The following is a 57671-nucleotide window of genomic DNA, read 5'->3' as shown; positions in this document are numbered from 1 at the left end:
TGCTTATGCGTGGAGTTTAGCCTCAACACCGTTTATAAATTCGATAAACGACGTTACTTTTAATGCGAATTCCAATACGCTAAGTTATGGACACAAAAGGGCAAAATTAGCATGGTACACCATAGATCCTGTTTTCTTCTCTTCCAAACCATCCGGTATTTCAAATGACGACTTGTCTTTAAATACTACAAGAAGGGTTTACAGTAAAGAATTATATCCAAATACCGATATTGCACAGGGTCAGATTCAGGTTATTAACACACTTGATTTAAGTTATTATCCATCTGAAAGAGGGCCTTACAACAATAATCCAAATTTTAATACAGATTCTCCGGCGTCTAATTTTGGGGGTATCATGCGTTCTTTAAATTCAACCAATTTTGAGCAGGGCAATGTGGAGTATGTACAATTCTGGGTATTGGATCCTTATGTAGGCGCAGGTCAGGCACAACAGAATAACACAGGAAAAATCTACTTTAACTTAGGGGAAGTTTCTGAGGATGTTTTAAAAGACGGAAGAAAACAATACGAAAACGGATTAGGTCCGGATCAGGTACTGGTCAATCCACAACCGCTTTGGGGAGACGTTCCGGCTTCGCAATCGTTGATTTATGCATTCGACACCAACGCGGACAACCGTAGAAATCAGGATGTCGGTTTAGATGGTTTGCCGGATACGAGAGAAGGTGCAATTTATAATAATTATGCCGGAGAAGAAGATCCCGCAGCAGACAATTATAAATATTATTTAAATACAGAAGGAGGCGTACAGGAACGCTATAAAAGATATAACGGAGTAGACGGGAATTCTGCCGTGAGTATAGATGACCCAAATCGTGGTGCGACCACTTTACCGGATGTAGAAGATATTAATCGTGATAACACGATGAATACCATCAATGCGTATTATGAATACAGTATTGATATTAAACCCGGAATGGATATCGGTCAAAATTATATTACAGATGTTCGTAACGTAAGTAATATCGAATTGCCAAACGGAAGTACCACGACCGCAAGATGGATTCAGTTTAAAATTCCGGTTTCCCAGCCTCAGAATACAATTGGAAATATTACCGATTTCAGGTCAATCCGATTCATGCGTATGTTCATGACAGGATTTAATGAGCAGATGACCGTGCGTTTCGGAGCTCTGGATTTGGTAAGAGGTGAGTGGAGAAGGTATACAGGAACCCTTGACGCAAATGATACGAATCCTGAGAATGACAATACAGATTTTGATGTTCTTGCCGTAAACGTTCAGGAGAATAATACCAAATGTCCTATCAATTATGTGATCCCTCCGGGTGTACAAAGAGAACAATTGTATAATAATAATACGGTAATCAATCAGAATGAGCAGTCACTTGCCTTGCGTGTTTCCGGCGGTGGATTGGAATATAAAGATTCAAGAGCTGTTTTTAAAAATGTAAGCGTTGATATGCGTCAGTATAAAAAACTGAAAATGTTTTTACACGCAGAATCGTTACCAAATGAGACTGAACTGCAGGATAACGAAATGGCTGCCTTTATCCGTTTTGGAAATGATTTTACACAAAACTACTATCAGATCGAAATTCCCTTAAAAGTAACGAGGCCGGCAGGTTCGTGCGCTGTAAGTGCTGATAATGTCTGGCTTGAGGAAAATAATATTGATCTGGCACTTGATTTATTGACCAAAATGAAAATTAAGGCCATGCCTTTGGATATCAATTCTGATAAAAGAGATATAAATGGTGTTTACTATCCTGATGATGACTTATCAGTAGCAGGAGGTGACGGAGACAGTAAGTTAAGATTGGGTATCAAGGGAAATCCTAATTTTGGTTTGGTGCGAACTCTTATGATTGGATTAAAAAGCAGGGAAGAACGCAGAAATGTAAAAGGAGAAGTCTGGTTTAACGAACTTCGTATGGCCGATTTAGAGAATAAAGGCGGGATGGCTGCTATATTGAGTGTTGATACCAATATGGCTGATTTTGCAACCGTGTCGGCTACCGGACGTAAAAGTACAATTGGTTTCGGAGCACTTGAAGAAGGCGCAAACGAAAGAGACAGAGAAGACATTCAGCAATATAACATTGTAACGAATTTAAATTTAGGAAAGTTATTGCCTCCAAAATGGGGAATCAACCTGCCATTCAATTATGCTATCGGAGAAGAGGTAATCACGCCGGAATACGATCCTTTTAATCAGGATATAAAATTAAAACAGCTGCTGAGAGAGACGACGGATGAGAATGAAAAAGAGAATATCAGAACCCGTGCCATTGATTATACAAAGCGAAAAAGCATCAATTTTATCGGAGTACGAAAAGACAGGGCTCCCGAGCAAAAACAACATGTGTATGATGTTGAAAATTTCACCTTTTCACAGTCCTACAATCAGGTGGAACGTCATGATTATGAAGTGGCGGATTATAATGACGAGCAATCGAATACAGCAGTAAATTATGCGTATACTTTTCAGCCTAAGGAAATAGTTCCGTTTAAGAAAACCCAATTCATGAAAAAAAGTGACTATTGGAAAATGTTAAGCGATTTCAATGTCAATTATTTGCCGTCTAACGTGACCTTTAATACGAACATCATAAGACAAAGCAATCGTCAGCAGTTTAGGGACGTAGACGTTGCGGGAATCGGAATTGATCCGCTGTACAGAAGAAATTTTGCCTTTAATTATCAGTATGGTTTTGGTTACAACCTGACCAAATCATTAAAACTGAATTACACGGCAGCTTCCAACAATATTGTTAGAAATTTTCTAAACGACGACAATTCACCAAAACAAGATTTCAATATCTGGGATGATTACTGGGATATCGGAACACCAAACCAGCATGTGCAGCAATTGGTGCTGAATTATGATATTCCGATCAATAAAATTCCGGTTTTGAGTTTTGTGAAAGCAAGTTATTCCTATACGGCCGATTACAGCTGGCAGCGATCTTCAACGGCTCTTTCGGAGTATGAAGCGCCGGACGGCAGTATTTACGACTTAGGAAACACGATTCAGAATGCCAATTCAAATACGTTGACATCAACCTTTAACATGGGCATGCTGTACAAGTATTTGGGTTTAACACCAGGAGCTAAAAAAACAGCAAAACCTAAAACAGCAGCACCGCCAAAACCGGGAGAGAAAATTGTAAATACCGCAAAACCGGTTACCAGCAGTAGTCCTTTTTATGATGGCCTGATCGGTGTTCTGACCAGCGTTAAAAATATTCAGGTAAATTATACCATAAATAACGGAACCGTATTACCGGGATATACACCGGGCGTTGGTTTCTTTGGTACCGGAAAGCCAACCTTAGGATTTGTTTTCGGAAGCCAGGATGATGTACGTTATGAAGCCGCTAAAAATGGATGGCTGACCAGTTATCAGGAGTTCAATCAGAACTTTACACAGGTAACCAACAAGATTCTGAAAGTCACTGCCAATGTCGATTTATTTCCTGATTTCAAGATTGATCTGGCCATGGACAGATCATATTCTGAAAACTCATCAGAACAATATAGTGTTGATCAGTCCGATTTTGAGTACAAACCATTGTCGCGTTATACGTACGGAATGTTCTCTATTTCAACGGTATTAATCGGGACGGCATTTTCGACCAGCAACGAAACGCAATCTGCTGCATTTGATGATTTCAGAAACAATCGTCTGGTAATCGCTAATCGTTTGGCTGAAGAGCGTTATGGAGCCGTAATTCCGAGATATGATGCTTCAACACTTCCTGCGGAAGATATTACAGCTCCTATAACGGACCTGGCAAATCCGGGTAATAGTGGAAGAAAACAAATTATTTCAAACGATGGTTATCCGATAGGTTTTGGAAAAAGCAATCAGGCGGTGTTATTGCCTGCATTTTTAGCCGCTTACTCGGGTAAAGATGCCTCAGGTGCCTCAACGGATATTTTCAGAAGTTTCCCAATTCCAAACTGGAGTATTAAATACAACGGATTGATGCGTTATAAATATTTCAAGGATAAATTCAAACGTTTCTCCTTACAGCATAATTACAGGGCTTCCTATACAATAAATCAGTTCAGGTCTAATTTTGATTATTTTGAAAAACCGGACGGACAGGACGTAAACGGCAACTTTTATAATAAGACAATCATGTCAAACGTCAATCTGGTCGAGCAGTTCAGTCCGCTTATCCGGGTAGATTTTGAATTGAAAAGTTCGTTGAGAGTACTTACGGAAATCAAAAAAGACAGAGCGCTATCGATGAGTTTTGATAATAATTTATTGACGGAAGTGAAGGGGATGGAATATGTAATAGGTTTGGGATACCGCTTTAAAGATGTTATTTTTTCTTCAAGACTTGCCGATAATCCAACAGGGATTATTAAGAGTGATATCAATATAAAAGCAGATTTTTCTTTAAGAAACAACGAAACATTAGTGCGCTATTTAGATTATGATAACAATCAGCTGGCTGCCGGACAAAATATCTGGTCGCTGAAACTGACAGCAGATTATGCGTTTAGTAAAAACTTAACGGCTATATTCTACTATGATCATTCGTTCTCGAAAGCCGTAATTTCAACCTCATTTCCGTTAACAAATATTCGATCCGGATTTACGCTTCGATATAATTTCGGAAATTAATTTTGAGTTTCTAAAGCAGATTTCATTAGAAGATTATTACATTTGTGGCTTCAATATTCAATTATCAATTTTCAAACACAACTATTATGAGCATACCAGCAAATTTAAAGTACACAAAAGATCACGAATGGGTTAGCATCGAAGGAGACGTTGCCACTGTAGGAATTACTCATTTTGCTCAAAAAGAGTTAGGAGACATCGTGTATGTTGAAGTAGAAACTTTAGATCAGACACTTGATAAAGATGAGGTTTTTGGAACTGTTGAAGCTGTAAAAACAGTTTCTGATTTGTTCTTGCCATTGACGGGAGAAATTATCGCTTTTAATGATAGTTTGGAAAGTGCGCCTGAAACGGTAAACTCTGATCCTTACGGAGCGGGATGGATGATCAAAGTAAAAATTGCTGATGCAGCAGAAATTGATTCTCTTTTGTCTGATGAAGCTTATAAAGAACTAATAGGTGCCTAAACAGCTATTACTCTGCTGGGCAATACTCTGCTCGGGAATTATAACCTATTTCTGTCTGACAGATTCCAGTAATATACCGGCAGTAAGTTTTCCAAACATAGATAAAATTGTACATTTCTGTTTTCATTTTGGATTTACAATTTCGTGGATTTTGTTTTTCAAAAAAGAATTAAAAGGAAAGGAAGCAGATGATTTTAAAGCCTATCTGGTTGCGTTTATATTTTCGGTTTTTTTCGGAATTACAATAGAAATTCTTCAGAGTGTTTTTACGACCACCAGAGCAGCAGATGTAACAGATATTTTAGCCAATACAATTGGGGGTACAACCGCCATTTTTACGGCAATAGCTTTCAAAAAGCAAATCGATAAAATATAAGAAAATAAAGACCCGCTTCGGTGGGTTTTTTGTTGCCTGAAAATCAAGCGCCATAAACAGTATTTTTTTATAAATTTTAAATGTATTTTTGTCGCTGGTTCCCTGTAATTTCAAAATCATGAATGTTAAGCAATATCTGGATGCTACTTACTTAAAAACTGCTTCGCAAGCCGGGCTTTCTGAAGCTGAAAATCTTGTGGTGGTGAAAGAGGCGATTGCTGAGGCAATTACCGAAGGTTTTAAGCTGATTATGATTCGCCCTGACTATGTTGCTTTGGCGAAGGAAATGATTAGTAAGGCCAATTCGACTTTGCTTATTGGTACCGTTATTGATTTTCCGGAAGGCAAATCAAATCTGGAAACCAAAATAAAAGAAGCCAACGAAGCGATTGAAAATGGAGCCGATGACCTGGATTTTGTCTGCAATTACGAAGCTTTTAAAAACGGCGACACTGCTTTGGTAAAAGAAGAAATTCTGATCGGAACGCAAATCGGACTGGCCCATAATAAAACCGTAAAATGGATTATTGAAGTTGCCGCTTTGAGTGATAAAGAAATTATTCAGCTTTCTGCTTTGATAAAGAATATTGTCATATCAAATTTTAAAGAAGAAAATTATAGTGCTGTTTTCGTAAAATCGTCAACCGGATTTTTTAAGACAAAAGATAATTTGCCAAATGGAGCAACGATCCCCACTATTATTATGATGTTGGAAAATGCATCACCTTTACCGGTAAAAGCTGCGGGCGGAGTGCGATCTTATGATGAAGCAATAGAAATGATCCGTTTAGGTGTTAAACGCATCGGAACTTCCGCAGCAAAGGCAATTGCTAACGGAGAAAATACCTCAAATCAATATTAAATGAAAACCCAAACCTACTTGAATAAGATTTTTTTATCTTTTATTCTTACCTTATCAACCTTATTTGCCTTTTCGCAGGAAAATAATAATTCCTCAATTGCGCCCGGTTTTACCTCAGAACAATTTCCTGTTTTTCCTAATTGTGAAAATTTGCAGTCCAAAAAACTGGAAAATTGTTTTTATAAAGAAGTTCAGGATTTTGTCTTTCATAATTTTGAAGTTCCTCAGCATCTGAAACAGTCAGATTATAAAGGAGAAGTGAAAGTTCTTTTTGAAGTGGATGTAAAAGGAGAATTCAAAGTCATTTATGTAAATGCAATGGACGAATCACTGGTACAGGAATCCAAACGTGTTTTTGGTAAGTTTCCCAAAATAAAACCATCTACTTATAATGGAAACCCAACGTTTTCAAAATATACCATCACGATAAGCATCCCCTTAAAAAGTGCGGATCAGATTGCAGAAGAAGCACTGGCGGCAGCTCAGCTCTTAAAACCAGTAGAGAAACCAATGACGGAACTGGATAGTATTGTATATAAAAAATACAATAACCCGGAATTCGAAAGTCATCTGAATATCCCATTTTCTCACAGTTATTATGCACAGTTTGACGGTGCCATGAATCAGGTAGGCAGTAACAATCATACCGCTTCAAAACCGTATACGTATGAGGAAGTTTCAAAATACTACAATTTAAAAGCCGTAAATGAATCCCTTCAGAAAAAGACATCAGGCTGGTTAGGAAGGAAATTCTGGAATGAGAACATGGTTCAGATTCAGGGAGAAGATTATTGGCTGGCTTTGAATCCTATTCTTGATCTGCAAGTGGGTAAAGCATCAGATATCGATCCTTCCACTTATGTAAATACACGTGCACTGAATTTCAGGGGAGGTTTAGGAAAGCAGATTAATTTTACCACTACAATCTTTGAAAGCCAGGGACGCTTTGCAGGTTATTTTAATGATTATGCAGAGTCTATCAAGCCATCAGGAGGAAATCCTGCCATTGTTCCTGGAGTTGGAATTGCCAAACGATTTAAAACGGATGCTTACGATTTTCCTTTAGCAGAGGCCAATATTACCTATGCTCCAAGCAAGTTTTTTGATTTGCAGTTAGGATATGGCCGAAATTTTATCGGAGACGGATATCGTTCACTGATTGAAGGAGACGGAGCGAGTCCGTATCCGTATTTCAAAATTAATACGAAATTCTGGAAAATTAAATACACCAACACCTATATGTGGCTTAAGGATGTTCGTCCTGATGTAACAGTGGAGAAAACCTATGCTACAAAATTTATGGCCAATCACTATTTGAGCTGGAATGTGTCGAATAAACTGAATTTGGGCTTTTTTGAATCGGTTGTCTGGACAGATACCAACAACAGGGGGTTTGATGTCAATTTCATCAATCCGATTATTTTTTATCGAACGGTTGAATTTACATCTTCTTCCAAAAGTGGTAACGCGCTTTTGGCAATTACTTCAAAATACAAGTGGAACAATCAGGTCAGTCTATATGGCCAGCTTTTGATTGACGAGTTTTCATTCGGAGATATAAAAGCGGGCGATAACAGCTGGAGAAATAAAATCGGATATCAGATTGGCGGCAAGTATTTTAATGCCTTTAAGGTGAAAGATTTATTGTTGCAGGTGGAGTACAATCATGTACGTCCATACGTGTATTCACATAGCGCGGCGATTACCAATTATGCTCATAATAATCAGAGCATGGGGCATCAATGGGGCGGAAATTTTGAAGAACTTGTGGCAATCGGACGTTATCATAAGGGGCGTTATTATGCAGACGCCAAATTTACAGTGGGTACCAGAGGCCTGGATTTTGATACGGCAGAGGATGGCTTTAATTACGGAGGAAATATCTATAAAAGTTATGACGAAAAACGTCCGTATGACAAGGGCGTAAAAGTAGGTCAGGGTAATAAGACCAGTATTTTTATTGCAGATGTTCAGGCAGGTTATTTAATTAACCCAATGACTAACCTAAAATTTTTCGGAAGTTTTATTTACAGGAATTTTGATCCTACTCAGGAAACGGCAGCTACTTTTAAACAAAGTACCACCTGGTTTACCATAGGACTGCGTTCTGATATTTTTAATATGTATTTTGATTACTAGGATATTTAATAAGATTTTTCGAAATGATTGTGTTAAAAATCGGCAAGTCCTTATTTTGTAAAGGTTTTATTGAAAAAAATCTAATTTTATAGGTTCTGTTTCTATAATCAATTTGTACCTTTGCACCACTCAAAAAAAATATTCAAACAATTACCATATTGAGCGCTACTAAAAATACAATTTCATTAAAATCAATATTTCTGGATTTCAAGGAAATCACTAAAGCCGGTTTAGCCATTAGTGTTTTGTTTTCGTCTATTGCAGGATATTTGTTAGGTGTAAATGCGGATCACCCCTTTAGCTGGAGTGTGCTGGCAGTACTGTCAATCGGTGGTTATTGTATGGTTGGTGCTTCAAATGCTTTTAATCAGGTAATTGAAAAAGATATCGATTCGCTGATGGATCGTACCAAAAACCGCCCGGTTCCTTCGGGGCGCATGTCTTCGCGAATGGCTTTGGCTTTAGCGATTTTGCTTACCATAATTGGGATATCTTTACTTTATACCATAAATGCGAAATCGGCAATGTTTGCCGCGATTTCAATTTTTTTATACACAAGCCTGTATACGCCTTTAAAAACGGTAACTTCGTTATCTGTTTTTGTTGGGGCTTTTCCGGGTGCAATTCCTTTTATGTTAGGATGGGTTGCCGCGACAGGAGACTTTGGTATAGAAGCAGGAACATTATTTTTGATTCAGTTTTTCTGGCAATTTCCTCATTTTTGGGCAATCGGCTGGTTTTTATATGAAGATTACGAGAAAGCAGGTATCTTTATGCTTCCCACGGGAAAAAAAGATAAAGGAACCGCTATGCAGATTATGTTGTATACCATTTGGCTGATAATTGCCTCCTTATTACCGGTTTTAGGGTATACCGGACAATTGTTTCTTACGCCAATTGCTGCGGTTTTAGTGTTTTTGCTGGGATTATGGATGTTGTTTTATGCCGTTCGCCTGTATCAGCTTCAAACCGCAAAAGCTGCGAGAACACTGATGTTGGTTAGCGTGTCGTATATTTCATTATTACAAATTGTATATATAGTAGATAAATTTTTAAGATAGTTATGGAAATGACAATGAAAATAAGCGAAGAACAGGCAACGAAAGCAAAATCGGCAAAACTGATTTTGTTGTTCGCGATGGTCAGTATGACCATGATGTTTGCAGGGCTTACAAGTTCCTTTGTGGTAAGTAAATCCAGAGCAGACTGGTTGAAGAATTTCGAACTGCCATCAGCATTTTATTACAGTACGGTGGTGATTATGGCATGCAGTGTGACTTTTTATCTGGCTAAAAGAGCTATTAAGAAAGATAACAGAAGTGCCACTACAGCATTACTTTTAGGAACATTGGCTTTAGGGATTTTATTTGTAGTTTTACAATTCGTCGGGTTTGGGCAAATCGTAAAAAGCGGTTATTATTTTACAGGAGAAGGTAGTTCGATTACTACAACATTTCTTTACGTGGTAACGGTTACGCACTTATTACACTTGGCCGGAGGGTTAATTTCACTTTTAATTATAATTTATAATCATTTTAAACAAAAATACAATTCGACTCAAACTCTTGGTATAGAACTAGGTGCGATGTATTGGCACTTTTTGGATTTATTATGGGTATATTTATTTTTATTTTTATATTTCTTTAAATAAGAAAAAAACGTAAATTTGGGAACTTTTTAACGAATATCTTTTATGGAAGCGACAGTTACTACTGCAAATAACGAAGAAAAAACTTGGGGAGGCGGAGATATCCAGCCATTAGGAGCAAGTTATGGTAAAATGATGATGTGGTTTTTTATCGTATCTGATGCCCTGACATTCTCTGGATTCCTTGCTGCTTATGGTTTTTCTAGATTTAAATTTATTGAAACATGGCCTTTGGCTGATGAAGTGTTTACTCACTTCCCATTTTTGCACGGTGTTCCGGCTCCGATGTATTATGTAGCCTTAATGACTTTTATTTTGATTTTCTCGTCTGTAACGATGGTTTTGGCTGTTGATGCAGGTCATCAATTGAAAAAAACGAAAGTTGCAATTTACATGTTCCTGACTATTATTGGAGGTATCATCTTCGTTGGCTCACAAGCCTGGGAGTGGAAAAACTTCATTAAAGGAGAATATGGTGCAGTAGAAACAAAAGGAGGAAGCCTGTTGCAGTTTGTGGACAAAGAAGGTAAAAGAGTAGCTCTTGAAGAGTTCGCTGTAAAATTACCGGAACAAAGAGTAGCCCTTACAAGAGCAGAAGGTATGTGGTTTATGGAAGATGCCGAGTCAACACCAACTTATTCAGTTGCTGAAATTCAGGCAGGTTTCAAAGCACACCCTGATTTGTTAATCAGAACAGAACATCTTACTTCGGCAAAGAAAAAAACAGTTTTGACAAGAGCAGAATCTGAATCTCGTCTAAACGATGCAAAATATGTAGTAGAAGGAGCAAACTTAACCAGAAACGAGTACGGAAGTAAATTATTTGCTGATTTCTTTTTCTTTATTACGGGATTCCACGGATTCCACGTATTTTCAGGAATCATTATTAACATCATTATTTTCTTTAATGTGTTATTAGGTACTTATGAAAAGAGAAGAAGCTATGAAATGGTAGAGAAAGTGGGGTTATACTGGCACTTTGTCGATTTAGTTTGGGTATTTGTATTTACAGTTTTCTACTTAGTTTAATTTTAGATTTTAATTATTATGTCACACGAGCACGTATCAAATACAAAAAGAATCTGGTTTGTTTTTGCATTATTGTCTGCAGTAACTACAGTAGAAGTAATTTTGGGTATTATCAAGCCCGGAGTTTTAGAATTTAATCATTTTTTAGGTTTGAATTTATTGAATTGGATATTTTATATCCTGACAATATTCAAAGCATATTATATTGTATGGGCATTCATGCACATGGAAGGTGAAAAAAGCAGCCTTAGATGGTCTGTGGTATCACCAGTTATTTTCCTGGTATTATATTTATTGTTTATTCTGTTAACAGAAGGACATTATATTTATGGGGTTTTTAAAGATTCTACTATTAAATGGAATTTTTAACATGATATTAATTCGAAAAGAGGCTCCGTTTAACGGAGCTTTTTTTATTTTTGTACCTCAATAACTTCTACCGAAATAATGAAAAAAAATATCGTTCTCTTCGTACTTTTTGTTTTACCCATTGTTGCCTATTTGTTTTTTGCATCCGGAGTAAATAGTTTTACTAAACTTCCTGTCATAACGCCTAAGGTTGCTGATTTTGGGAATTGGAAATCATTAGATGGTAAAAAAGTATCCCTGGATAAAAAGATAACGGTTTTAGGTTTTTCAGGCTCCGATCTTCTGAGCAGACGTGGTAATTACTTCAATTTAAATGAAAAGATTTATAAGCGCTATCATGGTTTTGAAGATCTTCAGTTTGTGGTGCTTTGTCCGTTAGGAACAGAGAAAGAAGCTCAGAAATTGGTAGACGCACTGAAACCCTTTACAGATGTGTCTGGATGGAATTTTATTTTCGCTTCACCTGATGAAATCAAAACATTTTATAAGCAGCTAAATTTAAAAGGAAAGCTGAAAGATGATTTGGGAACTTCGTATGTATATATCATTGACAAAGAAAGAAATTTAAGAGGCAGAAAAGAGAAGAAGGACTATAAGGAAGGTTATGATACTTTTCATCCGTCTGAATTAAGCAATGAGATGCTGGATGATTTCAAAATTATTCTGTATGAATATCGTGCTGCCCTTAAAAAGAACCATAATGCGACTAAACAACTTTAAATTTCAATTATAATGTTTAAAAACAAATCATATATCGGAATTTCATTTATCATTTTAATCTTCGGGATTTACGCTGTTCCAAAAATTGTAGACAGGGTGAAAAATGGAGAAGTGGTAAAGGGAAACCGTCTGGATAATGTTGGTCTGAAAAGTTCAAAATCAGATTCTAAATTGCTTACAATCGGTCCGGCACCAAAATTTGAATTAACAAATCAGGATAATCTTAAAATCTCTAATGAAACCTATAAAGGAAAAGTATACGTTTTGGAGTTTTTCTTTACTACTTGTCCTTCTATTTGCCCAAAGATGAATTTGAGCATGCTGGAAATTGAAAAAACTTTTTTTGGAAATCCGAATTTCGGAATCGTATCCATTACGATCGATCCGGGACATGATACACCACAGATTCTGAAAGACCATGCTAAATTATTAGGCGTAAAATCGTCCAATTGGAATTTCCTGACGGGTGATAAAGCTACCATCATGGATTTATCCAACAAAGGATTTAATCTGTACGCCGGAGAGAATGCTAAAGTTAACGGTGGTTTTGAGCATTCCGGCTTGTTTGCTTTGATCGATAAAGATGGAAATATTCGTTGCCGTAAAGATGATTTCGGAAATCCGATTTTGTATTACGATGGGTTAGATAAAAAAGGAGTTAGAGATATTCAGGAAGACATTAAAATATTATTAGCAGAATAAAATGGAAGATCAGTCATTAGAAAAAAAGTTTAGCAAATTTATCGTTGCAGTATCCATTGTGATTCCGCTTGTAGTTGCTATTTTATTTGGGGTTAAATTAAAAGATTTGGGAATACATGTAGAACCTCTTTCGTTTCTGCCTCCCATTTACGCTGCTACAAATGGCCTTACAGCTGTTGTTTTGGTTTGGGCGGTATTAGCTATAAAAAAAGGAAAACGTAAGCTTCACGAGTGCCTTATGACTTTTGCCATTGCATTGTCGGTTGCATTTCTGGTAATGTATGTGGCGTACCACATGACTTCTGAATCTACTAAATTTGGTGGTGAAGGCATAATACGTTATGTATATTTCTTTATATTAATTACTCATATTTTACTGTCTGTTGCAATCATTCCACTGGTATTGATTTCTTATGTAAGAGCGTTGTCCAAGAGTTTTGACAGACATAAAAAAATAGCTAAAATAACATTTCCACTCTGGTTGTACGTTGCGGTAACCGGTGTTGTGGTATATTTAATGATATCTCCTTATTATGTTTAAAATCAAAAATCGAATAAAGAATAAAGAAAATAGAATAGAAAATAGAAGTAGATTCGTTAATTTTTTCTCAACGAAATGCTTCTATGTTCTTTTTTCTATTTTCTTTTCTATGAGCGCAAACGCCCAATGCGCGATGTGTCGTGCGGCGCTTGCGGGAGATTCAAATGTAAAAAAGGCGGAAGCTGTAAATAATGGTATCGTTTACCTAATGGTAATTCCTTATTTACTCGTTGGTGTAATTGGAATTCTGATTTACAGAATGTACCGGTCAAAAAAGAAAAAGGCAGAATAAATGTTCTGCCTTTTTTTTGTGCTTTATTTTAATCCGTCAACCGATACGTTTACCGTTCCGTTTATTTTGATAAAAGCGATAATTGCCTGATTGGTGAGCTGAATTTTATCAAATTGAATATCTTCCATTTTTCCGTTTACAAATACCCCAGGCATAGGAGAGTAGTTTTTAAGATAGGCGGCCATGCTTTTCTTCCCTTCTTCTAAATTAGGCTGTATAGAATAACGACAGCTTGCCTCCATTTTTCTTAAGATCAATCCCTGGGCCAGCCAGCTTGCGGTGCGCATTAATTTGCTTTTAGTGTCTAATACGTAATCGAGTTTGTCAAAATATATTTCTTTGGTTTGTGGGTTGTATTGTGGAAATCCGTTCAGATAAATGGTTCCGTTTATAGATCCTAAAACATCCAGGGCAATGACCATTTTGTCGTTTTTATGCCAGATACTCACATTTTTTACCGTAATCTTTTTGCTTCCTGATCCAAATTCCTGACCCGCAAAATTTTTGGTCATGATTTTAGAAGCATCCATATAAGTTGAAATGGCAGCAATATTGGCAGAAATCTGATTTGGAATTTTAGCTACAGGTTTCAGAACAATTTTGCTGGCGCTAAATTTAGATTCGGGCTGTTTGCCTACAATAGTTTCCATGTTGCATTTCATTCCCATGTCCAGCACAAACTGATCGTTTTTAAGTTTGGCATTGGTAGAATAAACTTCAATCGGAACAATTCGTAACCAGCTTTCGTAGGTGTCACTCATCTGAAAAGGCGTACAGATCTTTTCCAGTGCAGACAAAACATTCGGTTTAAAATCCATTGATTTCTCGATGGCATCATCTATGCTTTTTTCAATTTTGGATTTAAAAATGGAAATGGCCGGATTTACTAAATACGTTATAGGGAGACTTTTTCCAAAAACCATCATCGTAGGACTCTCATTCCAGTCCAGGGATTTGAATTCGGTTTTGGTGTTTAATTTCCAGTTGGTCAGGGCTACTTCACTCGATAGCGTAATTACTCCGTTCAAATTAAATTCACGGACATCGTAAAGTTCAACACCCAGTTTTTTGGTGCCGATCCTGTATTTTACAGTTGCTTTCAGAGGCAGGACCGTTTTTATCTTTTTATCCGGGTTGGCAGGGTCATTTTGAATTTTTATAGGAGCCAGTTTCCAGATTTTCATTTCAATATCATCATCCTCGATAGTGTTGTCTTCATAAATTAAACCATTTAAAATCGAATTGGTCTGGTTTTCAATATCGTGAAGTTTAACTGTAATCGGTAAATTTATAAAGGATGGATTGTTATCGTAAACCAGCGGACTTGCATCGTCGGGCTCTGGTTTTAAAGTTTCTAATTTTTGAGAAGTAGAGCAGCTTGTAAGAGCTGTAAGTGCTGTAAATAAGGAGATAAGTGAAAAAAACTTCATCATTACGATTTTTTTTGTTGCTGCAAAATTAAGAAAAGAATTATATTATCTTAAAAAGTGTAACAATTGATAAGGAATTGAGTCTTATTGTAATAACTAAACGGAATTATTAACGTTTTCTTATGGTAAATTACTTATAAAAAATGTTATTATTGTTTTTAAATTTAACAATACCATGATCGAAATCAAAGATTTGCACAAGTCCTATAAAATGGGAAGTTCAGAATTACATGTGCTGAAGGGGATTAATTTTAATATCGCAGAAGGGGAACTGGTAGCGATTATGGGTTCTTCGGGATCCGGAAAATCTACTCTTCTTAATATTTTGGGAATTCTTGATGAGGCCGATGCCGGTAGTTATATTTTAGATAAAACACCCATAAAAAACCTGAACGAAACGATTGCTTCAAAATACCGTAACAAGTTTTTAGGGTTCGTTTTTCAGTCTTTCAATTTAATCAATTACAAAACTGCGCTCGACAACGTTGCGATGCCCTTGTATTATCAGGGTATCAAAAGAAAAGAACGTTATGATATAGCAATGAAATATTTGGAAAAAGTGGGTTTGGGATCGCATTCACACCACTTGCCCAATGAACTTTCCGGAGGTCAGAAACAACGTGTTGCAATCGCAAGAGCATTGGCTTCTAATCCAAAAGTTTTGCTGGCAGATGAACCTACGGGTGCCTTAGATACCAAAACTTCCTACGAAGTCATGGAACTTATTCAGGGAATTAACGATGAAGGAAAAACAATCCTGATTGTTACCCATGAGCCGGATATTGCCGCAATGTGCAAAAGAAACGTAGTCCTGAAAGACGGATTAATCATCGACGATAAAATGGTAGAACAAGTTAGAGCTACATCTTATGTTTAATATTGAACGCTGGCAGGAAATATTTGAAGCCATTTCAAAAAACAGGTTAAGAACTTTTCTGACCGGAATTTCTGTGGCTTCGGGGATTTTTATCCTGGTGATATTGCTGGGTGCCGGTAAGGGACTTCAGAACGGGATTGAAAAACAATTCGAACGTGATGCCGCCGGAATTATCGAGGTTTGGTCCGGTACCACTACAAAAGAATACAAAGGTTTAAATCCGGGAAGACAAATTCAGTATCGGGATGCTGATTATAAACAATCGGTTCAGAAATTTGATGACAAATTAGATTTAAGAGCATCAACTTATAATTATTGGGGAGCACCATTTTCGTACGGAAAAGAATCAGGAAGTTATCAATACAGGGGAGTTACTCCGGATTATGGCAAAGTTGAAAATTTAACTATAGTTCAGGGCCGATATATAAATAGTAATGATTTGGCCAATAATGAAAAAGTGGCCTGTATTGGAATGAAAGTTAAAACAGATTTGTTTAAGGATAAAGATGCTTTAGGCAAGGAAATCATAATCAATGGCATCAATTTTAAAGTAGTTGGAATTTTTACAGATCCCGGAGGAGAAAGAGAGGAAACAAGAGCCTACTTACCTTTAACGACTGTACAAAGGGCTTTTGGGAATGGAGATAAAATCAGTAATCTGTTCTTTACAATGAAAAAAACAGATAATTATGACGAAGCTTTAGCCCAGTCTGAAAAATTCACAAAAGATCTAAAGGATTTGCTAAAAAGCAGAAATACAGTGGCACCTGATGATGATGGCGGTGTTGGAGTTTATAATTCTGTTAAGGATGCCAAGCAATTTTATGATTTAAATCTCTATATCAGATTGTTTTTCTGGTGGGTTGGTATTTGTACCATTATTGCCGGCGTTGTAGGGGTAAGCAATATTATGCTGATTATAGTGAAAGAAAGAACAAAAGAAATCGGAATTAGAAAAGCCCTCGGAGCTTCTCCGTTTTCTATTATTTCGATGATCTTGCACGAGTCCATTTTTATAACCACAATTGCTGGTTTTGTTGGGTTGCTGGCAAGTTTATTATTGCTGGAATTTGTTGGGCCAATGGTGCAGAGTGAATATTTTCAAAATCCTGAAGTCGATTTTAGTGTGGCTTTAACCACGCTTGTTTTACTGGTATTTGCAGGAGCACTTGCCGGATTTTTCCCGGCTTACAGAGCAGCCAAAATTAAACCTATTGTAGCACTTAGAGACGAATAATTATGTTTAAAAAAGATAATTGGGACGAAATTTTACAGGCTTTAACAGCCAATGTTTTCAGAACGGTTCTAACTGCTTTTGGTGTATTTTGGGGAATATTTATTCTTGTAATATTACTTGCTGCGGGCAATGGACTGGAAAATGGAATTAAAAAAGGGTTTGACGGAATTGCCACGAATACCATGTTTATGTGGAGCCAGACTACCTCAAAAGCATATAAAGGATTGCCTAAAACACGCCGATATGATTTTAGAAATAGCGATGTAGCGGCTTTAAAGGCATCATTTCCGGATTTGTTGTATGTTTCGCCACGCAATCAGCTGGGAGATTTTAATGGAACAAATAATGTCGTACGCGGAACAAAAACTTCTTCTTTTACCATTTATGGCGATTATCCCGAGTTGATTAAACAACAGCCCATGGATATTATTACGGGACGTTTTATAAACCAACAGGATATTAATGAGAGAAGAAAAATTGCTGTAATTGGAAAAGGAGTTATCAGCGAACTTTACGGAAAAGAAGAAGAAGCAATCGGAACGTATATAAAAATAAATGGCATTAATTTTATGGTTGTAGGGGTTTATCACTCTAAACAACAGGGAGGAAATGCAGAACAGGAACAAAAGAATATATTTACTCCATTTACCACTTTTCAGCAAGCTTTTAATTATGGGGATAAAGTAGGGTGGATGGCGCTAACGGCAAAAGACGAAACATCTATAACATCTTTAAAGCCAAAAATTTTAGAATTAATCAAATCGCTTCATTCTGTAAATCCAACAGATGACAGGGCTGTCGGAAATTTTGATTTATACGAACAGTTTAACAAAGTGCAGAGTTTATTTAGTATTCTTAATATTATAGCTTATTTTGTAGGAACTTTGGTATTGATTTCCGGCGTTATTGGAATTTCCAATATTATGCTTATTGTGGTTAAAGAACGTACAAAAGAAATAGGGATCCGCAGGGCATTGGGAGCGACGCCCGCTGCTATTCGGGGACAAATTCTGTCAGAAGCAATATTTCTGACCATTATTTCGGGAATGTTAGGTATTGCCGTCGCAACCGGAATTATAGCATTGCTGAATATGTTTTTAGATTCTATGCCGCCGGACAGTAACACGATGTTTTCTAACCCAAGCGTAGATTTAGGAGTTGTATTTGTAGCATTATTAATATTAGTAGGATCTGGTTTGCTGGCAGGGTTTATTCCGGCTCAGACTGCAATTAATGTAAAGCCCGTAGATGCTTTACGAACAGAATAAAATTATCAATCAAAAAATAATCGATTAAACCAAAAACAAATGAAAAAAGGAGTAACAGTAACCATTTTAATTTTTATTGCTGTAGTTTTCTTTGGCGCATTATATTATTTATACGCTAAAAATCAGGAGTCACCAATTGTCTTCCAAACTGAAAAAGCAGAAATTAAAACGATTGTAAAAAATACTATTGCCACCGGTAATATTCAGCCTGACGAAGAGGTTCTAATCAAGCCAAACATTTCGGGAATTATCGAGGAAGTGTATATCAAAGCAGGTGAAAAAATCAAGGCAGGTGATATGATTGCAAAAATCAGGGTTGTGGCCAATGTGTCTAATGTGAGCAGCACGCAAAATCAGGTGCAAACCGCTAAAATTGCTTTAGATAATCAGGAGAAAATTTACAAAAGACAAAAGACATTGTTTGATAAAGATGTTATTTCGGCAAACGATTTTGATGCCGCACAATTGGCTTATACGCAGGCAAAGCAAAATTATTCAGCAGCAAAACAAAGTCTGGATATCGTAAAGACAGGAACAACAACTTCTTTGGGGAATTATGCCAATACCTTAATTCGTTCAACGGTAAACGGAATGGTTTTAGCAGTTCCTGTAAAAGTAGGAAACCAGGTGATTGAAAGTAATAACTTTAATGAAGGAACTACCATTGCCAGTGTGGCCGATGTGGGAAGAATGATTTTTGTTGGAAAAATTGACGAATCTGAGGTTGGTAAAATCAAAGAAAGAATGCCGATTGAAATTACAGTGGGTGCCATTGAAAACAAAAAATTTGATGCCGTTTTAACCGATATCGCTCCAAAAGGGGTAGTAGAAAATGGCGCAATTCAGTTTGAAATAAAAGCTTCATTGGAAAACAGGGATGCCACTTTTATCAGAGCCGGATTAAGTGCTAACGCTTCTATTATATTAGAAAAAGCAGATAAAGTTCTGGCCATAAAAGAATCGCTGGTTCAATTTGACAAGAAAACACAAAAACCTTATGTTGAAATTGAGACTGCTCCCCAGAAATTCCAAAGAAAAGATTTAGTTTTGGGAGTGAGTGACGGAATATACGTTCAGGTGAAGAGCGGAATCAAAAATTCAGATAAAATTAAAATCTGGAATCAGGGTTTGATAACTGAAGGAGAGAAAAAATAATCCGAACGCAAAAGAGCTTTTGTAGTCTTTAAAAAATGTTAAATTTGCGTAGTATCTTTACTGCGCTTCATTCAAAATATATGAAAATAAATAAATATAATAGTCTTGTCTTTGCCTTGTTATTTGGGTTGGGTTTGTCGGCTCAAACACAGCCAAAACAATGGACTCTGGAAGAATGTGTCAGATATGCATTAGAAAATAACATAACAATCAAATTATCAGAGTTAGATGTAAAAAGCGCAGTGATAGATAAAAGAGGTGCTTTAGGCAGCTACCTTCCATCAGTAAACGGAAATGCTTCGCACTCCTGGAATATCGGTCTGAACGTTAACCCGGTTACGAACATTGCTACTACTCAAACTACTCAATATTCTTCATTAGGAGTTAACGCAGGAGTTGATATTTATAAAGGTTTGCAAAATCAAAATGCTTACAGAAGAGCGAAACTTTCTATTGTTGCATCACAGTACCAGCTGCTGAAAATGCAGGAAGATATTTCCCTGAACGTTGCAAACGCATTTTTAGAAATCCTTTTCAACAAAGAAAATTTAAAAGTAAAAAAAGAACAATTAGCTATTGATCAGAAACGTTTGCAGCGTTCTGAAGAAATGGTCAGTGCAGGAACAATTCCGCGCGGTGATTTATTTGATTTAAAAGCGACAACTGCAACGGATCAGCAGGCTATTATTGTTGCAGAAAATAGTGTGCTAATTTCCAAATTGAGTCTGGCTCAGTTGTTACAATTAAAAGAATTTGCAGACTTTGATGTCGTAGACAATACCAATGCAAAAGATGAGAATAATATCCTGGTACAAACTCCGGTTGATATCTACAATAAAGCAAAAGAGACCAGAACAGAATTAAAATTAGCACAAACTAATCTTGAAATTGCTGAAAAGAACGTTTCGATTGCAAAAGGAGCTTATCAGCCGACACTTAAAGGATTTTATCAATTTAGTACCAGTGCGAGTTATAGTGACAGAACCGGATTAGATGCAAATGGTAACCCGATTACTTTTGGCCCGGATCCCGTTTTTACCCAATTTAGCGATAATAAAGGTCATAACTTTGGATTTCAGTTAAATATTCCAATTTTTAATGGATTCTCCGCAAGAAATAATGTTGAACGAAATAAAGTAAGTTTAGAGAAATCTAAAATAGATTTAGAGCAAAAAAGTTTAGATTTGCAGCGTAATGTTTATACCGCTTTTACAGATGCAAAAGGCGCTTTAAATGCTTATGAATCTTCAACTGTAACTTTAGAGGCGAGACAACAGGCGTATAATTATGCAAAAGAAAAATACGATGTAGGTTTAATGAACTCATTTGATTTTACACAAGCACAAACGCTGTTGACCAATGCGCAATCAGACGTTATCAGAACGAAATACGATTATATTTTTAAAATTAAAATACTTGAATTCTACTTTGGAATTCCAATTATTCCAATTATCACAAAATAATTTACTATGTCAAAAAAAACAATTTATTTCTTACTGGGCGGTGCAATAGTTCTTATCGCAGTTTTAGTTGGTCTTTCGAAATCGGGAGTAATAGGAAATAAGGATGAAGGAAAAGAAGTAGAAATTTCTAAAGTAACAGCTTCAACTATTATCGAAACAGTTTCGGCAACTGGAAAAATTCAACCGGAGATTGAGGTGAAAATTGCTTCAATGGTTTCAGGAGAGATTATTGCCTTAAATGTAAAAGAAGGGCAGGTTGTTAAAAAAGGAGATCTGCTGGTTAAGATCAATCCGGATTTATATACGTCAGGACTAGACAGATCGGTAGCTAATTTAGCAGGATCTAAGGCAGGCCTTACACAATCGGAAGCCAATTTTACAGAAGCAAAAGCAAGTTATCAGAGAAATAAAACATTGTATGACAAAGGAGTAATTTCGAAATCGGACTGGGATAAAGCCATTGCCACTTTTGAAGTTGCGAAAGCCACAAAACAAAATGCTTATTATACTGTGCAGAGTGCCTCAGCCTCTGTAACCGAAGCAAAAGACAATTTGGGCCGTACCACTATTTATGCTCCGGCAGACGGAACCATTTCTGTATTGAATGTAGAATTGGGAGAACGCGTTTTGGGAACACAACAAATGGCAGGAACAGAACTTTTAAGAGTTGCGAACCTGAACAACATGGAGGTTGAAGTGGACGTAAATGAAAATGATATCGTAAAGATAAAAATCGGAGACGAAGCCAATGTTGAAGTAGATGCTTACCTGAAAAAGAAATTTAAAGGAGTTGTAACCAGTATTTCCAATTCGGCAAGTACAGCTTTAACCTCAGATCAGGTAACTAATTTTAAAGTAAAAGTTCGTATTTTAAAAGAATCGTATCAGGATTTACTGGAAGGAAAACCTGCAGCCTATTCTCCTTTCAGACCCGGAATGACTGCAACGGTAGATATCATGACACAAATCAAGAATAACGTACTGGCAGTGCCAATTAGTTCTGTTGTTGTAAAATCGGATACCGCAGCGGTGAAAGATTTTAAAGTAGAAGATCCTAATGAAGATAAAAAAGCAGCACCAAAAAGCGATAAAAAATTCGAATGTGTGTTTGTGAAATCGGGAGATAAAGCTAAAATCAGAATCATCAAAACAGGAATTCAGGACGATACCAATATAGAAGTAATGTCTGGCTTGAAAGCTGGTGATGTAGTAATTACCGGACCTTACACAACGGTTTCGAAGGACTTAAATTCCGGAGATAAGGTAAAGCTTAAAAAGGCAGATACTACTAAAAAATAATTCAGGGTTAAAATATAATTTCAACTAAAAAAATAAATACATTGTCTCTTATTCTCAATATCGAAACGGCCACGAAAAATTGTTCTGTGTCAATTGCAAAAAATGGTGAAACCATTTTGTGTAAAGAAATTGCCGAGGAAGGTTATTCGCATGCTGAAAAACTACATGTTTTTATTGAAGAAGTACTTGCGGAATCAGGAATTTCGGTACATGATTTGACGGCAATAGCCATAAGTCAGGGGCCTGGATCTTACACGGGTTTGCGAATTGGAGTTTCTGCGGCAAAAGGGTTGTGTTTTGCCTTAAATATACCATTGATCGCTGTAGATACCTTAAAGACTTTGGCTTCTCAGGCTAAAGTTTCTGCCGGAAAAATTATTCCAATGCTGGATGCCAGAAGGATGGAAGTATACAGTGCTGTTTTTAATGCCGCATTAGAAAACGAAAGACCCGTTCAGGCAGAAGTGATAGATGAAAATTCTTTTCAGGATATTACTGAAACCGTTTATTTTGTTGGCGATTGTGCCGAAAAATGCAAGCCGGTCCTGACTAAGGAAAACTTTGTTTTTTTAGAAGATATCAAATATCCTTCAGCAGCTGCAATGAGTAAAATTAGTTATGATAAATACAAAATAAGCGACACTGTAGATGTCGCTTATTTTGAACCATATTACCTGAAAGATTTTATAATGGCTACGCCGTCTAAAAAACAGTAAAATTAGTCTGCTATTTTTGAAGCGTATACGGCTGAATAGCAATTCCGGCTTCGTCTAACGCTGCTTTACAATTTTCCAGTGTCTGGGAAAAAACAACTCCGTAATTTTCGTTTTTGGCCCATGGGCGTACGGAAAACTCAATAGAACTCGCCGTTAAATTTTTAACAAAAACCTCTGGTGCCGGCTTTTTAAGGACTTTAGGATTTGTGTTTAAAACTTCCAAAAGCACTTCCTTAGCTTTTTTTATATCTGAATCGTAGGAAACAGCAAAAGTCAGATCGGCTCTTCTTTCTCCCTGCATCGAATAATTAATAATAGTTCCGTTTGATAAGGCACCGTTAGGTACAAATACAGTTTGGTTGTTCGCGGTCAGCATTTTGGTGATGAAAATCTGAATTTCGAGTACAGTTGCTATAACGCCCTGTGCCTCGATGGTATCTCCTACTTTAAAAGGTTTGAAAACGATAATTAACATTCCGCCTGCAAAATTAGAAAGGGAACCTTGCAGGGATAAACCAACGGCAAGCCCCATCGCTCCTAAAATTGCCACAAATGAAGAAGTCTCAATTCCGAGTTTCGAAATAAAAGTAACAAACAATAAAATTCGGAGTGCCCATATCAGGATGTCCGACAGGAATTTGGTTAATGTAGGGTCTAAATTTCTTTGTACCATTACCTTCGTAATGATCCTGTTTATTAATCGGATGGCATATATACCAACAAATAAAATAATAAAGGCAGAAACTAATTTAAGAGAATAATCAACTAATACGTCAGCATATTTGGTCACGTAATTGCTAACCTGATTGGGATCAATGTTCATTTTTTTTCGAATAAAAAAACCTTCTCAAAAGAGAAGGCGTATTAATGCTGCAAATATAGCTATATTTCTTTTTATAAGAAAAAATGAGTTGTTATTCCTTAGGAGGAATAGTGTCGATAATTTCGTCTGTTGCGGTCGTTGTTTCAACGTTATCTACTACGGTTTCGGGGACGATAGTTTTAGTTTCGCCGGAAACTTCGCTTGTTTTTTCTTTTACAGAATCGATTACGTCACTGATGGAATCTGAGGCTTTTTCCACATACTCACTTACAATGTCTTTTGCCTGATGCGCATATTCGGCTGCGCTGTTAAGAAGCGGTTCAGAGGCTTCTTTAGCTTTGGCAATCGTCTCCTCCGCAAAAGCCTCTGCCTTGTCAATGTAAGGAGCAGCAGCTTCTTTAGCGTGATCAAAAGTAGTTTCTGCCTGATTGGCCAAATCTGTAGCTGAATCTTTGGCTGAGCCAAATAGATTCTTAAAGAAAGAAGATAATCCCATAGTTTCTGGTTTTAGATTAGTTTATAGTACAATATTAACTATTTCTACAGAATTTATAGTGTTATAATTGGAATAATTTATTGAAAATTAAAGAGATACGATTGTATAAAAAAAGCGCCTTTATTATTAAGGCGCTTCTGTTTTTTAGGATTTTTTTTATGCATTTATTGCTTCCACTTTAATAGCCTCATCGTTCAGCATACTTTTCAGCATATTTTCGATACCACTTTTAAGCGTAAAAGTAGAAGAAGGACAACCACTGCAGGCCCCTTGTAAAATTACTTTAACGGTCTTGTCATCTTCATTATAGGACTCAAAAGCAATATTTCCTCCGTCAGCCGCTACTGCCGGTTTTACATATTCCTCCAGGATGTTAATGATTTGTTGGGAAGTCACATCTAATTTGTCAAAAGCTTCATCTTTGGTAATGTCGTTTTTAGTAGCAACTTCGATTAAAGTTTCGTCTAAAACAGTTCCTCCGTTTTCAATAAACTGTTTGATAAAAGTTCGGACTTCAAGTGTGATTTCCTGCCAGTCATTGATGTCATATTTGGTTACCGAAATATAATTTTCATCAATAAAAACCTCTTTTACATATGGGAATTTAAACAATTCCTTTGCCAATGGAGAAGAAGCGGTCTGGTCGATATTTTTATATTCTACAGCGTTTCTGGTCAGCATTCTGCTTACGACAAATTTTAGTGCCGAAGGATTCGGAGTTGACTCGCCATAAACGGTAATCGGCTGTTTTTTAGCAGCGTTTTCGTCAATTTTTATAATCACGCCGCCTTTGTCTACAAATGCAGTAATTTGTTCGGCAACAGCATCTTTTACGTCGTCCCATTCTACAATACTGTATCTTTCAATGGCAATAAAATTACCGGAGATATAGACTGTTTTTACAAACGGAAGATAGAATAGTTGCTGTGCCAGTGGAGAAGCACTTGCCTCATCGATATTTTTAAATTCAAAATTTTGATTCTGAGTAATGAAATCTTCAAACTCAAACTTTAAGATCGTTGGATTTTGAGTTTCTTTTATAGTGATTTTTGTCATGAGTTGTATTTTTTGGCAAATTTAGTAAAGTTATTTTCTACTAATACCTATATTTGGTTTTTTAATAAAATAATTAAGACTCTTTTCAAATTAATCGTATTAAAATAGAAGAGTCAAAAATATATTTAAACAAAATTGCCTTTATGGAATTTAGAATCAAGGTTTTATTTATTTTTTTGGTTACCTCTTTATACTCTTATTCACAAGAAGGCATTCCAGTTTATTCAGACTATTTATCCGATAATTATTATTTAATCCATCCTTCCATGGCGGGAGCTGCCAATTGTGCGAAAATACGATTGACAGCCCGAAAACAATGGTTTGGCCAGGAAGATGCGCCGTCTCTTCAGACTTTAAGTTTTAATGGAAGGATAGGAGAGCGTTCGGGAGCCGGAATTATTGTTTTTAATGATAAAAATGGCTACCATTCGCAAAAAGGACTGAAGCTTACTTATGCACACCATATTATGTTTTCACGAGATGAAGTTGATTTGAATCAGCTTTCTTTTGGTATAAGTGGCGGAGTAATCCAGAGTCAGCTGGACGAAACGCAATTTGGAACTACCTTTGATCCTCTTGTTTTCGGATCGATTCAGAAGGATTCTTATTTTAATGTCGATTTTGGAGCATCTTATAATTATTTGAATTTTTATGCTCATGCTACTGTTCAGGGTGTTTTAGAAACCAGAAGGGAATTATATACAGAATATGAAAGTAATAATTTAAGGAAATATCTGTTGAGTGCAGGGTATGTTTTCGGAAAAAGAGAAAGTATTACCTGGGAACCTTCCGTTTTATTTCAGCTGTTTGACGAGACAAAGGAAAAGTCAATAGATGTAAATGTAAAGGCTTATAAAAATATGGATTTCGGAAGCTTATGGGCGGCGTTATCGTACAGAAGAAGTTTTGATGGCGCACAATATAGTGCCGGAAATGGGGTTGCTTCTCAAAAATTACAATATATTACACCTATTATAGGTTTGAATTATAAAAATTTCATGTTTGCTTACACTTATTCTCAGGTTACCGGAGACGTGAAATTTGATACCGGTGGTTATCACCAGATTACTTTAGGAGTCAATTTGTTTTGTAAAAAGGAACGTTACGATTGTAATTGTCCTGCTATTAATTAAAATCTTTTGTTATGTTAATTAAATCTGTAAACGGAAAATCTCCATCCATTCCTGAGGATTGTTATGTGGCCGAAAACGCAACTATTGTTGGAGACGTTACTTTTGGAGATTCCTGCAGTGTTTGGTTTAACGCTGTTATACGCGGTGATGTACATTTCATTAAAATAGGAAATAAAGTCAATATTCAGGACGGTGCTGTTATTCACTGTACGTACCAGAAACATCCGACTATAATAGGTAATAATGTTTCGATAGGTCATAACGCAATTGTACACGGCTGTACAATTCACGATAATGTTTTAATCGGAATGGGTGCTATTGTAATGGATAACTGTGTGATCGAAAGCAATTCTATTGTGGCAGCCGGAGCCGTTTTAACGCAAAATATGGTTGTCACGTCAGGCAGCATTTATGCAGGTGTGCCGGCAAGAAAAGTAAAAGAGATTGATCAGTCTGACTTTGCGGGAGAAATTGAGCGTATTTCTAACAATTATGTCATGTATTCGGGCTGGTTTAAAGACGAAAAATAATTTAGTAAATTCCAAAAATAGAAATTCCAAATTCCAAGCTTGATGCTTATTGGAATTTGGAATTTCTATTTTGATTTTTTTTTAAAGGCTATAAATTGATTTTTTCGAAGAAAGCATTTTTGTAGCTTTCACTAATCGGAATTCGTTTGTCACTAATCAGAACTTTATTTTTTTGTATTGATTTTACATGCTTTATATTGATGATATACGACCTGTGAATTCTTGAAAATCCTTTACTGGAAAGTAAATTTTCGAGTTTTATTAAGCTGATTAAGGTTAGCGTAAATTTATTGTCTGTGGTATAGATTTTCACGTAATCTTTCAGGCCTTCGATAAATAAGATATCCGAAAAATTCATCTTTACATTTTCATATTCGGCTCTCACAAACATGAAATCCTGTTCTGCTTCCTGAGCTGCAGTGGTTTCCGAAATGGTTTGAATAGGAGCAGCCGGATTTAAAATCTGTTGTGCCCTTACGACTGATTTTAAAAAGCGGTGAAAAGGAATTGGTTTTACCAGATAATCAACAGCGCCAAGGTTGAAGCCTTCAACGGCATAATCGGAATAGGCAGTGGTAAAAATAATCAGAGGCTTTTTTTCGATCGTGTTCAGAAATTCAATTCCGGAGAAATGCGGCATCTGAATATCCAGAAAAATCAAATCGACATTGTTCTGATTGATGAAAGAAACAGCATCGATGGCATTGTTGAAGGTACTCACCAATTCAAGCGAATCTATCTTTCTCACAAAATCTTCTAATAATTCAACTGCTAAAGGTTCATCGTCTATAATTACACATTTCATTTGCCTGAAATTAGATTCTTAAATTTGGTTTGGTGCTCAAAAGTAGTCTGAAACCCCTAAAATAAGTTTTAAAGTTTTCATAAAATACGTTTTACGGATTAAATTACGCGTTTACAACAATAGTTTTGCTCAGGGTATAACCATCTGTTAAATTGCCTGTTAGTGTTGCTAATTCATTTGCTAAACTGTCCGAAAACACATTGTCTTTGGTGTTAGAGGTATCAGCCTGTCCGTGAGAAACATAATTAGTACTTGAATATACCGCACTGGAAATATTTTCAGGAAATGCAATTTGGGTTACCAGTAACGAAGTGCCGCTGCTGGTTAGAACTTCAACATGTACATGTGGCGCCCTGCCCTGATACCAGCCGGGAAAAATCGAAAGAAAAGATACTTCGCCTTTAGAAGATGTAGTTTGTCTGCCTCTCAGAAAATGAACTGCGGTATAATCTGTTTGCTGCATTCCGGTTCCTCCGTATTCCGAATAGTTTCCGTCTTTATCACAATGCCAGACATCAACCAGAACACCTTCGAGGGGTAAGCAGCTATTGTTTTTGTTTTCGATTGTTAAATTGATAAGAAGGGCGATCCCGATTCGGTCTGATTTGATGTTTTCCAAAACTAACTGACTTGGTGTTTTTATCGGAAACGGACCTTTGGTTTCAGAAGGGGAAACGGTACAGCTTCCATCAGCTGAAGCATTGGCATCGTCATTGTTGTTGTCGTCTTTAGAGCAGGATTCTAATAATTTGGCAGCGGTTGCTAATGAAGCAATTCCTAAAATACCATTTCGGATAAATTTTTTTCTGTCCATAACGTTCTTAATTTATTGCGGTTTGAATGCTGTCTAATTTCAGGTTCAAATGCACCCGATAGAACTTGCTGTCCTGTGTTATGGCAAGTTCATGTGCATTTGGATAAAGTAAATCCAGGCGACTTTGAATATTTACTAATCCAATCCCTGAATTTTCGGGGTCTTTCACATAATTTTCAATTGTGTTTTCTATCCAGAAATCAAGATTGTTGTCTAATATGAAAATTTTGATTTTTACATGCGCGGCGCCTTTGTAATCGGTACCATATTTAAAAGCATTTTCTACAAAAGAAATCAGCAGCAAAGGTTCAATAAACTGATGTCTGGTGTCACCATGAACATTTATTACAATGTCCTCTATGTTGTTGAGCCTGAGTTTTTGTAATTCGATGTAATTTTGAATGTAGTTGATTTCTTTTTCTAAAGCCACCGTTTGATTGTCTGTTTCATACAGCATATACCGCATTAATTCAGATAATGTCACGATGGCATCAGGGACCAAATCAGATTTCTTGTGTGCCAGTGAATAAATACTATTTAATGAATTGAATAAAAAATGCGGATTGGTTTGTTTTCTTAAATAAATCAATTCAGTATTAGTCCTGTGGGTTTCGGCAATTAATTTGTTTTGTTGATTGTTATAAAATTCAGTTAATGTTCTGATAATAGCACTAATCGTAATAATCAAAATGTAAAAAAGAGAAGGACCAATCTTAAAAAATAAAGGCTGTTTTGCCATTACTGCCCGAACAGAGTGGCCTTTTAAGTATAACCTCACGCTTTCGGGAGGAGGAGCCATTCTGAGTGGTGGTCGTACCGGTCTAAATTCAGGCATGAAGTAATTCATCCTTATAATCATAAAAAGAATGATTAATGCTAAAACAAAAACGAAATAAAGCCAGTACTTTTTTTCCAACAGCAAGACAGGAACCAAATAAAAATAGTTCAGATAAAACAAAACAATACCGGTAAACCATTGTACATAAAAATCATTACTAATCGTAAACGGACTTTCGTAAAATTGAATCAATGAAGTCAGGATAAAGAAAACCCATATAATGACATGGAACAGGATTTTGTTTGAGCTGGTATTTTTTATGGCACCTATGTTCATTTAGAATTTTATTTTTAATAAAATTAAATCATTTTTAGTTACCGTTGGCGATATGTTTTGGCTGAGTTTTTTTTCGACCAGATTGGCAACTTTAAGAGCATCTTCTTCTGTCGAAAAACTTTTAGAATCGTTTATTACAGGGATAATAGATTGTCTGATAATGATTTTATCTTTGTAGGTAATGGAATATCCCCATCCTGAAGCTGTTTTAAAGGTTTCCGTTTTTAATGTATTGTTTTTGGTACAGGCTGTCAGCTGCAAAGCAAGTAAAATAAATAAGAAATTCTTCCGGTTCAATAGCCGGAAGAATTTTTTTGTATTAATTGTCATCATCATTTTGTTCCTCTAACGGTTTAAATTCCCAGGCATCATCATAATAAGTAGAACCTATTCTTCCTAACATATAGAAACTGCGGTTATTGATCGTAAAACCAACGGCATCTGTTCTTGAGGCACCTTCCATAGAAGTTCTTTCAGTCCAGAGATCAGTTGATGGATTATATTCCCAAATGGTGCTCAGCCCTTCGCCACCTACAATATATCCTAATCCGTTCAAGGCAAAACCGGACGCATTAGAGCGAACAATAGAATAGTCATCGTTGTAAGAGTCATCGTCGTCCTCATCCTTGTCTATGTCTCTTTTTCGGGTCCAGACATCGGTAGCAGGATTAAATTCCCAAAAATCTTCCTGATAGACACCGTTATTAATTCCGGTGACCAGATAGGCTTTGTCATTAATTACGAATACAGACGCATTACGTCTCTTATTTCCGCTAAATCCGTTCATAAGTGTCCATGTATTGGTCTGATCGTCATATCGGTAGAAGTCTTTTAAATAGTTTCCGTCATAACCCGTTCCAAAATACGCTTTTCCCCCTGCCTGAAAACCTACGGCAGCATATCTTGCCGTACCTGCAAAATCCGTTTTCTGGGTCCAGCTGTTGGCTGCAGGGTCATATTGATAAAAATCTTTTAGTTTATTCGTCCCGTCATAGCCAAGACCAACATATCCTTTGTCGTTTAGCGTAAAACTTGAGGCAGAACTTCTTCCAATACCTGTGAAATCTGCTTTTTGTTCCCAATAATCACCATTTGAATTATAAGCCCATAAATCTTTTAAATATTCATCTCCGGTATAGCCGGTAGCTACATAAGCATAGTCTCCAATAACAAAGCTGGTAGCACTGGATCTTGCAGGCCCGTCAAAGGATGATTTTTTTATCCAGTTTCCAATTAAATCGTCATCGTCATCGTCGTTACTACAGCCGATAAAAAACAGGCTGGAAAGCAGTGCCGCGAATAATATTCCTTTTTTTAGATTATTCATAGTGTATTAAATTTATTTATTGTTTGTATTTGATCCCGATTCCTAAAATGTACCCGTTACCGGTATTAAAATCATAGACTTTATGATTTTCTTCGTCGATAAGATTGTATTTTTTATTAAAATCATAGCCGGCCTTCAGGTTTATAAACCAGTTTTTGTCTACATTTCTTTCATATTCGAAAGCAGATGTCATTTGCGACATACTAACCTTAGAAGCTTTGTCCGTCTGATTAATTGAATCATCCAGATTGTAAAAGCTGCCGTTAAAGGTATTGGTCAGGCTGAACGTATTTCGAATATTATTACTGTAAGAGAATCTGGAATCCGGAAATCCGATCAGCAAAGCACTTTTATCATTTACATTATAATTTAAGGACAGCGTAGGAATGAATGCAGCATATCCAAAAATGGCTGTTCTGGCAGCTCCGACATTGATACTCAATTTTGAATTCAGTTGCTGCCTGATTTCAAGACTTCCCAAAAGCGAAAAATCAGAAGCATCAAGGTTTTGCTGAAAATTAACAGTCGGGATAACATTAATATTCAGCTTTGTTGTATTTGAAAACTCCTTCGTGATTTCAAATTTGTTTTGAAGCCGGTTAAAATTATCCGGTCTTTCAAAGGTTTTAAAACTCCCTGACTCATAATTTACTTTCAAATTCGTGTATGCTAATGTATTGGTTATGGTATTAGTAGTACTGATTTTTTTATGAAATGACAGTACTGCATTCGTTTCATTAAAATCAATTTTTGCTGTTGGTTCCGTTTTAATATTCATTTCAGCAGAAAAATTTTGCTGCGCTTTCATATTATAAAATGAAATCAAAAAAAGAGAACCTATTAAAAGCCTTATTTTCATTACTTATATTATTGGCTCAAAAGTAGGTGCCTAATGTTTTTAAAAAAAAGAAGATATATGTATGGCACTTTTTGATAGACTAAACAGCCTTTTTTATGGCTGAATGATCTATTTGTTTATATAAGCCTGTTATAGATGTTTTTTTGCTTTTTATAGTACAAAAAGGCCTGACTGTATATGTTATAGTGTGATGCAGAAGAGCGGCATTTATATTTGTGCAAAAATATGATTATGCACAAGTTTATAGTAATGTTGTTTTTTGCTTTTACCCTATTTTCATGCGGAACAGATACTGATGCGGGAGAGTTTGTGGTAGGTTCGGATTATCTGGCGGTCAATAATAAAGTGATTTTAATTGATACCGTTACGGTCGAAATGTCAACCATAAATTTTGACTCGCTCGTGACTTCAAATCAAAGCAGAATTTTGATAGGAAATTATGACGACCCCATTTTCGGAAAAGTAAAATCCGATAGTTATTTTCAATTGCAGTCGGACACCTATTCCCTACCAAGTGCAGGCTCTGATACGCAGGCTGTTAATTACGTTTTTGATTCTATTTCCATGATTTTAAAGTATAATAATTATTTTTACGGAGATACTACAAAAGTGCAGACATTTAATATTCATCGGGTACTTCAGAAAATAAAGCCTAATACTGATGATAACAGTTTTTACAATAATTCAACTTTAAATTACGACGCAGCAAGTTTAGGGTACGTTTCATACAAACCGAGGCCTGTTGAAAAAGATTCCATTAATATAAAAATGGATCCCGTTTTTGGATCAGAAATTTTTCAAAGAATAAAAAAGAGAGAAATTACCGATTTTACCAGTTTTACGGAATACTTAAAAGGATTGGTTCTTGTACCGTCAGTTTCTAATTCTGCAAGTATTATTGGTTTTAATCCGTCAACAAGCATAGTCAGGATGTACTACTCAAAGTACCAGAGCGGCGACGAAAAATCTTTGTATATCGATTTTGCGATTACAGATTTTGGAAAACAATTTAACTCGATTTCATTAGACAGATCAGGCACAATACTTCAGAGTTTACCAGTTTCGAGCAGCAGGCTTTCGAGTTCGTTAACCAACAGGCAGGGATTTATACAATCAGGAACAGGAGTCGCCTGCAGAATTGATTTTCCAAATATAAAACAGCTGAAATACATTTCAGATAATGGAGCAATTGTAGACGCCGAATTGATTTTGAAACCGGTTACTAATTCCTTTTCCGAACAATATCCTTTGGCCGATTCGATACAGGTGCATGTCGCTGATAATCTGAACCGAATTAGCGGTACATTATTAAGTCCCTCGGGATCTGCCGTATATGGAATAATAAATAAAAAGAGTGATGAGTTTAATGAAAACATGGGATATTCTTTTCGAATTGGAAATTTTTTGCAAAAAGAAATACTGAAACAATCCGATTCAAGGTCCTCTTTGATTCTGACATTGCCGGGAATTAATAAAGCCGTAAACAGGATTGTTTTAGGGGACCAGAAACATCTGAACAATAAAATCCAGCTGAAAATTTATTACATCTCTTATTAAATGAAAAATAAAATAGTTTTTCTTAGTGGCTTCATTTTAATGTCGCTAAACATGTTCTCTCAGAGTATCTCAAGTTCACCTTATTCCTTATACGGTTTAGGAAGCCTGTATGATTCAGATTTTGGTTCAATTCCGGCTACTGGTTCCTCAGGAATGGCTCTGCCATCAGATAATTTTATAAATAATCTCAATCCGGCTTCTTTAGGATATCTGCCTTTAAATCATTTTATGTTTGATATTGGCGGAAAAGCCATAGCGACCACTTACCAGAGCAGCTCAAAAACTGAAAAGAGAAATAATTTTCAGTTTTCGCACATCGCTTTTGCTTTTCCGGTAACTAAAAACTCGGCATTTAGCGCTGCTTTGAGACCATATTCCAGTGCGGCATTTAAAATTTCTAATTTGAAATTGCCTATTGAGAATAGTCAGGAATTCTATTATTTAACAGCAGCTGGTTCGGGAGGACTAAATAATTTTGATTTTTCATACGGATACCGATTCGGAAATAAACTGTCATTAGGTCTTACGGGAACTGCGTTATTTGGAAGTACTACAGATGAAAGAAGTTATGTAGTTTCGAATTCACTTACAACGATTCATAAAGAAACAAGTTATAAAGGCGTGCGCGCAACTTTAGGAACTCAGTATAAAATTGATTCAACTTTTACAATTGCTTCAACTTTTAAAGCACCAAGCAGAGTAAAGGCGACAAAAGTGCAGAGTGTTGAAAGTATAACGGGTGGAGTAGAAAGTGTTTTCGAATACAATAAAGCTTCCGATACAGACGATTATTATTTACCTCTGGAAATTGGTATAGGAATCAGTAAACGTTTCAAAAATAATTTAAATATGACTTTAGATTATGAAAAAAGTCTTTGGAATGATACAAATCAATCGGAGTTATTCGGGAATTTTGTGAATCAGGACAGGTTTGCGTTAGGATTTATCTTTAAGGCCAAAAAAGATACGAGAAGCTATTGGGATAAAATTCAATATTCAGCAGGTGCAAATTTTGATACCGGCTATCTTGAAGTGGACGGAAAAAGAATCAATAATGCAGCAATATCTGTCGGACTTTCACTGCCAATAGAAAATACCTTTTCGGCATTGAATATCTCGTATTCTTACGGACAAAAGGGAAAAGTCTCCGATAATCTTATAAAAGAAAATTATCATAAAATATCACTCAATTTATCTTTGGATGGTATTTGGTTCGTTAAGCGAAAATTCGAATAGGGATTTAGAAATCTTTTTCTATAACCGTATATTTATTTTTCAGGATGTCTTTTAAAACAGCAGGATCTGAATTGACATAAAAAACAGGTTCGCTTTTTTCTGCGTCCGAAAGACCCGCTTTTTCGCGCAGTACATTTTGTGTCTGACGTGCAACAGCTTCTCCGGAATCAATAATCTGAATATGCCCGGGAAGAATTTTTTTAATCTGTGGAATCAGGTACGGATAATGACTGCAGCCTAAAACCAGGTAATCGATATTGGCATCTATCATTGGTCTCAGATAGGTTTCTAATAATTGCGTCATTTCCGGTGAATTAAGATTTCCGTCTTCAATAAGCTGAACCAGTCCATGACCTACCTGTTCAATTATTGTTGTGTTCTGGAACATCTCTGCAGTTTTGTTGAACAACTCACTATTCAGTGTTCCCTTAGTAGCCAGAATGCCTATAACTTGTGTTTTTGAGTTAGTAGCAGCAGGTTTTATAGCAGGTTCAATTCCTATAAAAGGAATGTCATACGTTTCACGAAGTTCACGAATAGCATTTGTAGTAGCGGTATTACAGGCCACGACAATCAGCTTGCAATTGTTTGCGATTAAAAAATCTACGTTTTTTTTGCTTAAGCCAACAATCTCTTCTTTGGTTCTTTGACCATAAGGAGCATTTTTGCTGTCAGCCAGATAAATTGTTTTTTCGTTTGGGAGCAGTTCATGAATGGCGCTCCAGATGGAAGTTCCTCCAATGCCGGAATCAAAAATGCCTATAGGATTGTTATTCGTCATAAGACAAAGTTACATATTTCTATCTTTCTCTACAATCTCGGGTTTAAATAAAATAGGATTTAAATAGATATAAAATAGTAAGTTCAAATCTGCTTTTAAGTATAGATCTCCCGTTGAAATTTCAGGTAAAATGCAACTTTGAAAAGTGAGGGAGTTAATTGAAGTAAGGAATTAGTTGAGGGGTAAAGAACGGGTTCAGCTTCATTCGGAAAAACTGCAATACTGGGATTGAAAACTATAAGAAATAAAAAACGGCCCAAACTTAAAAAGCTGAGCCGTTTTTTATAAAAAGAATGTGTTTCTTTTAGAATCCTAAGTCTTTCTTTACATCAGCAGTGATGTTTGGACCATCAGCTAATAAAAGTGTAGAACCATCTAATACATATTGGAAACCTTTAGCTTTTCCAACTTTTTGGATAGAAGCTCTTACTTTTTCCATTAATGGTTTTACGATATCAGTTTCTTTTTGTTGAAGTTCTTTTTGCGCATTGTCTCTGTAATCAACAATTCTTTTTTGCATGTCCTGAACTTCTTTAGAACGGTCACCGTTTACAGCTTCAGTTACAGTAGCCGCTTCAGCTTCATACTTTTTAATTTTTACCTGATATTCATCAACCATTTTTTTGTATTCAGTATCATAGGTACCACTTAGTTTTTGCAGTTGATTTTGAGCGTCAAGCATTGCAGGCATTTTCGACATAATCTCGCTAACATCAACATGAGCTACCTTAGCCTGTGCGTTCATTGAATTACTCGCTCCTAACATTAGCATAGCAGCAATTAGTAAAGTTTTGATTTGTTTCATCATTTTTAAAATATTAATTAATTATTGGTCGTATTTGTTTTTTGTGTTTCGGCTTCTTTTGCTTTTTTAGCCGCTTCTCTTTCTTCTAAAATTTTCTTTTTTCTCTCTTCTAATTCCTTTTTTCGCTGTTCGAAAAGTTTTTGTCTTTCTTCGGCTTTACTGTTAGTAGCTGCGGGCTCAGCAGTTGTTGTTTTCGTTTCTGTTGCGGCAGCAGGTTTGTCAGTTGTTCCATCTGTCTTAGCTGGTTCAGAAACCGTGCCATTTTTCCTGGCTTCTCTTTCTGCTGCTATTGCTTTTCTTTTATCTTCGTATTCTTTTTTCTTAGCTTCCTGTTCCAGTTTTCTGTCCTGAATCAGTTTTTCTCTTGCGGCTTTCCTGTCATCCAGTACTTTCTGTCTGTCTTTCATTGCAGGATTTTCATCAATCTCATTTTCAATATTTTCTTTTGCCTCCTGCTGTTTCAATTGTTTTTTAGTCAATTGTTCCCGTTTATCAGTTCTGTTTAAGACACGGATCACCTGATCGCTGATGTCAAATCTTTTATTACTGAAAAGCATGGTCAGATCAGCAGATTTATCAAAAACAAAATCATAATTTTTGGCTTCCGCAATATCCTGAACAGCTGTAAAAACCTGATCCTGGATCGGTTTTGCCAAAGCAGTTTTATGACGGATTAAATTTCCGTCAGCTCCAAATTGCTTTTGCTGATAATCTAACATTTCTGTTTCCAGAAATTTAATTTCTGTTTCTCTTTCGTCAATCAGCTCTTTGGTAAGTAATGCTTTTTCAGCTTTGAGACTTTCCTTTAGCTTATTAATTTCTAATTTTTTGGATTCAATTTCCTGTTTCCATTTTTGAGCTTTTAACTCTAATTGTGCTGTTGCTTCTTTATAATCAGAGACATTTTCTAAGATATATTCCATATCTATGTAGCCAATTCTTGTCGATCTTGTCTGTGCCTGACTTGTATTAGCTACAATCAAGGCTAAAAATATAAATAAAAATTGTCTTCTCATAACATAACTTTATTTGATGATTTTTAACCAAACGTTATTTCTCTAAAATTGTTGTCCAATGATAAAGTGTGTTTCCCAACCATTTGCTTTATTCGTAACAGATCCTGGTAAAGCATCGAAACCATAACCAAAATCAATCCCCAATAATCCAAATGCCGGCATAAATACACGTAAACCAACACCCGCTGAACGGCTAAGATCAAATGGATTGTAATCTTTGAACGTTGGATAGGATGAACCTGCTTCTAAAAACGTAAGTGCATAAATAGAGGCTGATGATTTTAATGTAATTGGATAACGTAACTCCATGGAGAATTTATTATAAATGGTTGCCCCAATTTGCTGTCCGTATCTCGAATCTGTTTTATCTTCAATAATTGGTGTCAATGAATTGTTTGGATAACCTCTTAACTGAATAGTTTCTCTACCATCCATTGAGTAGTTTGCCATACCATCACCACCTAAATAGAAACGCTCAAATGGTACTACACCTCTTGACTGGTCATAAGCTCCTAAGAAACCAAATTCCGTTAGCGTTCTTAAAACTAATTTTCCATATACTTTAGTATACCAGTCTGCTTTGAATTTAACTTTGTAGTATTCTAACCAGTTGTATTTTTTCTGATCTACTTTCGCAGGATCTGCTGCTGCCTCCTGGTATGTATTTACTTTATTTCCTTTTGCATCAAGATAATCACCTTTTCTAATTACTACACCGTTGGCATCACCTTGAGTGGCATCTGCATCTGCTGTCCTTTTATATTCTTTCTGGTCGCCCAGTTTTGAATAATCAATCCCATTAAATAAGGAATAGGGAGGTGTAACTTTTGCAGAAATACTAAACTCCGAACCATAAGTTGGGAATATCGGATTAACCCCTTTATTACTTCTTGAAAGTCCGATCGTGTATGCTAAATTTCTTGACGCTCCATTACCAAAGGTAAACAATCCTGTATTATAATTGTTCAGGTCATAATGCTGATAACTTATCGATTGTGATAATACGAAGTAATCATCTGGCACAGTAAGTCTTTTCGCAAGACCAACTTGTAAGGTCAGGATGTTGAAACTTTTACTTTTATCTACAGATCTCGTAACGTAATTATTCAGGTATTGTTTACTGTACGATATAGAAGAACTAAATTGTACGGGTTTTTTTCCTCCAAACCATGGTTCTGAGAACGATACGCTATAGGTTTGAAAGTAAGTACTTCCCTGTAAGCGGAGCGAAACTTTTTGACCATCTCCCATAGGTAACGGTTTGTAAGATTCTTTATTGAATATATTTCTGGCAGAAAAATTATTGAACGAAAGCCCGAGAGTTCCAATAAAACCTCCACCGCCATAACCTCCCTGAAGTTCAACCTGACTGGATCCTTTTTCAACAACATGGTATTCGATGTCAACAGTTCCTGCACCGGCATCCACATTTTTGAATTTCGGATCGATCGCTTCAGGATCAAAGAAGCCTAGTTGTCCAATTTCACGGATCGTTCTTACTAATTGTTCTTTGCTGTATTTTTCTCCTGGCTTGGTTCTTAACTCACGGTAAATAACATGGTCATTTGTTTTGTCGTTTCCAACAACCGTTATCTTATTAAAATATGCAATAGGACCTTCGGTAACTCTAATTTCAAAATCTATAGTATCATTTACCGTTTTTACCTCTACAGCATTAATATTTGAGAATAAATAACCGTTGTTTTGATATAAATTGGTAATATCTTCTGCATCCGGTTTTGATTTGTCTGCAATTCTTTTTTCAAGAAGGACACCGTTGTAAACTTCTCCCTTTTTGATACCTAGATAACGATTCAGCAACTGATCCGAATACACGGTATTTCCTAAAAATTTAATATTTCCGAAGTAATATTTATTTCCTTCTTCCATTTTAATTTTAATGGCAAGCATGTTTTTGTCCTTGTTGTAAGTAACAGAGTCATAAATAATACGGGCATCTCGATATCCTTTTTCTTTATAAGTAGCAATTACTTTCTCTAAGTCGGTTTTGTATTTTTCAGGAATAAATTTGGAAGATTTTAAAACACGAAATACGTTTTTTTGCTTCGTATCTTTCATGGCTGCTCTTAGCTTATTATCAGTAAGTTGCGTATTGCCAATGAAATCGATACTGCTGATCTTTACCTTGTCACCTTTGTCTACCCTTACAAGCATATTTACCTGATTCCCAGAGGTGGTATCCCGAGTAGTTGTAATGGTTACTTTGGTGTTGTAAAAACCATCTTTTTTGTATTTATTCTCAATGTAATTTTTGGTGGTTGTAATTAAGTTTTCGTTTACAATTTTACTTTTAGTCAAATTGTTATCCTTAATAAGTCCTTCTACTTTGCTCTTCTTGATACCCACAAATTTAACCTCATTTAGTTTGGGAAGTTCAATAATATCAAGGTCAAGGTAGATACTGTCATTTTCGACTTTATTTACATAAAAAGCAATTTCATCAAAAAGGCCAAGTTTGCCTAATTTTTTAATAGCACCACTAATTTCTTCTCCGGGAACAGTAATTTCCTGTCCTTTCTGAAGACCTGAAAAAGTAACAACAGTTTGTTCATTGAAGCTTATTTTACCAACAACAGAGACTTTAGCAAGAATATATTTTTTTCCCTGATCAAAAGGAACTCTTTCTTGTGCTTTTATTTGTGAAAAACTACCCAAAACAAGTAGGGTAAGGACTATTTTTATTCTTTTTTGTAACACTAAAAAATTATTTAATTTGTTCACTGGTTTTTCCAAATCTACGTTCTCTTTTTTGATAACTAATAATAGCCTCATATAAATCTTGATCTTTAAAGTCTGGCCACAAGACATTAGTAAAATATAATTCTGCATAGGCGATCTGCCAGAGCAAAAAGTTACTTATTCTATGTTCTCCACTTGTTCGTATTAATAAATCTACGTCGGGTAAATTTTGCGTGTAAAGATGCTCATTTATAATTGAATCGTCAATAGTGTCTATTGAAATTATATTATTTTTAACTTTATCGCTGATGATTCTCACAGCATTTACCAATTCTTCTCGTGATCCGTAACTTAAAGCCAGCGTTAGAGTAAGACGTGTATTGTTTTTTGTTTTTTCAATAACATCCAAAAGCTCTTTTTGTGCCGAATTGGGTAATTTATCAAGATTTCCAATAGCTTTAAGTCTGATGTTATTTTCCTGTAGAGTAACCAGTTCTTTTTTTAATGAATTGATTAGGATTTTCATCAAAGCTTCGACTTCGAGTTTTGGACGATTCCAGTTTTCTGTTGAAAAAGCATACAAGGTTAAATACTCTATGCCAAGTTTAGCACAAGTTGTAATCGTTTTTTTTACGGATTTTGTTCCGTTTTCATGGCCAAAGGCTCTTAAAAAGCCTTGTTGCTTGGCCCAACGACCATTTCCGTCCATGATAATGGCCAGATGTTTGGGTAAATTTGTCTGATCTATAGAGTCTAGTAAGTTCATTTTATTATTCTGCGCAATAGCAAGGTTTTTGTCCAAAGGTATAAGTTAAAGTGATACCTGAAAAGACATACCAGTCATTATTATTTAAATTTCCAAAACGTAACGGGGCCAAATTTCCATTGTCGGGATTACTTCCGTCAATATTGTCCGTAAACGTGTATCGTGCACCAACTTCAGCTCCTAAAACTAAATGTGGAGTTACATTCGATTTTATTCCTAATATTATAGGTATAGCCAATGAATTCGAATTTTTCTCTTTTCTGGTTTGTCCTCCTGATGTTACGTATAATTCATCATAAGCAAAGAAACTTAAACCTGAATATATATAAGGTGTAATTTTTGGATGGTAGTCATGGAGGTTAAAATCAAAAAAATTAAATTCTAAACCGGCAGAAAGCTCTTTGATATTGTTTTTAAACTTGTAACCTCTTCTGCTTCTTCCCGTTTCTTCCGAATCAAGATCATTTCCTATAACACTTGATTGTGTGTACGAGAAGCGATAGGCATGACGGGGACTTTTATTCCACTTATACAAAATACCAAATGACGGCTTGTCAGGAGAAACATAAGATGTATTCCCTACATCACCCACAAAGTTACTTCCACCAAGAAAAACACCGATCTCATTGATTTGAGCGTTCAGTGTAATGAAGGGAAAAAAACATAACAATAAATTAAAAATTTTCTTCATTTAATTAAAAATTGCGTGCAAATATAATAATTATCAATACGAATCAACGTTTGTTTAGTTAAATGTGCTTTTTTTTCAATTTACATTATGATTTTGAGACATTTATTAAAGATTCGATACAGGCAGAACGGGAAAATGTGCTATAATCGTATAGCAGCGAATCAGAAAAAAGATTAATTTCTTTTATCTTCTCCCCAAAGCAATTTGTTTCTTAAGGTTTTCAGGAAGGTTTCGCCAGGAATTTCAACCATTTTTATTTTAAAATCCGTTTTTTTAATCGTCAGGATAGATTCATTTTTTACAGAAGAAATTCTGGAGTCCAATGAAACCAGATACTGGTCTTCTCTTCCCGAAACGCGAAGTTTTACTTCTGTGTCATCCGGAATAACAAGTGGTCTTGCCGTTAAATTATGTGGGGCAATTGGGGTAATCACCAAACTTTTTACATCAGGTGTTAACAATGGGCCTCCGCAGCTCAGGGAATATCCTGTAGATCCTGTTGGTGTTGATATAATTAATCCGTCAGCCCAATAGGAATTTAAATATTCATTGTTCAGATACGTTTCAACGGTAATCATAGATGTAGTGTCTTTCCTGCTTACGGTTACCTCATTCATCGCAAAATTCATTTCTGCAATGGCATCGTTTTCCGGCTCGCAGGTTAAACTCAATAAAGTTCTTTCTGATGTGGTGTAATTTTTGTCAATTACAAATTGTAAAAAAATATCAATATTTTCTTTTTGTACAGTAGCCAGAAAACCTAATCTTCCTGCATTAATCCCTAAAATAGGCACGCCTGAATTGCGAACCAGAGTGGCTGCTCTCAAAATAGTTCCGTCACCGCCAATACTAATCAACATTTCAAAGCTATCATCTAAGGAGGTGCTCGGTGAAAAAGTGGTATAGTCATTATTAACGAGCTGCTTTTCATAAAGCATCTTGAGAAAATTTTCCTCAATCACCATTTCAACATTATTCGAATGGAAAAAAGCGAAAATATCTTTTATGATAGGCTCGGTACTGTTTTGATAATATTGTCCGTAAATGGCTACTTTCATTTTTTGCAATTAGAGAATGAGTCAGTTGAATAATTGGATAATGTGTCGTTCATTAGGAATTATTTAATGGACTCATTACCTAATTTTCTAATTTTATATATTAAGGTATTTGTCTAAATAATCAGAACGTTCTTTTAGGCTGTTGATGTAGGTGTCCTCCTGATGTTCCGAAATAATTTCGTAATTATATCTTCTGAAAGTCTGAATAATCTCGTTCATTGCGCCTAATCCGATTTTTATGGTAATCTGAACATTTTCCCTATCCGCTTCGGAGATAAAACAGCCTAAAATTTTACCATTATTGCTTTCTATAATCTGAGTGATCTGACTCATGGAATAATCTATAATCCCCTTTTGAACAATAATAATACCTCCTTGTTCTTTTAAAAATGGAGTTTCATTAAAAAACTTCATAATATCTTCTATTTCATAATAGCCGATGTAGTTGTTGTTTTCGTCCAGAACAGGGACAGTATTGGTACGGTTTTTAGCAAAAACTTCTAAAAGATCCAGCCAGATCATAGATTTTCGTGCAAAAAAACGTTCTAAGGTGTATTTGTAATCGATAGCTTTCTTGTCTGTATCAAAAGTTTCAACATCATCAGCCGAGATGCTTCCAATAAAAATACCGTTTTCCAAAACCGGAAAATGTGAAAAATTTACGTCGGCAAAAAAGTCCTGAACCGACGCTATCGTTTCCTGGCTGTCGATTGCTCGAAAATCGTTTGTGATATAGTTGGTAATTTCTGTCATAAATCAGTTGTAGGTATTTAACGCAAAATAATCAAAAAATAGCAAAAACTGCTACGTTTTACTTTGTATTTTTGTGGTAACAAATATAATGTTACTAGAATTAATTATCTATTTATATGACAAAATTAAGTGTAAATATCAATAAAATTGCAACCCTGAGAAATGCGCGTGGCGGAAATGTTCCTGATTTATTAAAAGTAGCAACAGATATCCAGAATTTTGGAGGTCAGGGAATCACGATTCATCCACGTCCGGACGAACGTCATATTCGTTATCAGGATGCACGTGATTTAAAAGCCATCGTGCATACCGAATACAACATAGAAGGAAATCCTCAGCATAATTTTATCGATTTGGTTTTAGAATGCAAACCGACTCAGGTCACATTGGTACCGGATGCAATAGGGGCTATTACGTCTTCTGCAGGTTGGGATACGATTAAAAACCAATCTTACCTAAGCGAAGTTATCCAGGAATTTCAGCGTAACGGAATCAGAACTTCGATTTTTGTTGACCCGGTTTTAGAAATGATCGAAGGGGCAAAAAAAACCGGCACCGAAAGAATCGAATTGTATACCGAAGCTTTTGCTCATGAATATGATCTGGGAAATAAAAACGGAATTGATCCTTATGTGAAAGCAGCAGAATTAGCCAACGAATTAGGTCTCGGAATTAATGCAGGTCATGATTTGAGTCTGGATAATATTCAGTTTTTCAAACAAAATATTCCGGGCTTATTAGAGGTGTCTATTGGACATGCCTTAATAGCGGAAGCGCTTTATCTGGGTTTAGATAATGTGGTGAACATGTATTTGAATAAATTGAAGTAAGATTTGTAAAGAGTTATTTCTCAGAGATACACAAAAAAAACACAGAGATTCTCAGAGAAATTTTGTGCTTCTTTGCGTAAAACCTTTGTGAGTCTTTGCGGAATAAATTTTTCAATAAAAAAAAATATAAAATGTTATACTCAAAAATAGAAGGCGAAGGGAAGCCATTCATCATCATGCACGGTTTTCTGGGGATGTCTGACAACTGGAAAACCCTCGCGGGACAATATGTAGAGGCCGGATTTCAGGTTCATATTTTAGATTTGCGAAATCACGGGCGTAGTTTTCATTCGGATGAATGGTCTTATGAAGCCATGGTACAGGATGTGTTCGAATATTGTCAGGCCAATCAGTTGAATAAAATAGATATTTTAGGACATTCGATGGGGGGAAAAGTAGCAATGCTTTTTGCCACTACACATCCTGAAATCGTAGATAAGTTAATTGTGGCCGATATTGGTCCGAAGTTTTACAAACAGCACCACCAGGATATCTTGGCAGGACTTAATGCAGTTGATTTTTCTGTAAAACCAAGCCGTAGTGATGTGGAAGAAATTGTGGCCCAATATGTTCCTGATTTTGGAACCCGTCAGTTTTTGCTGAAGAATTTATACTGGAAGGAACCGGGACAATTAGCATTTCGATTTAATCTGGCTGTCTTTAATAATAACTTAGACGCAATTGGAAAACCTCTGGCAGATGATTTAGTTTTTAATCAGCCAACATTGTTTATTCGCGGTGGAAATTCCGGTTATGTTCTAGATACCGATTTTGATGCGATACGTCAGCATTTTCCAAAGGTCAAGTTCGAAACCATTCCAAATGCCGGACACTGGCTTCATGCCGAAAATCCTAAAATGTTTTTTGAGTTGACTACTGAATTTTTGAAAGAATAATTAATTTAGTTTTTTGCCACAGATTAAAAGATTCTGACAGATTAATACTTAGAATGTTTTATGAAAAATCTTTCTAATCCTTATAATCTGTGACAAAAAATAAAAATGCAGTAGTTGATAATTGTAAAATTCATTACTTTTATTAAAACTTTAAATCACAAAAAATATGAAATTATTATTAAGACTTCTTGTTACTGCTGCTCTGGTTTTGTTAATCGCTAATGTATTGTCAGGCGTTCACGTGGCCAGTTTCGGAACAGCTGTAATTGTTGCAGTGGTTTTGGGGTTGCTTAATATTTTTATAAAACCCATATTAGTCATCCTGACATTGCCGGTAACAGTTATTACTTTGGGTTTGTTTTTATTGGTAATTAATGCAGTCATTATTATGCTTTGTACTAATATTGTCGGAGGTTTTGCGGTTGATTCATTCTGGACAGCATTAATATTTAGTGTTATATTGTCTATACTTCAGTCTATTACTTATAAAATAGTAGGAGACGACAAATAAATCAAAATTGAAAACGGAAGAAAAACACCTTAAAATACAATGGATTAAAAACTTGGCTGGGTTGCAAAAATTTTATAATTTTGCAACCCAATTTTATTATGTAAATTAAACAAGAAGATGGATATTAAAAGAATAGCAACAGACGCTGTGAATGAAACGATTGTAATGACAGTTGTTCACATGGATTATAAAGGTCAGGTAGCAAAAAGAATAAACGAAAAAATGCCTTTGGCTACCGTAAAAGGTTTTAGAAAAGGACAAGTGCCTAAAGACCTTGTTGAAAAACAATACGGAAAAGCAATTAAGCAGGAAGAAGTTAAAAAAGTAGTTGATTTGGCTCTGGAGCGTTTTGTTCAGTCTGAAAGATTAAATCTTTTAGGAACTCCTCTTGCAAAAGAAAACGAAAACTTTGACTGGGATGCAGAAGAACTAACTTTCGAATACGAAATTGGTTTAGTGCCAAACTTCGAAATTAATTTAGAAGCTAAAAATGATATCGTAAAATATATCGTTACGGCGGATGATAAATTAATCGACGGACAAGTTGAGCGTATCCAGAAACAATTTGGAAAGCCAATTCCACAAGAAGTGGTTGCTGCAGATTCTGATTTGACAGGAACTTTCTCAAACGAAGAAAAAGGAATCAACAATACCACTACAATTTCTGTAGCTGCATTCAACAAAAAAGCAGGTGATAAATTCATCGGAAAAAAAGTGGGAGATGTAGTGAAAGTAAGCACTAAAGGTTTATTCGAAGACGATCACCAATTAATGGACTACCTGAAAGTAGGTCATGATGACGTTCACGGTTTAGATATTGAAGTAGATTTTACTATTGAGGCAATCAACGGTGCTGAACTGGCAGAACTAAACCAGGAGTTATTCGATAAACTTTTTGGTGAAGGAAAAGTAGCTTCTTTGGAAGATTTGAAAGCTAAAATTAAAGAAGATGCTGAAGCGCAGTTCGCACAACAGGCAGATCAGAAATTATTATTGGACGTTCAGGACTTCCTGATCGAAAGCACTAAATTTGATTTACCTGCTGAATTCCTTAAAAAATGGTTGCAGACTGTTGGAGAGAAAAAACTTTCTGCTGAAGAAGCTGAAGTAGAATATGCAAGATCTGAAAGAGGATTGCGTTTCCAGCTAATTGAAGGAAAAGCAATGGCTCAAAGCAATATCCAGATTACATTTGAAGATTTGAAAGCTTTTACAACAAATGCGATCAGACAACAAATGGCACAATTCGGACAAACAAACCCAACTGACGAAGAAGTACAGGGAATTGTAGCAAGAGTTTTATCGAACCAGGAAGAAGTAAAAAGACTTTCTGAGCAGGTAGTAGCTGAAAAATTGTTAGAGGTCTTTAAAGAAAAAGCAAATCCAACAACTAAAGAAGTTACTTATGACGAATTTATTGCTGCTTCATACGGAGAATAATTTCTAAAAAGAATAATATATTGGAGCGTCGGGAAGTTTTTTCCTGACGCTCTTTTGTTTTAATTTATTTTTGATTACTTTTCAGGAGCTAATCCGGCTATTCGTTACAAGTTTTTTCATGCCTGCCTTTTTTTGTTAAGGTAAAAAAAGAGCTTCCGCTGGTCGCTTTTTTATACCAACAAAAAATAGTTGTCATTTCAAAAAGCTTTTCACTGCTATCCGGGCTGGAAATAAGACAAATTGACATCCTTTAGAAAGAGGTATAACCTTTGATGGAGAATGAATAGATATAACGTAAAACTTAGAACACTTAAAATATGAACTACGGTAAAGAATTCAAAAAATTTGCTACAAAGCACCAGGGAGTAAACGCAATGTACTATGACAAAATCGTAGCTGCAATGAACCCGACCAATATGACTCCATATATTATCGAAGAGCGCCAGTTGAATATTTCTCAATTAGACGTGTTTTCCAGATTAATGATGGACAGAATTATCTTCTTAGGAACAGGTATCGACGATCAGATCGCGAATATCGTTCAGGCACAATTACTTTTCTTAGAAAGTGCTGATGCTTCAAAAGACATTCAGATTTATTTAAACTCTCCGGGAGGAAGTGTTTACGCAGGATTAGGAATTTATGACACGATGCAATACATTAAACCGGATGTAGCGACAATCTGTACAGGAATGGCAGCTTCTATGGGAGCCGTTTTATTATGTGCAGGTGCTGCAGGAAAACGTTCCGCTTTACCACATTCAAGAGTAATGATTCATCAGCCATCAGGAGGCGCTCAGGGAGTTGCAACTGACATGGAAATCAACTTACGTGAAATGCTGAAACTGAAAGATGAATTGTATAACATCATTTCACAACATTCAGGTCAGACTTTCGATAAAGTACATAAAGACAGCGAACGTGATTACTGGATGAAAGCTGACGAAGCTAAAGAATACGGAATGATTGACGAAGTGTTGAGAAGAAGCTAAAATTTTGTTTAAAGTTTCAGGTTTCAGGTTAGCTCCGGCAACCTGAAACCTGAAACAAATTAAACTTGAAACAAAAATAAAAAGTTAATAGGTTGCTAAGTTTTTAAGGTTTTGATCAAAAATCTTAGAAACTTAGTAACTTTGCAGCTTAGTAACTAAAAAAGAATGGCTAAAGTAGTATTAGAATGTTCGTTTTGTGGAAGGAAAAAGCCAGAAACCAATTTATTGATTGCAGGTATCAATGCACATATTTGTGATAAATGTATTGAACAGGCACACGGAATTGTACTAGAAGAATTAAAATCAAGTGGAAGCTCAAAACTGGTTGGGGATTTAATCTTAAAGAAACCGAAAGAAATCAGAGCTTTCTTAGATCAGTATGTTATTGGTCAGGATCAGACTAAAAAAGTAATGTCAGTGGCGGTTTACAATCACTACAAACGTTTAATGCAACAGCAATTAGACGACGAAGTAGAGATTGAGAAAAGCAACATCATTATGGTGGGTCAGACTGGAACCGGAAAAACACTGGTAGCAAAAACGATCGCCAAAATGTTAGATGTTCCTTTGGCTATTGTTGATGCAACGGTCTTAACTGAAGCCGGATATGTAGGAGAAGACGTTGAAAGTATTTTGACACGTTTGCTTCAGGCAGCCGACTACGATGTAGCCAAAGCCGAAAGAGGAATCGTTTTTATTGATGAAATAGATAAAATTGCCCGTAAGAGTGATAATCCATCCATTACCCGTGACGTTTCAGGAGAAGGGGTACAGCAGGCCTTGTTGAAATTATTGGAAGGAACAGTGGTAAACGTGCCGCCAAAAGGAGGACGTAAACACCCGGACCAGAAATTTGTTGAGGTGAATACGCAAAATATTTTGTTTATTGCCGGAGGTGCTTTTGATGGGGTAGAACGTATTATTTCGAAACGTTTAAACCGTCAGGCAGTGGGGTATTCTACTTCTAAAAATGTAGATAACATCGACAAAGACAATTTATTGCAATACATCATCCCGAAAGACATCAAAGATTTTGGATTGATTCCGGAGATTATTGGCCGTTTGCCGGTTCTTACGCATATGGATCCTTTAGACAGGGAAACTTTGCGTGCGATCTTAACGCAGCCGAAAAATGCCTTAATCAAACAATATCAGAAGTTATTTTTGATGGATGAAGTAGAATTCAGCATTTCGGATGAAGCTTTAGATTTTATCGTAGACAAAGCTTTGGAATACAAACTCGGAGCTCGTGGATTACGTTCATTATGTGAAGCCATCCTAACAGATGCGATGTACGAATTGCCAAGTTCAGACGATAAAGTACTGACAATTGATAAAGATTATGCAAAACATACTTTGAATAAAAATTTACTGAAGCGTATGGAAATTGCTTCGTAAGTTCAATTAAATCAAATTATTTTAAAAAACCTGTTCATTTGTTTGAGCAGGTTTTTTTTTATACTTTATAAGTATAAATTCCTACATTAAATATTTTTTATAAGAATTTATTTATTAAGTTTGTTTTATAGTAATAATCATTCAAAAAAAAATAAAATTATGAAAGAAAAAATTAAAAAAATTACGATTTTAAGTGCTCTTTTGTTGGTTTCTGTATTTTTTTCCAGATGCCAAAATGATGAGTATTTATCAAAAACAGAAAATACAAATTTACTATCAGCCAAAACATGGTTTGATAACTACAAGACAAAAGAAAATTTTCATGCGGCATTTAAAAACATCGAATATAATTGGGAAAATGCTTATGCAGTTAAATTAGAAAATGCTTCCGGGGCTATTGCTATACCTATGAAGGATAATCCTGAAAATTCAGATTATAAAGGAAAAAAAATATTATATTTATATCCCTCTGATAGTGGATATGATGCAGTGGTACATGAAATATTTCCAAAACAAGAAGCTGTTTCCTTCTTTGAAAATAAAAAACAAGATTTTCAAAATCTCGATTCTTTTAGTGGTTATATCCTTACATGGAATTTAAGAGAAGGATTTGTAAAAGGAGCAGAATTTGAAAAGGGTTTAGTAGTTAAAAATATTTCATCTGCGATTATTTTCCCTGATGGCGAAAAAGCAAAGGAATATAATCTAACTCGTAAAGCTCCTGCAGATTGGCAATTGGAACTTGATCCTGTTAGCGTTACTGGTGGTAGCGGTGGTGGAGGATGCGCAGGATGTGGAGGAGTTATAAGATTTACCCCGACTTTAGGAGGAAGTGGTATAGGAGGAGGAAGTGGCGGTTATATTGGTTCTCCCAGAGGTGGTAGTGGAGCAGGGACCGGGACACCAAGTGCTCCGGAAGTTAAAGATGATTTACCACCCAGCTGTGAAAGTTTTAATTTTACTAAAACTACTAACAATTGGCAAGAAGCTTTAGTTAAAAATGTGCATTTTAAAGTATTTTTACTAAATGAAAAAGGTGTTGAAATATTACATGTAATTGAGTTTGCACAACCAATAGCATTCGGTACACCTTTAAATGTACAAGTTGGAAATACAAATATAACTCCTGGAATTGCTGCAAATACATCTGCAAGAGCCCTTCAAAGAGCAATGCAAGATGTTATTGATAGATATGGGCATACAAGAGAATCAGAATTAACTGTTAGGTTATATTTTGAGGAAAGATTAAAGTATAATTATCCACTATACATTCATGGAGCTAGAGTAAATTTTAACGCAACAAATAATGGCAGAGTAACTGACTATAAAACAAATATTATTACTGGTGGAGACTGTAGATAAAAAAATGATTGATAAAGTTTTAAAAAATTTAGTATATCTATTCTATCCTAAGAACATTTGTGCTTATACAGAAAAAGATAAATATTTTGCAACTGCAGAATATAAAAGACTTAAAGATCTAATAGTCGAATTTGATTCTGAAAAAAGCAAAATTCTTCGGAACGCGATAGTTCATTTATTTGAAGAGGATTATACATTAAAAGGATTTGAGGATTTTTCCTTATTTGAGTGGGATGATAGATGTCTAACATTCAATTTGACAATAATATCAAATGACGAACTATATACAATATCATTATATGTAAGTGTTTTGATTCCCTATTATGTAATTAGCTGTCAAAAAAACATTATTGATCTCTGGTTTTCTAAAGAACAAATATCTGATTTACAAAAAAATAATACCGAAATCAGACAGATAAATGACTTAATTTTAGATATAGAATCTATTGTTGAGGATAAACTTTTATATAGTAAATTTCCAGAGGAAATGCTGAATGTTATTATTGAGGACATTAGTTTTCAAGATTCAATATTTGGGCATTTTAACATGTTCAATGCTTTTTTTAACAACAATATAATAATAAGAGAAAATGAGAAGTAAATTTTTAATATTCTCCACAATCAGTTTTTCATTATTTGTGTTTTTTTACTTTTCGGAGTATTATTTTGATTTTTGCATCGGAGATACTTTTTATGTGGTAAATTATTTTTATCTAGTATTATTAGTCTATTTATTAGGATGTGTGTATCATTTGATAAAGTATATAAAAAAGAAAAGAAAGTAAAACTTATTGAAGAGTATGGAAATCGCTTCGTAAGTATGAATAAATTTAAGTAAAAGTCTCAGTGAAAACTGGGACTTTTTTATTGTACTCTAAACTTTTCCCGATATTCAATAGGTTTCATCCCAACCATTTTATAGAATACTTTTCGAAATGCTTTAGGATCATTATAGCCCGTTTTTTCAATGATTTCAGAAATTGAAAGCTGGGTTTGTTCCAGGTATTTTTTAGAACTTTCGACTCTGATATTTTGCAAATATTCGATTGGAGGAATTCCGGTAACCTGTTTAAAACGTCTGGTCATATTTCGGCTACTGGTTGGAATGTCTTTGGTGATTTCTTCTAATTTTTCTATGGTACTGTACTGATTTTCTATTTTGTGCTGTAACATGGCTACCAAACTGTCATTGTGCAAATGATTGGGTCTGAAAGTGCTGAAATAACTCTGTTTGTAACGGTTTAAATCAATAGAGAAGATTTTGGCAATCTGAACGGCAATTTCATTTCCGCAATATTTCTGCACCAGAAGAATCAGTAAATGAAAGGTGGAAGTTGAGCCGCCACTGGTGTAAAGACTGCCATCTGCGGTTAAAGTTTCTTCAGATTTTAATTTTACTAACGGAAATGCTTTGGTAAAAGCACTGCAGGCATCGACATGCGTTGTGGCCAGTTTTTCATTTAATAAACCCGAAGCCGCGAATAAAAAGGCGCCGGTGCAAAAACTCGCCAGTTCAGCTCCGGCCTTATGTTGTTTTTGCAGCCAGGGAATGAATTTTTTGTTCTTCGCAATCATTTCACTCATATTGTCTGTGGTAAAAGCCGGAATCAAAATCAAATCCAGATCCTGATTGCAGTTTTCTATGGAATTCACCTTATATCCAAACAATTGTTCCCCACTGATCTGTTCTGAAGACTGAAAAACCATAATGTCAAAAGCTTTTTCAGTTCCCTTGTACAATTTATTAGCCGTTTCAAAAACTTCTAAAATTGCTGCAATGCTTAATAATTTGTAGTCGTGCGGCACAATTAAACCTGTTTTTTTGATCATGGTTTTTCTTTTTTGGAAAATTAACTTGCTTACAAAAATATAAAATTTGTCTTAAATGACCCTAAAGTTGACTTTTAATATAGCATTGTGCTTTTTGTAATATTTTACATTTGTTTTAAATAATTTGTAATTTTATAGAGATGAAAACAAAAATATTCTTAAATCTTCCTGTAAAAGATTTAAACCGATCGATAGCATTCTTTACTCAGTTGGGTTTTTCATTCAATCCAAAATTCACAAATGAGAAAGGGACTTGTCTGGTTATTGAAGAAAATATAAACGTAATGCTTCTGGTGGAGGAGTTTTACCAAACCTTTACGCATAAAGAAATTTGCAATACGGCTACGACCAGCGAAGTTCTAATTTCAATTTCACTTGAAAGTCGGGATAAAATCGACGAAATGATCAGGAAAGTCATTAAAGCCGGCGGAACAGAATATAGAGAGACAAAGGATTATGGCTGGATGTATCAACGCACTTTTCTGGATACCGACGGACATCAATGGGAGATTTTCTTTATGGATGAAAGTCAAATCCCGGAGATGAGTGAATGAAAAGCTATAATACATTTTAAAAATAGTAAAAGATGATAACGGTAAAAAACACGATTAACGCATCCATTGCTAAAGTTTGGGATTTCTGGACTTTGCCGGAACATATTGTCAATTGGAATATACCTTCGTCAGACTGGCATAATCCGTATGCGGAAAATGATTTAAAAGTAGGAGGAAAATTCAAATACACAATGGGCACAAAAGACGGGAGCGTAGTTTTTGATTTTGAAGGCACCTATACCAAAGTGGAGAATCATGCCTTACTTGAATATAAACTTTTGGATAACAGAATAGGAACAGTGCGTTTTGAAACGGATGGCAATACTGTGCAAATTGCAGAAACATTTGAACCTGAAAAAGAAAATCCGAAAGCCATGCAGGAGCAATTCTTAAAAGGAGTGATTGCTAATTTCAAAGAGTATGTTGAGCGTTTTAACCGAAATGTATAAAAAAATACAAATTTTAATAAACAGACAATGATTACAGTACAAAACACGATTAATGCTTCAATAGATAAAGTCTGGGAGTTCTGGACCTTACCGGAACATATTACAAAATGGAGTTTCGCTTCACCGGACTGGCATACCCCTTACGCAGAAAATGACCTGAAAGAAGGAGGGAAATTCAAATCGACTATGGCGGCAAAAGATGGCAGTATGAGTTTTGATTTTGAAGGTGAATATACTTTAGTGCAGCAAAATCAGGCCATAGAATATGTCATGGGCGATGGGCGAAAGGTTGAAATTACTTTTGAGGCAACTCCAAACGGAGTAGAAGTAAAGGAAAGTTTTGATCCCGAAACACAAAATCCGGAAGAAATGCAGCGTGGCGGCTGGCAGGCAATCCTGGATAATTTTAAAAGTTATGTAGAAAGTACAACTTAAAAAAAAATAATAGATGGCGAAACAAATCTGGCTGAATCTGCCCGTTAAAAATGTGGCAAAGGCGAAAGACTTTTTTTGGAAAATAGGTTTTTCTTTTAATGAACAACATGACACTCCAACCTCGACTTGTATGTTGGTGGGAGAAGGAAATTTTGTAGTGATGCTTTTTGAAAATACTTTGTTTGAAAGCTTTTCTAAAAGCAAAATTCCGGATACACAATTAAGTTCAGAAATCCTGATTTCGATTGATGCTGAAAGTGTAGCGGAAGTAGATGAATTGGCTGAAAAAGTTAAAAAAGCCGGAGGTACTGTTTTTGCCCCTCCTGCCGAAAGCCAGGGATGGATGTACGGTGCTGGTTTTGCTGATTTAGACGGACATCGCTGGAATGTGTTATATATGGATTTTAGCAAATTACCGCAACAACCTTAAAGATGGAAACATTAGAATTTAAAATTAGAATTAAAGCTCCGGCAGAAAAAGTCTGGAACATTTTATGGGCGGATGAGACCTATAAAAAATGGACAGGAGCTTTCTGTGAAGGTTCTTATGCTGTAAGCGACTGGAACGAAGGTGATAAAATACATTTTATGTCGCCGGGCGGAGAAGGAATGAATAGTATCATTGAAACTAAAATTCCAAATGAATATATGGCTTTTAAGCATATAGGGGAAATAAAAGACTTTAAAGAATTGCCTATTGACGAAGAAACAAAAAAGTGGAGCGGTGCAATGGAAACGTATCGATTGACGCCTGATGATGAATTTACTGATTTGGTTGCTCAGGTGGATGTAGTTGAAAAATACCTGGATTACTTTAAAGAAGCTTTTCCGAAAGGACTGGAAACAGTGAAAGAATTGGCGGAAGAGAGAGAATAGAGGCTAGAGAATAGAATTAAGAAAATAGAGAATAGAATAAAGAGAATAGAAACAACAAACAATAAACAACAAAGATTATGGCAGCAATAAATCCTTATTTGCTTTTTAACGGGAATTGTGAAGAAGCATTCTTATTTTATAAATCCGTTTTTGGAGGTGAATTTCCGTATATCGGGAAGTTTAAAGATATACCGGAAGAAGACGATAGCAACAAAATGGCTGAAGAAGACGGAAACAGAATTATGCACGTTTCCCTGCCCATTGGGAATACCGTTTTAATGGGAAGTGACAGTCATCCAAAATTTGGAGATTTGCGTATTGGAGATAATTTTTCAATTTCCATTAATACGGAAAGCAGGGAAGAAGCAGACCGTATTTTTAACGGACTCTCAGCCGGAGGTCACGTAGAAATGCCTATGAATGATACCTTCTGGGGGGCTTATTTCGGAATGTTTAAAGATAAATTTGGTGTAGGATGGATGGTAAATTTTGACGAAAAACAGCCAGAGGCATAACCAATAAAGTTATGTTATTCTAATAGCGGAACATAATTGTTAAATTACTTTAAAAAGCACATGTTTATGTGCTTTTTCTTTTCAAAAAAACAAAGATTATTCTTTTTTATCAACAATAGATTGTCGATTTTTGTCGCTCTTAATCAATAAAGAAAAAATGGCAATAGAAGATAAAGAGATTATTTTATTAAAAGTTTCAGGTCACGATAAACCCGGAGTTACGGCTGGTTTGACAGCAGTATTGGCAACTTACGATGCGATTATTTTAGATATAGGCCAGGCCGACATTCACGACACACTTTCTTTAGGTATTTTATTTGAAATTGAAGCAGGTTCCAGTTCCGGACCCGTTTTAAAAGACTTATTGTTTAAAGCTTACGAATTGGAAATCAAAGTTAAATTTATTCCGATTTCTATTGAGGATTACGAAACGTGGGTAAAATCACAATCAAAACAACGATACATCATTAATATTTTGGGAGAGAAGTTAGCCGCTTCGCAATTGGCAGCAGTAACTAAAATATTATCCGATCAGAATTTAAATATCGATTCCATTATAAGATTAACAGGAAGGACTTCTATCATCGAAATAGAAGAGAATCCCCGTTCCTGCATACAATTATCCGTCACCGGCGAAATTGTAAATAAGATCGTGATGACAGCCAGTTTCATGCAGATTTCAAGAACGCTGGATGTGGATATTTCTTTTCAGGAAGATAATATTTACCGAAGAAACAGACGTCTCGTTTGTTTTGATATGGATTCTACGCTGATCCAGACAGAAGTCATTGATGAATTAGCCGAACTTAACGGAGTAGGCGAACAGGTAAGGGCTATTACAGAATTGGCCATGAATGGTGAAATTGATTTTAATGAAAGCTTTAAACAGCGCATGGCTTTGTTAGAAGGCTTAAGTGAAGATGTTTTGCGATCTGTTGCTGAAAGATTACCCATAACAAAAGGAGCGCACCGTTTGATGAAAGCCCTGAAATATTACGGGTACAAAACGGCCATTCTCTCCGGAGGATTTACCTATTTCGGAGAATATTTGCAAAAAGAATTAGGGATCGATTACGTTCATGCCAATCAATTAGAGATCAAAGACGGTAAGTTAACCGGGAAATATATCGGAGATATCATCGACGGTCAGAAGAAAGCAGAGCATTTAAAAGCTATTGCAGACAAAGAAGGTATTCATATCAACCAGACCATAGCGGTTGGTGATGGCGCCAACGATTTGCCAATGCTCAACTTAGCCGGTTTAGGAATTGCGTTCCATGCCAAACAAAAAGTAAAAGAGAGCGCTTCCACTTCAATCTCAAGTTTAGGGCTTGATGGTGTTTTATATTTACTCGGATATCATGACCGATATATCGATATGATGTAGGTAAGAATTCAGTTCTTTTTTGTCATTTCGACCGAAGGGAGAAATCACACTCGTAGCTCGACAAAGATTGGCGACATTTCTTTACGGAATTACTAATGTGATTTCGACCGAAGGGAGAAATAATAAATAAACTTAAAAATACAAACCTTAGTTCTCAGTAATGCTAAGGTTTTTTTATGGGCATGTCCCGCCGGAAAAGGCGGGTCGGGCTATTCGTTTCAATCTTTTTGTTTTTAAAGAAAAAACAAAAAGGATTTCCACTGCTATCCCTCATGCGATTCAGTGGAATTAAGTATTTAAATAGACATCTTGCGATAAACGAAGCCTAAATAATCAGTGGAAAATCAGTGAAATTCGTGTTTAGCTCTTAACGACACACATCTCTTTCAACTGCTCCAGATAATCACGTTGATTCGAAAGCCTCGGAATTTTATGTTGTCCGCCTAATTTATCTCTTTCTTTAAGCCAGTCATAAAATAAGTTTTCTCTTGCGACATTAATCACCAAAGGGTTTAAAGTCATATTGTTGTGACGCTTGGCTTCATAATCAGAGTTTAAAGTCTGCAGTGTTTCATCCAGTACTTTCTGGAAAAGGCCTACATCCGCAGGTTTTTTCTTGAACTCAATCATCCATTCGTGAGCCCCTTTTTCTTTGTCCTGCATAA

General features: G+C 35.8%; 59 protein-coding genes (2 of these 59 cut by a window edge). 39 read left to right on the top strand and 20 right to left on the bottom strand.

Features of this window, described 5'->3' with window-relative positions:
* From sprA to GJU43_RS10610, 13 genes are all read left to right on the top strand, one after another.
* On the top strand, positions 1-4621 hold the 3' portion of the coding sequence (gene sprA / locus GJU43_RS10670) for a cell surface protein SprA (protein ID WP_154340745.1). The gene continues 2621 nt to the left of window position 1, outside the view; 4621 of the gene's 7242 nt are visible here — the last part of the coding sequence; the start codon falls outside the window, past its left edge; it ends in the stop codon at positions 4619-4621.
* A gap of 86 nt (positions 4622-4707) precedes the next feature.
* Positions 4708-5088, top strand: coding sequence for a glycine cleavage system protein GcvH (gcvH, locus tag GJU43_RS10665; RefSeq protein WP_154340744.1), 381 nt, complete (start codon positions 4708-4710; stop codon positions 5086-5088).
* Entirely contained in the window at positions 5081-5464 is a 384-nt protein-coding gene (locus GJU43_RS10660) for a VanZ family protein (RefSeq protein ID WP_370455582.1), read from the top strand. The genes gcvH and GJU43_RS10660 overlap by 8 nt, the downstream gene beginning before the upstream one ends.
* 118 nt (positions 5465-5582) lie before the next feature.
* Positions 5583-6326 carry a deoxyribose-phosphate aldolase gene (gene deoC / locus GJU43_RS10655; protein ID WP_154340743.1) on the top strand — a complete coding sequence of 248 codons (744 nt, stop codon included), beginning with the start codon at positions 5583-5585 and terminating at the stop codon, positions 6324-6326.
* On the top strand, positions 6327-8465 hold the full coding sequence (locus GJU43_RS10650; RefSeq protein WP_229655037.1) for a gliding motility protein RemB: 2139 nt from the start codon (positions 6327-6329) through the stop codon (positions 8463-8465).
* A 158-nt stretch (positions 8466-8623) separates the two neighbouring features.
* Positions 8624-9526, top strand: coding sequence for a heme o synthase (gene cyoE, locus GJU43_RS10645; RefSeq protein WP_154340742.1), 903 nt, complete (start codon positions 8624-8626; stop codon positions 9524-9526).
* Positions 9527-9528: 2 nt separating this feature from the next.
* Positions 9529-10116, top strand: a complete 588-nt coding sequence (locus GJU43_RS10640; protein ID WP_154340741.1) for a cytochrome c oxidase subunit 3 — start codon at positions 9529-9531, stop codon at positions 10114-10116.
* A 42-nt stretch (positions 10117-10158) separates the two neighbouring features.
* A complete protein-coding gene (locus tag GJU43_RS10635) occupies positions 10159-11142 on the top strand; it encodes a cytochrome c oxidase subunit 3 (protein ID WP_154340740.1) in 984 nt (327 codons plus the stop codon).
* Between the two features lie 18 nt (positions 11143-11160).
* Positions 11161-11511, top strand: coding sequence for a cytochrome C oxidase subunit IV family protein (locus GJU43_RS10630; RefSeq protein ID WP_154340739.1), 351 nt, complete (start codon positions 11161-11163; stop codon positions 11509-11511).
* 78 nt (positions 11512-11589) lie between these two features.
* Positions 11590-12231: a hypothetical protein gene (locus GJU43_RS10625; protein WP_154340738.1), complete on the top strand. Its 642-nt coding sequence runs from the start codon at positions 11590-11592 to the stop codon at positions 12229-12231.
* A gap of 12 nt (positions 12232-12243) precedes the next feature.
* Positions 12244-12933 carry an SCO family protein gene (locus GJU43_RS10620; RefSeq protein WP_154340737.1) on the top strand — a complete coding sequence of 230 codons (690 nt, stop codon included), beginning with the start codon at positions 12244-12246 and terminating at the stop codon, positions 12931-12933.
* A gap of 1 nt (position 12934) precedes the next feature.
* On the top strand, positions 12935-13474 hold the full coding sequence (locus GJU43_RS10615; protein WP_154340736.1) for a DUF420 domain-containing protein: 540 nt from the start codon (positions 12935-12937) through the stop codon (positions 13472-13474).
* Complete coding sequence (locus tag GJU43_RS10610; protein WP_154340735.1) at positions 13467-13766, top strand: hypothetical protein; 300 nt, start codon at positions 13467-13469, stop codon at positions 13764-13766. The genes GJU43_RS10615 and GJU43_RS10610 overlap by 8 nt, the downstream gene beginning before the upstream one ends.
* A gap of 23 nt (positions 13767-13789) precedes the next feature.
* Here the strand turns inward: GJU43_RS10610 and GJU43_RS10605 are convergent, their stop codons facing one another.
* Positions 13790-15196 (bottom strand): DUF4403 family protein, encoded by a 1407-nt coding sequence (locus tag GJU43_RS10605; RefSeq protein WP_154340757.1) that lies wholly within the window; start codon positions 15194-15196, stop codon positions 13790-13792.
* A gap of 175 nt (positions 15197-15371) precedes the next feature.
* Here GJU43_RS10605 and GJU43_RS10600 point away from each other — a divergent pair, with 175 nt between their 5' ends.
* The 7 genes from GJU43_RS10600 to tsaB all read left to right on the top strand — a co-directional run bounded on the left by GJU43_RS10600 (position 15372) and on the right by tsaB (position 23211).
* Entirely contained in the window at positions 15372-16073 is a 702-nt protein-coding gene (locus GJU43_RS10600; RefSeq protein ID WP_154340734.1) for an ABC transporter ATP-binding protein, read from the top strand.
* Positions 16066-17310 (top strand): ABC transporter permease, encoded by a 1245-nt coding sequence (locus GJU43_RS10595; RefSeq protein WP_154340733.1) that lies wholly within the window; start codon positions 16066-16068, stop codon positions 17308-17310. Before GJU43_RS10600 ends, GJU43_RS10595 begins: the two co-directional genes overlap by 8 nt.
* 2 nt (positions 17311-17312) lie before the next feature.
* A complete protein-coding gene (locus GJU43_RS10590; RefSeq protein ID WP_154340732.1) occupies positions 17313-18578 on the top strand; it encodes an ABC transporter permease in 1266 nt (421 codons plus the stop codon).
* 39 nt (positions 18579-18617) lie between these two features.
* A complete protein-coding gene (locus GJU43_RS10585; RefSeq protein WP_154340731.1) occupies positions 18618-19733 on the top strand; it encodes an efflux RND transporter periplasmic adaptor subunit in 1116 nt (371 codons plus the stop codon).
* Between the two features lie 80 nt (positions 19734-19813).
* Positions 19814-21196 carry a TolC family protein gene (locus GJU43_RS10580; protein WP_154340730.1) on the top strand — a complete coding sequence of 461 codons (1383 nt, stop codon included), beginning with the start codon at positions 19814-19816 and terminating at the stop codon, positions 21194-21196.
* A gap of 6 nt (positions 21197-21202) precedes the next feature.
* A complete protein-coding gene (locus tag GJU43_RS10575) occupies positions 21203-22495 on the top strand; it encodes an efflux RND transporter periplasmic adaptor subunit (RefSeq protein WP_154340729.1) in 1293 nt (430 codons plus the stop codon).
* Positions 22496-22536: 41 nt separating this feature from the next.
* On the top strand, positions 22537-23211 hold the full coding sequence (gene tsaB / locus GJU43_RS10570) for a tRNA (adenosine(37)-N6)-threonylcarbamoyltransferase complex dimerization subunit type 1 TsaB (protein WP_154340728.1): 675 nt from the start codon (positions 22537-22539) through the stop codon (positions 23209-23211).
* A 10-nt stretch (positions 23212-23221) separates the two neighbouring features.
* Here tsaB and GJU43_RS10565 read toward each other — a convergent pair whose 3' ends face one another.
* The 3 genes from GJU43_RS10565 to GJU43_RS10555 all read right to left on the bottom strand — a co-directional run bounded on the left by GJU43_RS10565 (position 23222) and on the right by GJU43_RS10555 (position 25586).
* On the bottom strand, positions 23222-24034 hold the full coding sequence (locus tag GJU43_RS10565; RefSeq protein ID WP_154340727.1) for a mechanosensitive ion channel family protein: 813 nt from the start codon (positions 24032-24034) through the stop codon (positions 23222-23224).
* Between the two features lie 91 nt (positions 24035-24125).
* Positions 24126-24530 carry a YtxH domain-containing protein gene (locus GJU43_RS10560; RefSeq protein ID WP_154340726.1) on the bottom strand — a complete coding sequence of 135 codons (405 nt, stop codon included), beginning with the start codon at positions 24528-24530 and terminating at the stop codon, positions 24126-24128.
* A 156-nt stretch (positions 24531-24686) separates the two neighbouring features.
* On the bottom strand, positions 24687-25586 hold the full coding sequence (locus tag GJU43_RS10555) for a NifU family protein (protein ID WP_154340725.1): 900 nt from the start codon (positions 25584-25586) through the stop codon (positions 24687-24689).
* A gap of 143 nt (positions 25587-25729) precedes the next feature.
* On the opposite strand from GJU43_RS10555, the gene GJU43_RS10550 reads away from it, so the two are divergent.
* Positions 25730-26719: a type IX secretion system membrane protein PorP/SprF gene (locus GJU43_RS10550; RefSeq protein ID WP_154340724.1), complete on the top strand. Its 990-nt coding sequence runs from the start codon at positions 25730-25732 to the stop codon at positions 26717-26719.
* A gap of 11 nt (positions 26720-26730) precedes the next feature.
* Positions 26731-27249 carry a gamma carbonic anhydrase family protein gene (locus tag GJU43_RS10545; protein WP_154340723.1) on the top strand — a complete coding sequence of 173 codons (519 nt, stop codon included), beginning with the start codon at positions 26731-26733 and terminating at the stop codon, positions 27247-27249.
* 88 nt (positions 27250-27337) lie between these two features.
* Here the strand turns inward: GJU43_RS10545 and GJU43_RS10540 are convergent, their stop codons facing one another.
* The 6 genes from GJU43_RS10540 to GJU43_RS10515 all read right to left on the bottom strand — a co-directional run bounded on the left by GJU43_RS10540 (position 27338) and on the right by GJU43_RS10515 (position 32168).
* A complete protein-coding gene (locus GJU43_RS10540) occupies positions 27338-28054 on the bottom strand; it encodes a LytTR family DNA-binding domain-containing protein (protein ID WP_154340722.1) in 717 nt (238 codons plus the stop codon).
* A gap of 103 nt (positions 28055-28157) precedes the next feature.
* Complete coding sequence (locus GJU43_RS10535) at positions 28158-28868, bottom strand: intradiol ring-cleavage dioxygenase (protein ID WP_154340721.1); 711 nt, start codon at positions 28866-28868, stop codon at positions 28158-28160.
* A 7-nt stretch (positions 28869-28875) separates the two neighbouring features.
* Positions 28876-29982, bottom strand: coding sequence for a sensor histidine kinase (locus GJU43_RS10530; protein WP_154340720.1), 1107 nt, complete (start codon positions 29980-29982; stop codon positions 28876-28878).
* Positions 29983-30279, bottom strand: a complete 297-nt coding sequence (locus GJU43_RS10525) for a DUF4907 domain-containing protein (RefSeq protein ID WP_229655036.1) — start codon at positions 30277-30279, stop codon at positions 29983-29985.
* 22 nt (positions 30280-30301) lie between these two features.
* Entirely contained in the window at positions 30302-31309 is a 1008-nt protein-coding gene (locus GJU43_RS10520) for a kelch repeat-containing protein (protein ID WP_154340718.1), read from the bottom strand.
* A gap of 16 nt (positions 31310-31325) precedes the next feature.
* Entirely contained in the window at positions 31326-32168 is an 843-nt protein-coding gene (locus tag GJU43_RS10515) for a DUF6268 family outer membrane beta-barrel protein (RefSeq protein ID WP_154340717.1), read from the bottom strand.
* 231 nt (positions 32169-32399) lie between these two features.
* Between GJU43_RS10515 and GJU43_RS10510 the strand changes: the two genes are divergently transcribed.
* Complete coding sequence (locus tag GJU43_RS10510) at positions 32400-33725, top strand: DUF4270 family protein (protein WP_229655035.1); 1326 nt, start codon at positions 32400-32402, stop codon at positions 33723-33725.
* The gene (locus GJU43_RS10505; RefSeq protein ID WP_154340716.1) at positions 33726-34961 is read left to right on the top strand and encodes an aromatic hydrocarbon degradation protein; all 1236 of its coding nucleotides are present in this window, start codon (positions 33726-33728) and stop codon (positions 34959-34961) included. It begins immediately after the preceding gene.
* Between the two features lie 4 nt (positions 34962-34965).
* Here the strand turns inward: GJU43_RS10505 and murI are convergent, their stop codons facing one another.
* From murI to GJU43_RS10465, 8 genes are all read right to left on the bottom strand, one after another.
* Positions 34966-35742, bottom strand: a complete 777-nt coding sequence (gene murI, locus GJU43_RS10500; protein WP_154340715.1) for a glutamate racemase — start codon at positions 35740-35742, stop codon at positions 34966-34968.
* A gap of 304 nt (positions 35743-36046) precedes the next feature.
* Complete coding sequence (locus GJU43_RS10495) at positions 36047-36550, bottom strand: OmpH family outer membrane protein (protein WP_195760037.1); 504 nt, start codon at positions 36548-36550, stop codon at positions 36047-36049.
* A 14-nt stretch (positions 36551-36564) separates the two neighbouring features.
* Positions 36565-37563 (bottom strand): OmpH family outer membrane protein, encoded by a 999-nt coding sequence (locus GJU43_RS10490; RefSeq protein WP_154340714.1) that lies wholly within the window; start codon positions 37561-37563, stop codon positions 36565-36567.
* A 42-nt stretch (positions 37564-37605) separates the two neighbouring features.
* Positions 37606-40356, bottom strand: a complete 2751-nt coding sequence (locus GJU43_RS10485) for an outer membrane protein assembly factor (RefSeq protein ID WP_154340713.1) — start codon at positions 40354-40356, stop codon at positions 37606-37608.
* Positions 40289-41029, bottom strand: a complete 741-nt coding sequence (locus GJU43_RS10480; protein ID WP_154340712.1) for an isoprenyl transferase — start codon at positions 41027-41029, stop codon at positions 40289-40291. Before GJU43_RS10480 ends, GJU43_RS10485 begins: the two co-directional genes overlap by 68 nt.
* Before the next feature lie 4 nt (positions 41030-41033).
* Entirely contained in the window at positions 41034-41720 is a 687-nt protein-coding gene (locus GJU43_RS10475; RefSeq protein WP_154340711.1) for a DUF6089 family protein, read from the bottom strand.
* Between the two features lie 173 nt (positions 41721-41893).
* Positions 41894-42778 carry an NAD kinase gene (locus GJU43_RS10470; RefSeq protein WP_154340710.1) on the bottom strand — a complete coding sequence of 295 codons (885 nt, stop codon included), beginning with the start codon at positions 42776-42778 and terminating at the stop codon, positions 41894-41896.
* 93 nt (positions 42779-42871) lie between these two features.
* Positions 42872-43531: a CBS domain-containing protein gene (locus tag GJU43_RS10465; RefSeq protein WP_154340709.1), complete on the bottom strand. Its 660-nt coding sequence runs from the start codon at positions 43529-43531 to the stop codon at positions 42872-42874.
* 116 nt (positions 43532-43647) lie between these two features.
* Here GJU43_RS10465 and GJU43_RS10460 point away from each other — a divergent pair, with 116 nt between their 5' ends.
* The 8 genes from GJU43_RS10460 (at position 43648) to GJU43_RS10425 (ending at position 51561) form a co-directional block, all read left to right on the top strand.
* On the top strand, positions 43648-44361 hold the full coding sequence (locus GJU43_RS10460; protein ID WP_154340708.1) for a pyridoxine 5'-phosphate synthase: 714 nt from the start codon (positions 43648-43650) through the stop codon (positions 44359-44361).
* Positions 44362-44492: 131 nt separating this feature from the next.
* The gene (locus GJU43_RS10455) at positions 44493-45257 is read left to right on the top strand and encodes an alpha/beta fold hydrolase (protein WP_154340707.1); all 765 of its coding nucleotides are present in this window, start codon (positions 44493-44495) and stop codon (positions 45255-45257) included.
* Positions 45258-45423: 166 nt separating this feature from the next.
* Complete coding sequence (locus tag GJU43_RS10450; protein ID WP_154340706.1) at positions 45424-45768, top strand: phage holin family protein; 345 nt, start codon at positions 45424-45426, stop codon at positions 45766-45768.
* 117 nt (positions 45769-45885) lie between these two features.
* Complete coding sequence (locus GJU43_RS10445; protein ID WP_154340705.1) at positions 45886-47208, top strand: trigger factor; 1323 nt, start codon at positions 45886-45888, stop codon at positions 47206-47208.
* A 317-nt stretch (positions 47209-47525) separates the two neighbouring features.
* Positions 47526-48200: an ATP-dependent Clp endopeptidase proteolytic subunit ClpP gene (gene clpP / locus GJU43_RS10440; protein ID WP_072961284.1), complete on the top strand. Its 675-nt coding sequence runs from the start codon at positions 47526-47528 to the stop codon at positions 48198-48200.
* A gap of 165 nt (positions 48201-48365) precedes the next feature.
* Positions 48366-49598: an ATP-dependent Clp protease ATP-binding subunit ClpX gene (gene clpX, locus GJU43_RS10435; protein WP_154340704.1), complete on the top strand. Its 1233-nt coding sequence runs from the start codon at positions 48366-48368 to the stop codon at positions 49596-49598.
* Positions 49599-49757: 159 nt separating this feature from the next.
* Positions 49758-50960: a hypothetical protein gene (locus GJU43_RS10430; RefSeq protein WP_154340703.1), complete on the top strand. Its 1203-nt coding sequence runs from the start codon at positions 49758-49760 to the stop codon at positions 50958-50960.
* A gap of 4 nt (positions 50961-50964) precedes the next feature.
* The gene (locus tag GJU43_RS10425; RefSeq protein ID WP_154340702.1) at positions 50965-51561 is read left to right on the top strand and encodes a hypothetical protein; all 597 of its coding nucleotides are present in this window, start codon (positions 50965-50967) and stop codon (positions 51559-51561) included.
* Between the two features lie 263 nt (positions 51562-51824).
* Here the strand turns inward: GJU43_RS10425 and GJU43_RS10420 are convergent, their stop codons facing one another.
* Positions 51825-52790: a GlxA family transcriptional regulator gene (locus tag GJU43_RS10420; RefSeq protein WP_154340701.1), complete on the bottom strand. Its 966-nt coding sequence runs from the start codon at positions 52788-52790 to the stop codon at positions 51825-51827.
* Between the two features lie 140 nt (positions 52791-52930).
* Between GJU43_RS10420 and GJU43_RS10415 the strand changes: the two genes are divergently transcribed.
* The 7 genes from GJU43_RS10415 (at position 52931) to serB (ending at position 57006) form a co-directional block, all read left to right on the top strand.
* Positions 52931-53344: a VOC family protein gene (locus GJU43_RS10415; RefSeq protein ID WP_154340700.1), complete on the top strand. Its 414-nt coding sequence runs from the start codon at positions 52931-52933 to the stop codon at positions 53342-53344.
* A gap of 32 nt (positions 53345-53376) precedes the next feature.
* Positions 53377-53793 (top strand): SRPBCC domain-containing protein, encoded by a 417-nt coding sequence (locus tag GJU43_RS10410; RefSeq protein WP_154340699.1) that lies wholly within the window; start codon positions 53377-53379, stop codon positions 53791-53793.
* Positions 53794-53820: 27 nt separating this feature from the next.
* Positions 53821-54228 (top strand): SRPBCC family protein, encoded by a 408-nt coding sequence (locus tag GJU43_RS10405; protein WP_154340698.1) that lies wholly within the window; start codon positions 53821-53823, stop codon positions 54226-54228.
* 13 nt (positions 54229-54241) lie between these two features.
* Complete coding sequence (locus GJU43_RS10400) at positions 54242-54658, top strand: VOC family protein (RefSeq protein WP_154340697.1); 417 nt, start codon at positions 54242-54244, stop codon at positions 54656-54658.
* 2 nt (positions 54659-54660) lie between these two features.
* Complete coding sequence (locus tag GJU43_RS10395) at positions 54661-55104, top strand: SRPBCC domain-containing protein (protein WP_154340696.1); 444 nt, start codon at positions 54661-54663, stop codon at positions 55102-55104.
* 77 nt (positions 55105-55181) lie between these two features.
* The gene (locus GJU43_RS10390) at positions 55182-55619 is read left to right on the top strand and encodes a VOC family protein (protein WP_154340695.1); all 438 of its coding nucleotides are present in this window, start codon (positions 55182-55184) and stop codon (positions 55617-55619) included.
* Positions 55620-55776: 157 nt separating this feature from the next.
* Positions 55777-57006, top strand: a complete 1230-nt coding sequence (gene serB / locus GJU43_RS10385; RefSeq protein ID WP_154340694.1) for a phosphoserine phosphatase SerB — start codon at positions 55777-55779, stop codon at positions 57004-57006.
* A gap of 360 nt (positions 57007-57366) precedes the next feature.
* On the opposite strand, the gene GJU43_RS10380 is transcribed toward serB, so the two are convergent.
* Positions 57367-57671 carry the 3' end of a GH3 auxin-responsive promoter family protein gene (locus tag GJU43_RS10380; RefSeq protein ID WP_154340693.1) on the bottom strand. 1219 nt of this gene lie beyond the right edge of the window, so only the last 305 of its 1524 coding nucleotides appear in the window; its start codon lies beyond the right edge, outside the window; it ends in the stop codon at positions 57367-57369.

The sequence above is a fragment of the Flavobacterium sp. LC2016-23 genome, assembly GCF_009674775.1.
Taxonomy (GTDB): domain Bacteria; phylum Bacteroidota; class Bacteroidia; order Flavobacteriales; family Flavobacteriaceae; genus Flavobacterium.
This window is presented reverse-complemented; position numbering and strand designations above follow the sequence as displayed.

What these genes read in the sequence shown, in the direction of transcription:
- gcvH (WP_154340744.1), top strand. Translation starts at nt 4,708, where the DNA reads ATGAGCATACCAGCAAATTTAAAGTACACAAAAGATCACGAATGGGTT.
- deoC (WP_154340743.1), top strand. Translation starts at nt 5,583, where the DNA reads ATGAATGTTAAGCAATATCTGGATGCTACTTACTTAAAAACTGCTTCG.
- GJU43_RS10650 (WP_229655037.1), top strand. Translation starts at nt 6,327, where the DNA reads ATGAAAACCCAAACCTACTTGAATAAGATTTTTTTATCTTTTATTCTT.
- GJU43_RS10640 (WP_154340741.1), top strand. Translation starts at nt 9,529, where the DNA reads ATGGAAATGACAATGAAAATAAGCGAAGAACAGGCAACGAAAGCAAAA.
- GJU43_RS10635 (WP_154340740.1), top strand. Translation starts at nt 10,159, where the DNA reads ATGGAAGCGACAGTTACTACTGCAAATAACGAAGAAAAAACTTGGGGA.
- GJU43_RS10630 (WP_154340739.1), top strand. Translation starts at nt 11,161, where the DNA reads ATGTCACACGAGCACGTATCAAATACAAAAAGAATCTGGTTTGTTTTT.
- GJU43_RS10625 (WP_154340738.1), top strand. Translation starts at nt 11,590, where the DNA reads ATGAAAAAAAATATCGTTCTCTTCGTACTTTTTGTTTTACCCATTGTT.
- GJU43_RS10620 (WP_154340737.1), top strand. Translation starts at nt 12,244, where the DNA reads ATGTTTAAAAACAAATCATATATCGGAATTTCATTTATCATTTTAATC.
- GJU43_RS10615 (WP_154340736.1), top strand. Translation starts at nt 12,935, where the DNA reads ATGGAAGATCAGTCATTAGAAAAAAAGTTTAGCAAATTTATCGTTGCA.
- GJU43_RS10610 (WP_154340735.1), top strand. Translation starts at nt 13,467, where the DNA reads ATGTTTAAAATCAAAAATCGAATAAAGAATAAAGAAAATAGAATAGAA.
- GJU43_RS10605 (WP_154340757.1), bottom strand. Translation starts at nt 15,196, where the DNA reads ATGAAGTTTTTTTCACTTATCTCCTTATTTACAGCACTTACAGCTCTT.
- GJU43_RS10600 (WP_154340734.1), top strand. Translation starts at nt 15,372, where the DNA reads ATGATCGAAATCAAAGATTTGCACAAGTCCTATAAAATGGGAAGTTCA.
- GJU43_RS10595 (WP_154340733.1), top strand. Translation starts at nt 16,066, where the DNA reads ATGTTTAATATTGAACGCTGGCAGGAAATATTTGAAGCCATTTCAAAA.
- GJU43_RS10590 (WP_154340732.1), top strand. Translation starts at nt 17,313, where the DNA reads ATGTTTAAAAAAGATAATTGGGACGAAATTTTACAGGCTTTAACAGCC.
- GJU43_RS10585 (WP_154340731.1), top strand. Translation starts at nt 18,618, where the DNA reads ATGAAAAAAGGAGTAACAGTAACCATTTTAATTTTTATTGCTGTAGTT.
- GJU43_RS10580 (WP_154340730.1), top strand. Translation starts at nt 19,814, where the DNA reads ATGAAAATAAATAAATATAATAGTCTTGTCTTTGCCTTGTTATTTGGG.
- GJU43_RS10575 (WP_154340729.1), top strand. Translation starts at nt 21,203, where the DNA reads ATGTCAAAAAAAACAATTTATTTCTTACTGGGCGGTGCAATAGTTCTT.
- GJU43_RS10565 (WP_154340727.1), bottom strand. Translation starts at nt 24,034, where the DNA reads ATGAACATTGATCCCAATCAGGTTAGCAATTACGTGACCAAATATGCT.
- GJU43_RS10560 (WP_154340726.1), bottom strand. Translation starts at nt 24,530, where the DNA reads ATGGGATTATCTTCTTTCTTTAAGAATCTATTTGGCTCAGCCAAAGAT.
- GJU43_RS10555 (WP_154340725.1), bottom strand. Translation starts at nt 25,586, where the DNA reads ATGACAAAAATCACTATAAAAGAAACTCAAAATCCAACGATCTTAAAG.
- GJU43_RS10550 (WP_154340724.1), top strand. Translation starts at nt 25,730, where the DNA reads ATGGAATTTAGAATCAAGGTTTTATTTATTTTTTTGGTTACCTCTTTA.
- GJU43_RS10545 (WP_154340723.1), top strand. Translation starts at nt 26,731, where the DNA reads ATGTTAATTAAATCTGTAAACGGAAAATCTCCATCCATTCCTGAGGAT.
- GJU43_RS10540 (WP_154340722.1), bottom strand. Translation starts at nt 28,054, where the DNA reads ATGAAATGTGTAATTATAGACGATGAACCTTTAGCAGTTGAATTATTA.
- GJU43_RS10535 (WP_154340721.1), bottom strand. Translation starts at nt 28,868, where the DNA reads ATGGACAGAAAAAAATTTATCCGAAATGGTATTTTAGGAATTGCTTCA.
- GJU43_RS10530 (WP_154340720.1), bottom strand. Translation starts at nt 29,982, where the DNA reads ATGAACATAGGTGCCATAAAAAATACCAGCTCAAACAAAATCCTGTTC.
- GJU43_RS10520 (WP_154340718.1), bottom strand. Translation starts at nt 31,309, where the DNA reads ATGAATAATCTAAAAAAAGGAATATTATTCGCGGCACTGCTTTCCAGC.
- GJU43_RS10515 (WP_154340717.1), bottom strand. Translation starts at nt 32,168, where the DNA reads ATGAAAATAAGGCTTTTAATAGGTTCTCTTTTTTTGATTTCATTTTAT.
- GJU43_RS10510 (WP_229655035.1), top strand. Translation starts at nt 32,400, where the DNA reads ATGCACAAGTTTATAGTAATGTTGTTTTTTGCTTTTACCCTATTTTCA.
- GJU43_RS10505 (WP_154340716.1), top strand. Translation starts at nt 33,726, where the DNA reads ATGAAAAATAAAATAGTTTTTCTTAGTGGCTTCATTTTAATGTCGCTA.
- murI (WP_154340715.1), bottom strand. Translation starts at nt 35,742, where the DNA reads ATGACGAATAACAATCCTATAGGCATTTTTGATTCCGGCATTGGAGGA.
- GJU43_RS10495 (WP_195760037.1), bottom strand. Translation starts at nt 36,550, where the DNA reads ATGATGAAACAAATCAAAACTTTACTAATTGCTGCTATGCTAATGTTA.
- GJU43_RS10490 (WP_154340714.1), bottom strand. Translation starts at nt 37,563, where the DNA reads ATGAGAAGACAATTTTTATTTATATTTTTAGCCTTGATTGTAGCTAAT.
- GJU43_RS10485 (WP_154340713.1), bottom strand. Translation starts at nt 40,356, where the DNA reads ATGAGGCTATTATTAGTTATCAAAAAAGAGAACGTAGATTTGGAAAAA.
- GJU43_RS10480 (WP_154340712.1), bottom strand. Translation starts at nt 41,029, where the DNA reads ATGAACTTACTAGACTCTATAGATCAGACAAATTTACCCAAACATCTG.
- GJU43_RS10475 (WP_154340711.1), bottom strand. Translation starts at nt 41,720, where the DNA reads ATGAAGAAAATTTTTAATTTATTGTTATGTTTTTTTCCCTTCATTACA.
- GJU43_RS10470 (WP_154340710.1), bottom strand. Translation starts at nt 42,778, where the DNA reads ATGAAAGTAGCCATTTACGGACAATATTATCAAAACAGTACCGAGCCT.
- GJU43_RS10465 (WP_154340709.1), bottom strand. Translation starts at nt 43,531, where the DNA reads ATGACAGAAATTACCAACTATATCACAAACGATTTTCGAGCAATCGAC.
- GJU43_RS10460 (WP_154340708.1), top strand. Translation starts at nt 43,648, where the DNA reads ATGACAAAATTAAGTGTAAATATCAATAAAATTGCAACCCTGAGAAAT.
- GJU43_RS10455 (WP_154340707.1), top strand. Translation starts at nt 44,493, where the DNA reads ATGTTATACTCAAAAATAGAAGGCGAAGGGAAGCCATTCATCATCATG.
- GJU43_RS10450 (WP_154340706.1), top strand. Translation starts at nt 45,424, where the DNA reads ATGAAATTATTATTAAGACTTCTTGTTACTGCTGCTCTGGTTTTGTTA.
- GJU43_RS10445 (WP_154340705.1), top strand. Translation starts at nt 45,886, where the DNA reads ATGGATATTAAAAGAATAGCAACAGACGCTGTGAATGAAACGATTGTA.
- clpP (WP_072961284.1), top strand. Translation starts at nt 47,526, where the DNA reads ATGAACTACGGTAAAGAATTCAAAAAATTTGCTACAAAGCACCAGGGA.
- clpX (WP_154340704.1), top strand. Translation starts at nt 48,366, where the DNA reads ATGGCTAAAGTAGTATTAGAATGTTCGTTTTGTGGAAGGAAAAAGCCA.
- GJU43_RS10430 (WP_154340703.1), top strand. Translation starts at nt 49,758, where the DNA reads ATGAAAGAAAAAATTAAAAAAATTACGATTTTAAGTGCTCTTTTGTTG.
- GJU43_RS10425 (WP_154340702.1), top strand. Translation starts at nt 50,965, where the DNA reads ATGATTGATAAAGTTTTAAAAAATTTAGTATATCTATTCTATCCTAAG.
- GJU43_RS10420 (WP_154340701.1), bottom strand. Translation starts at nt 52,790, where the DNA reads ATGATCAAAAAAACAGGTTTAATTGTGCCGCACGACTACAAATTATTA.
- GJU43_RS10415 (WP_154340700.1), top strand. Translation starts at nt 52,931, where the DNA reads ATGAAAACAAAAATATTCTTAAATCTTCCTGTAAAAGATTTAAACCGA.
- GJU43_RS10410 (WP_154340699.1), top strand. Translation starts at nt 53,377, where the DNA reads ATGATAACGGTAAAAAACACGATTAACGCATCCATTGCTAAAGTTTGG.
- GJU43_RS10405 (WP_154340698.1), top strand. Translation starts at nt 53,821, where the DNA reads ATGATTACAGTACAAAACACGATTAATGCTTCAATAGATAAAGTCTGG.
- GJU43_RS10400 (WP_154340697.1), top strand. Translation starts at nt 54,242, where the DNA reads ATGGCGAAACAAATCTGGCTGAATCTGCCCGTTAAAAATGTGGCAAAG.
- GJU43_RS10395 (WP_154340696.1), top strand. Translation starts at nt 54,661, where the DNA reads ATGGAAACATTAGAATTTAAAATTAGAATTAAAGCTCCGGCAGAAAAA.
- GJU43_RS10390 (WP_154340695.1), top strand. Translation starts at nt 55,182, where the DNA reads ATGGCAGCAATAAATCCTTATTTGCTTTTTAACGGGAATTGTGAAGAA.
- serB (WP_154340694.1), top strand. Translation starts at nt 55,777, where the DNA reads ATGGCAATAGAAGATAAAGAGATTATTTTATTAAAAGTTTCAGGTCAC.